Origin of the sequence: Mucilaginibacter sp. OK268 (genome assembly GCF_900103125.1) — a bacterium.
GTDB lineage: Bacteria > Bacteroidota > Bacteroidia > Sphingobacteriales > Sphingobacteriaceae > Mucilaginibacter.
Window position 1 is genome coordinate 57672 of record NZ_FNJV01000001.1, and the last position, 56834, is coordinate 114505.

The window sequence follows — 56834 nt, forward strand, 5'->3', positions numbered from 1 at the left end:
AAACTCGGCACCGCTGCATACAAATATTTCATCGGCCTGCCAGCTTTGGCTGCCTGATATTACTTTAGGGTGCTCGATACGACTAATGGCAGTGTTCCAGTGAAATTCCACACCATATTTTTCGGCCAGGTATTTGGCTACCTGCCCAACAGCCTCGCGCGATTCTACGATCATATCTTCGCCACTCCATAACGCGCCTTTTAATCCCTCCGGATTAACCGCCAAGGATTTGGCAAAGGTTTGAGCCGGGGTTAATAAGGCACAATCCCTGAATTGGTGATTAACCTCTACATATTCTTTAATCGCCTGCAACTCATCATCATGATAAGCCAGGTGCAATGAGCCTACTTCATTATGCCATATACCAGCTTCGGTACAAATGGTTTTCCAGATACTGCGCGACAGCATAGCGCGATCAAACATCGGTCCGGTTGCCTGCCCGATTGGCCATACCATGCCAAAATTACGAATGGATGCGCCAATGGCACGTTCGTTACGCTCAAATACGGTTACCTTATAGCCACGCATGGCTAAGGCGCGAGCTGTGGCTAAACCAACAATACCCGCTCCTATGATGATTGCGGAGCCCCCCCGCCCCCTAAAGGGGGAGTTTTCTGATGGGTTTGTATTCATTTTTTTAGTTTGATATGGTTATCAGATCATCACCAGTTAAATCAAGTTTTTTTTGACTTTTAACTTTTGAATTTTGACTTGGCCTGGCGCTCTGCAAAAAGTAAATGAGCGATAGCACACCACAGATGCCGCCAACAAGACCAACAATCATAACACCTTCCTGGAAAAAGTGGCCCCAGCTAATGTTTGGATGGCCAAGTTCTTTTACCAGCAGGATGCTTACACTGCCCAGATAGCCCATGGAGTCGGCTACATACATGATAAAACCTACGTTGCTTTTATAGTTAAAAGTGGCTATCATCCGCTCAAAAAATATGGCATTGTAAGGCACATAACCCAGGTATAGACCAAGTCCGGCCATGGTCATCCAGCTTATCGGACTGATCAGTTTCATGGTAAACAGCATGGTTGATATCCCCACCAATAGGCAGCCACCGATGATAAGCAGGTGAATGATACTGAAAGCCTTTAAGTTCTTTTTAACCAGGATAAGCAAACTCATAGCAACCAGTACAATGATGGATATGATGGAGTCGATATTGGTATAAATGCTGTTGCTTTTCACACCCAGATCGGCCCAGATCTCCACCTCAAAATTATCGCGCACATCACGCATAATAGTGAGTAGTACATAAATGATAATGGTAAGGATGATGCCCGGTAAAAACCGCATCAGGAATTGTTTACGTTCGGCGGCGTTCATGGGGCTGCGTTTGGTACGCAGCTTTTGGTCTTCGGCCGTAGGGGCTGGCATCAGCTCCATACAAAATACAAACAGCAAAAGTGGTAATACAAATATGGCGCCTGTTAAAAAGGGCATATGGTATTCGTTTACATGAAAAACGCTGAGCAGGGTGCGGCCAACGGTTTTTACAAAACCCGAGGCAAATATTAAGCTGATGGATAATACCGCGGCCATAAATTCGGTAGAGCGACGACCTTCCAGGTAACCAAATACCAAACCCCATATCAGTCCCAGCGGAAAGCCGTTGATGAACAGGAAAATGATATTGAAGGGAGCTGGTACAACAGCAAAGGCAAGCAATGCCATCCAGGCAATGCCTATTAGTGTTAAAATATAGCGGGCCCTGTTTTTGCTGTTTACCTCGGCTATAAAGCGGATACCATAAAACTTGCTGAAAGTATAGCCTACCACCTGGGCTATCACCAGCCATACCTTGTAATCAATATGCAGATATTGCTGACCGGTAAAAGTGCCTGCCGCAAAAGCTTTACGAAATGCATACATGGAAGTATACAAACCGAATGAGGCCACAGCCGCCATTATTGATAACAGGGAATAAGGCCATCTGGCTACTTTTACCCTGAGGTGGTCCATCAGTTTTAGCATTTTTATTGATTTATGATGTCAATTACCTGTGCTATATCATCAATAATGTGGCTGGGGTTATAAGGCTCTAACTGCTCACGGGTAAATGCTCCGGTAGTTACGGCAATAACATATTTGCAACCTACGTTTTGACCTTCGCGTACGTCAACTTCAGTATCGCCAACTTTAACAACCTGTAGCGGATCGGTAATACCCGCCTCCAGCATCATCTTTTGGATCATATAAGGATGCGGACGACCAAGCTCTACTTCGTCAGATCCAACTACGTAATCAATTAACCCTTTTTCGCGCCATTGCAGGCGGGTTACTATGGTATCGGCAATATCGCGTGAAAAGCCGGTGTTGATACCTACTTTTACACCGGCCGCGCGTAGGGCTGCCAGTGTTTCTTCTGCATGGGGCAGGGGCTCAATACCTGGTTCGTATTGGTAAAAACGGATCATCTGCTGAACAAATTCTTTATGGATATCGCTGATCAGTTCGGGAGTAATTTTATCGGTATCGTTTTCAATCAATAACAATATTTGTTTGATGGCCAGTGTTTTTTCATAGCCCATTAAAGGGTCGATCCGGTTAAGTTCGATGTTATAATTATATTTTTTTAAAGCCGCCTGAAAGGCTTTGCTTACTTCCTGATCGTCTTTAACCGTAGTGCCGGCAATGTCAAATACTACTAATTTAATGGCCATAATGTTGATAAATATTGTTTAGCAATAGTAAACTTTGTTTATTAATACCAAACTAAATTTGTGTTAAGATATAGTTAAGGGGCAAGAAATTTCCGTAGGAGCCATATCCTATATTGCAGAATAAGCCCTTGTTGACGAAGTAAATAAGCGCCTCTATACAAGTTATAATATTGAAAAATAAAACTAAATTTAAATATGGAAGTAATACTCGTTTCGGAAATTACCTGTCCGGTCTGCGGCTTTAAAAAGCAGGAGGAAATGCCTGAGAATGCCTGCCAGTATTTTTACCAATGCGATAACTGCAGGGCTTTATTGAAGCCCAAAGAAGGGGATTGCTGCGTTTTTTGCAGCTATGGTACTTATAAATGTCCACCTATACAGGTCAAGGGTTCGTGCTGCAATTAATTTAATAATAAAACAGTCGTTATTTTTTTTCTTCAAAAAAATAAACCGCGAGCATAATGGCTGTGGTTTTGCCCAGGTTTTTTGGGGTATGAGGGATGCGGCCATCAAATAACATGGAATCGCCCTGGTTTATGATTATTCGGTCGTCATTGAACTGATATTCTACATCACCCTGTAAAATATATTTGTACTCGAAGGCATCGGTTTCCACCAGTGGGCGCAGGGCACCGGGTTCAAGCTCCAATATGACAATATCAACAGTTGATTGTGTTATGGATTGGGTAAAAATGCGCTGGTAATGGAAGCCGATGGCATGCTCTTTTTCAAAATGATCATACTCATGTTTGCGTTTTATCAATACAGGCAAATGGTCACTTTTTGAGCGGATATCTTTGAAAAATTCATTCAGGTCAATTTCCAGGGCTTTAATGATCTCAATGAGTACCATGAGTGATGGTATGGTACGGCTGTTCTCAATCTGTGATATTAATCCCTTACTTACATTGGCCCGTATGGCTAGTTCCTGTACGGTGATGTTTTTTTCGCGGCGGCGTTCTTTTATCCGGTTACTGATCTGTATCAGTATGTCTTCTTCCATTGGTTAGTTTCCAGTTAGCGGGTGCAAAGTAGTTTTCAAAATCCAAAAGTCAAAACTCAAAAGCCGCCGATAAATTATGGCCGCACCAAAATTGACTTCCGGAAAAAGCTCATACAGTTACTTAAATACCTAATAATGATAGTAATGACTTAATAACGTTTAAACAACTATTAATATTAAGTATAAACGATATTTTACAAACATTTAATATTTTCATAATGTGGATACCCTTTATTTGCAGAAAATAAACTAACCATGGCTTTTTCTCAATATGATCCGCAGGCTGTTGTAAATGAAGTGTTTTCACTTTATGTGAAATTCGGTGACGAAGATTATATAGGCGAACCGGTTTCGCAACTGGAACACATGTCGCAAGCCGCTGCTTTGGCCCAGGCCGAAGGTTTTGATGACGAGGTGGTACTGGCCGCTTTTTTCCATGATATAGGTCATTTATGTGCTGATGCAGAGGAGGCAGGAAGCATGGATGGCATGGGTAACGTTGATCATGAAAAACTGGGTGCCGATTATTTATTGGAGCGTGGTTTTTCTGAAAGGGTGGCCAACCTGGTGCAGGGCCACGTGATAGCGAAGCGTTACCTGACTTATAAATATCCGGAATATTACAACCGGTTGTCTGACGCGAGCAAGGCTACGCTGGAATTTCAGGGAGGTGTGATGACCGAAGAAGAGGCTACGGATTTTGAGTCGAACCCTGATGCTGAGCTGATTATACGGCTTCGCTACTGGGATGACATGGCCAAAGAGATGAACCAACCCGTAAATAACCTCGATTATTTAAAATCTATAGCGCTAACCCATTTGCAACTGGTAAACAGTTGATATTCCCATATTAAGTTTTTGTAAGATATATGTAATTACGCTGTTACAAAAACTGCCTGCTTAACACAGGGTGAACATAAGATTAAGTATAGCTTAATACTAAGTTGGTTTACTAATAATAAACAAAGTTTAGTATTGCTGCATGAAAAAATCAATCCTTTCACCTTTAAATTTTAGCAGATGAACAAGTTTTACCAGAGACTAAAAAACCTTATCACGGTTTTATTATTTTGTATAACGCCATCTATTTTATTTGGACAAACCAAAATAAGCGGTACAGTTACCGACGAAAACCATTTGCCGCTTCCGGGAGTAAGTGTGAGAATTAAAGATCAAACCAAAGGTACTGTTACCGATGTGGATGGTCATTACTTTCTGACAGCCTCCAATGGGCAAACACTCATTTTTACATTTATTGGCTATACCCCGCAATCTGTAGTAGTGAGCGACAAGGCCATTATCAATGTAAGCATGAACGGTAATAGCCGAACCCTTAATGAGGTTGTTGTAACCGCTCTAGGTGTTAAAAAGGAAACCCGTCGTATTGGTTATGCCCTGCAGGCAGTTAACGGTGCCGATGTAACTACCGCACGTGACCCTAACCCTATTACCGGTTTAACAGGTAAAGTGGCGGGTTTATCGGTAGGTCCATCGGCGGAGTTATTGGGTAACCCTTCGGTATTAATAAGGGGTAACTCGGTAACCCTGTATGTGGTTGACGGTTTCCCGATCAATACAGATACTTATAATATCAGTCCTGATGATATTGAAACCTATACTGTATTGAAAGGCCCTGCTGCAGCCGCGTTATATGGTAGCCGCGCACAAAATGGCGCTATCCTGATCACCACTAAAAAAGGTGAAAAGAACAAAAAAGGATTAACAGTTGATATTAACAGCAGTACCGTGATGAATACCGGTTTCCTGGCATTCCCACGTACACAAAGCTCATTTGGTCCGGGCGAAAACACTTTTTATACCTTTGTTGATGGTAAAGGTGGCGCACCAGGTGGTGTGGATAGTGATTATGACGTTTGGGGTCCTTATTTTGCAGGTCAGTTAATACCACAATATGACAGCCCTGTTGTTAACGGCGTACGCCAGGGGACTCCATGGGTTGCACGTGGTAAAGATAACCTGAAAAACTTCTTGAAAACAGGATATCAAACCAATAACAATATTTCATTGGGTGCGGTTGGTGATACTTATGTTACCCGTTTTTCGGTTTCACAACAGCATCAAACCAGCTATATTCCTGCACAATACCTGGATATAGCCAATGCTAACTTTTACGCATCATTTACACCAACCAGCCGTTGGAAATTTGAAGCTAACGTTGATTTCAACAGACAGTCAACTGATAATTTCCCTGACGTACAATACGGTCCGAACAGTATTATTTACAATATAGCTGTATGGACCGGTGCCGACTGGAATATTAACGCACCTGATATCAAAGCTATCTGGCAACCGGGTAAAGAAGGTGTTCAATCGGTATTTGCCGAGTATACCCGTTACCATAACCCTTATTTGTTAACTGAAAAATGGACAAGGGGACATTATAAAAATGATGTTTATGGGTATGTATCCGGTAACTTTAAGATCAATGATAACCTGAATGCTACTTTACGTTCACAGATTGATACCTATAACATCTTACGTACAGAGGATCTGCCTTTCTCTGCTCACCCTTATGGCCGTGAAGGTAACCAGGGCGATTACCGCGAAGATCGCCGTAACCTGTTTGATAACAACACAGAGTTAATGTTAAACTATAACTACACCATTCAAAAATTCCTGAATTTATCGGGTGTGGTAGGTTCAAACTTGCGTAGTTTTAATTATAACTCCAGCTGGACATCAACCGATTATTTGAATGTACCTGAGGTTTATTCCTTCAGCAACTCAAAAAACGCGATACAGTCAACCAGCTTTAGTTCACAAGAGCGTGTATTGAGTGGTTATTACTCTTTAGATGCTACTTTTGGTAAATATGCTACTTTATCAAGCACCGGTCGTGTTGATAAATCATCAGCTTTCCAAAACGTAACTACTTATTATTATCCAAGCTTATCGGCAGCCACGGTGATCTCTGATTACATTAAACTGCCTGAAGTTGTTTCCTTCTTAAAAGCAAGGGCATCATATTCAACAGTTAAGGCTGATGCTTCGAGCCCAACCATCGGTCCTGCTCCTTTTAATGCTATTTCGGTATATGGTGGTTCAACAACTACCAGCAACCCTAACGCTAATCCCTTATTCCTGAATCCGCTGGGTTATGGCAGTACTTATAACTCGCCATACAACGGCCCAAGCTATCAGCTTAATCCGTTTTACTTAACCAGCAAACCATACAACAGCCAGCCGGCAGCTTCAGCCTCCGACTTCCTATACCAGAACGGTATCAAAACATCAACCCGTGTTAACTACGAAGAAGGTTTTGATATTAAATTCTTACAAAACCGTTTAGGTCTTTCTGCTACGGCTTTCCAATACATTGATGGTCCGCAGATATTAGCTAACAGCATTTCAACCGCTACCGGTTACACCACTTTATACCTGAATGCTTTAAAAACCAGAAAAACTGGTTATGAAGCTTCCATAGAAGGTACACCGATCAAAAACTTAGGCGGCTTTAGCTGGAATGTTCTGGTTAACGTATCAACCTTTAAAGATGTATACGAGCAATTGCCACCGGATAAAACCAGTCCCACCGGATATCAGAATACTTACAATCAGTTCTTTAAACAAGGCGACCGTACCGATAAGTTATATGGTACTGCCTTTGCAAGAACTCCACAAGGGCAGATCATTAATGACGCTGCCGGTAAACCTTTGGTGTTACCTGTTGCCCAGTACCTGGGTAACGAAAATGCTAAATACCAATGGAGTGTTGCCAACAAATTCCATTATAAAAACTTTAACCTGGGTTTCCAGTTTGACGGATCTGTTGGTGGTGTAATTATTGATTACATGCACAATAAAACCATGCGTGGTGGTGCCAATATTGAAACAGCTACAGGCGCCCTTGGTGATGCCCGTTATAAAGACTGGCAAAACTTTGGTAAAGCAGGTTACAATGGCAGCTACGTGGGCGAAGGTGTAACCGTATCAAACGGAACATCTATCAATTACGATCCAGTAACAGGTAAAATAATAAACTACGCCGCATTGCAATACTCACCTAACAAACAAACCGCTTTGGTACAGGATTATGTGAGTAAGTATTACAATGTTGATGAGTCAAACCTCATGAGCAAAACATTCTCCAAACTGCGCGAAGTAACACTGGGTTATGATTTCCCGAAAGCATGGCTTGATAAATCGTTCATCAGAAAAGCATCCCTATCGGTATATGGCCGTAACTTATTGTATTTCTATGGTGACAAACGCTTTAAGGATGTGGATTTAGATCAATACAACTATGCTACCTCAAGCACTGTTTTACAGTCGCCAACCGTACGTAGCTATGGTGTCAACTTAAATGTATCATTCTAATTTAAAAATTGAATAATGATGAAAAAGATATTTATCAATTACTTACTGCCGGTATTTATGGTATTGGCGGTAACGGGCTGTAAAAAGAGCTTTGAAGATCTGACCAAGAATAACAACGTGCCCAGCACCGTGCCTGCATCGCTGTTATTTAACGGTATATTAAATAAAATGGCCGATCTGCCGCAAAGCAGTAACGAGATATATTGCCAGTATTACATCTATAACTACGATTATTATGGCAATAACCGGTATGATGGCTTTGCCAGCGGCGGTGATAACTACTATAATTCCTTAAAAAACGTGTTAGTTATGGAGAAACAAGCTGCCGCTTCTGGTGGTGCCGCGGTTAACCCATATGAAGCATTAGGGAAGTTTTTCAGGGCCTATTTCTTTAGCAAAATGAGTTTGGAAGAAGGCGATATCCCAATGACCGACGCGTTAAAAGGGCTGGATAACCTTACGCCAACTTATGACACTCAAAAAGCTGTAATGACTCAGGCACTGGCCTGGTTAGAGAGTGCTAACACCGATTTGGCCCAGTTGATCAAAGATCCAACAGTAGGTGGCACAGGTGTTGGTGCAACGCTTTCAAATGATATTTATTTGGGTAACGATTTGACTAAATGGCAAAAAACGGTTAACACTTTTAGGATAAGGTTGCTGCTTGCTTTAAGCAAAAAAACTGTGGATATTGATGTTAAAACTCAGTTTGCTAATATCATTGCTAATCCAACGCAGTATCCTTTAATGACCAGCAATGATGATAACCTGCAATACAAATTTGTAGCGCCAAGCAACTACTATCCTCAAAATCCAGATAATTTTGGACAAAACGGGTCAAGACAAAATATGTCTGCAACTTATGTTGGCTTACTTACCCAATTTAACGACCCGAGGGTATTTGTAACTGCCGAGCCTTCGCGCTATAGTGTAGATACCCTGAAAAAAAGCCCGACTGATTTTGCCGCATTTATTGGCGCCGATCCGGGTCTTGACCTTGGTGTGATGTATAATAACGCTACATTGCAGCGTTACTCATTTATAAACCGTAAGCACTTTTATTCAACTTATACCGGCGAACCGAGTATACAGATAGGTTACCCGGAACTGATGTTTAATATTGCCGAAGGTATTAACCTGGGTTGGGCATCGGGCAATGCCGAAACGTATTATGTTAACGGTATACAGGCGTCATTCCAGTATTATGCCATTCCAACAGGTACAGGTATATTTACCGCTTATTTTTATCGTCCGGGTGCTACAAAGGGCCCTGCAGATCAGTCGAGTTATGATACTTACCCCATTACGGTAAACTGGACTAATTATTACGCTCAAGCCGCGGTTAAATACGCAGGCGGAGCAACAGGTCTTAAACAAATATTGCAGCAAAAATATCTGGCCTTGTTCCGCCACTCAGGTTTGGAATCATATTTTACTTATCGTCGTACTGGGGTGCCTACTTTTACCACCGGCCCGGGTACTGGTAATGGTACGCGTATACCACTGCGTTTTGAATATCCAACTTCAGAAAGAACCGTTAATGCAGTAAATTATAATAAAGCATTAAGCAGCCAATATGGCGGCAGCGATGATATTAACGCTACAATGTGGATACTGAAATAACAATTCGTTGTATTTTTATATTGATAAGGACCCTCTTTAATTAGGGGGTCTTTATTATTTTAAATAAATAGAAACTTATGCATAATAAAATCCTTGTATCTCTTGCTTTTTGTTTAAGTACCTGCATGGTTTCATTTGCGCAAAAGCAAATCAGTATTTTGCAGGTTCCCGCTGCCAACCAGTTCTGTAAAATTAACCAGGGCGGTATTTCTGTTTTACCAAGTGGCAGGTTTATAACGCCTGCAGGCAATGCTATACGGATTACACATGACCCTTTTGGTTTATCTATATCACCCGATGGTAAAAAGGCGGTAACATTACATAATGGGGTTATTGAAATTATCGATCTTCCTTCAATGAGCGCTCTAAGAGTGCCCAGTTACGACAAGAAAATAAAATCACCTTTATCAAAGGGTTCATTCCTGGGTGTGGCTTTCTCGCCAGATTCTAAAACTTTGTATCTGAGTGGGGGTGATGACGGAGCGGTTATTATTTACGATGCTGAAAAATTTGAACGGATAGATTCTTTGTCTTTAAATGGTAAAGTTGGCGATATGGACTACGAGGATAGTTTTACTTCGGATCTACAGCTTAACACGGCAAACAATGAATTATTGGTGCTTGACCGCGGAAATTTTCGCTTGGTTAGATTAGATCTGAACACAAAAAAAATAACCTCCTCAATTAATGTTGGGCGTCAGCCCTTCGGTCTGGCTTTAAGTCCGGATAAAAAAACAGCTTTTGTGGCCAATGTGGGGATGTATTCGTATCCATTAATTACAGGAGCCACCCCTCAAAATGCCGATTCCATTCGGATATCTCAACATCCTTATGGCGATAATACCAAAGAATCGCGCGAAGGAACAGTAATTGAGGGGCGAAAGATACCAGGTGTTGGTGATCCATTGGCACCTGAGGCCATGAGTGTATTCACAATTGATTTGACCACCAACAAAGTGATCGATAAGTTTAAAACCGGTCACCAAATAGGGCAGATGCTGGAGGATGCAGAGGTCACAGGCGGCGCAAGCCCTAACTCTATTACCGTGGGCGGCAGTTATGCCTATGTAACAAATGCTACCAATGATAATATTACCATTATTGATTACAAGAACCATAAACTGTTAGGGGATATTCCTATTAAAGTTGACAGTCGAATTGATAAATACCGGGGACTGCTGCCATTTGGTATTTGTTTGAGTAAGGATGAGCAAACCTTATATGTTGCCTTATTGGGTTTTAATGCCGTTGCTGTAATTGATGTGCCAACCAAAACCACAAAAGGGTTAATCCCAACTGGTTGGGGAACTTCGCGGGTAAAATTGTCGGCAGATGAAAAGGAAATGTATATTACTTCATGCCGGGGTTACGGTGCAGGCCCAAATGGCGGCTATGGTTTTGTTTCGCCACCCCAGGGTACTTATATCGGCGATATTCAGTTAGGTACATTTCAAAAAGTTCCTTTACCCGGCCCGACCCAGCTGGCAACTTATACCAGGCAGGTTATTGATAATACATTTATCAGTAAAAATATCCCGGTTACCACTAAAAATCCATTACCGGTATTGCCGGGCTCATCGCCTACACCTATTAAATATATTGTTTACATTACTAAGGAGAATCGCACTTATGATGAAGTGCTGGGGCAGTTAAAAAATGCAAAGGGGGATAGTACGCTTTCGCGTTTTGGTGTAAACTGTGAATATACTTTGCCCGATGCTTTACGGGTAAAATTTCCGGGATTAAAAGTATCACCTAATCACATTAAAGCTGCACAACAATTTGCTTTTTCAGATAATTATTATTGCGATAGTGATGCCTCCATACATGGTCACCATTGGATGATGGGGGTTATCCCCAACGAGTGGGTAGAGGCAAATTCTAATGTAAGCAAAACGGCAAAATTATTTTCAAAAGCCCCGGGGCGCCGCTTTCCTGGTTCAACAGGTAGTATGGATCCCGAGGACTTTGCCGAAACAGGTGGCCTTTGGGAAGCATTGGAGAGAAAGCATGTGGGATTTTATAACTTTGGTGAAGCCAATGAAACAGCCCATGTGCGCGAAGAGTGGCAGGATACCACCACGGGGGCTGCCCATCTGGTAATGGTTCCTATGCAAAAAGCGTTGTTTACCAGAACAAGTCATAACTATGCCGGCTTTAATACCAACATTCCCGACCAGTTTAGGATGGAGCAGTTTGAGGGCGAGTTTATTAAAATGTGGATCAAGGGAAAAAAGAAGATGCCATCGCTCATAACGATGCAGGTACCAAATGATCATGGGGCCGATATAAGGCCTGATGACGGATATCCTTACAGGCAATCGTACATGGCGGATAATGACCTTGCAGTTGGTCGCATTCTGCACTTTTTATCTCGTACCAAATACTGGAAAAATATGCTGGTAATTATTACTGAAGATGACCCCCAGGGCGGTGTTGACCATATTGATGCTCACCGTTCTATATTAATGCTGGCCGGACCTTATGTTAAAAAGGGGTATGTAAGTCATACTCATGCCAACTTTGGATCGATATTAAAAACTATTTACAATATACTGGATGTGCCGTATGTAAACCAATACGATGTTACGGCTACATTATTACAAGATTTTTTTACAGACAAGCCCGATTTTAGCCCGTATACCTTTGTAAAGAGCGATACCCGGGTGTTTGATCCGCAAAAGGCCATGAGCAGGTATAACAAAACGATAGATTGGCGTAAAATTGAAAAAGGCCCCGAAATGGACGATGAGGATCGCGAAAGGGAAGATCATTACAAACAAAAAAGACCGGCAAAAGTAGCTGATAAAAACTAAGCAGGCTACTCATTAATAAGTATGTAATCTATCAGAATGAAATTACTTTTAATAACATCAATATTCTTTTTATTAGCAGCAAGTGATAACTGGCAACCAAATCAGGCACCGGCATCAAAACACAAATTCATAATTGCCGCACACCGTGGCGATCATGTGATCTATCCGGAAAATACATTGGCCGCATACAAGGAAGCCATCAAAAACGAGGCGGATTATGTAGAGATCGATCTGAGGACAACCAAAGACGGCGAACTGGTAAGCATGCACGATGGCAGTGTAAACCGGATGACCAATGGCCAGGGACAGGTTAAAGATTTGACCCTGGCTGAGCTTGAATCACTGACAGTGAAAAATAAGGATACTACATCAACGGCGGTTTTCCGTATCCCAACATTTAAGCAGATCTTGCAATTGTGCAAAAATAAGATCAATATCTATCTTGATTTTAAAGCTGCCGACCCGGCCATTGCCTATCAAATGATCAAACAATATGGTATGGAGAAACAGGTGTTGGTTTACATCAACAGCGCTCCGCAGTTTAGCGGTTGGCGTAAAGCTGCCCCCAAAATGCCCCTGATGCTGAGTTTGCCCGATAGCGTTAAAACAGTTGCAGGGATGGGAGATTTTATCACTAAATATCAGCCTGATATATTGGATGGCAGCTATAAACAGTATAGCTCAGAGATGGTAAAACTGGCCGAGGAGAAACACATCCCCGTTTGGCCCGATATTCAAAGTGCCGGCGAAGGTGCTGCAGATTGGGATAAGGCGCTGGCCATTGGGTTATCTGGCCTGCAAACCGATCACCCTGCCGCACTGGTGAAATATTTAAAGAGTAAAGGCTTGAGGTAATTTAAAACACGTCATTGCGAGGTACGAAGCAATCCCCGACTTACAGAGGGGCTCTGTACAGCATAGAGATTGCTTCGTGCCTCGCAATGACGCTTTTTTTGTTGGCATATTTATTTCTATTCACACTCCAATCCTTAATTCTAACTTAACACCTGTACCGTATTTTTACTAAAAAAATAAACATGAGCACCCGCAGAGACTTTATTGGTACCGGACTGGCCGGTATAGCAGCCTTAATCTTACTGCCTGCTGTTAATACTTTTGCAAACGTTAATAACGAGTATAACCGCCAAAATAAAGGCAGGCTTAAACTGCGTTTTGCCTTGGCATCTGATATTCATTACGGACAGCCGGATACCGATTATGCGCTGAACACCGGCAATATGGTTAAATGGATCAATGCCGATCATGCTAAAAACCACCTGGATATGGTGATCGTGAATGGCGATCTGGTGCACAACCGCCCCGATCTATTGCCAGAGATAAAAACTCAATACCTTGATAAATTCAATATGCCATACCATACCATTCCGGGTAACCATGATTTTGCTGATGCTGCTCTGTGGCAAAAGAACTTTGGTTATGAAGATAAGTATACCGTAGAGTTTGGTGACATAGCCTTTGTACTGGCCAATACTGCCGATACAAAAGGGACCTATGTTTGCCCGGATAATGTTTTTATCAAAGCGTCATTAGAGAAATTCAAAGACAAGAAGATTGTGTTTGTGATACTGCATATTGCCCCGTTCAAATGGCAAAAAGATGATTTTTTTGTGGATTGTCCCGAAACTATGGAACTGCTGCATGGTTATCCGAATGTAAAGGCTACTTTTCACGGGCATGATCATTTGCTTGATGGGATACGTTATACCGGCGATAAGTTCCCGCATTTTTTTGATTCGCACATTGGCGGTAACTGGGGTACCGATTATAAAGGATACCGCATAGTAGAGATTGATGATCAAAACGCTATCTACACTTACCAGGTAAATGCCAGTCAAAACCCGGTTTTGAATTCCAATAAATTATAAATAGGGAGACACATGTAATGTGTCTCTACGAAAATGAAATGTAAAGACGCATCACATGCGTCTCCGAATAAGATTATTTCTCAGATGGGAATTTTAGCCCTATCTGCGCGCGGGCCTTGTCAATCAGGTCGATCATTTGTTTTGACATTTGGTGGCTGATAACAGGGCTTTCTGTTTTACCCGCCTCGATCAGGTCACAAAAGTGAGCTATCTCATAATTAAGACCGCCGGCAACAAACGGTTCATGCAATTCAACAACCCGGCCGTCGAGGTAATCAATAGTAGCACGGGCGGGGTTCCACCAATTTTTATGTATGGTGATATGGCCCAGCGGCCCGGCAATCAGCGCATCGCCTTTGCCATGCAGATCAAATCCGGCATATAATTGGGAGTATCCGCCGGCATGTTGTGTTTGAAATATGGTGAACATATCCACCCCGGTGCTGCCAAAGCGCCCCATCGCTTGTACATCCTGCAGGTCGCCAAGCCAGTCAATCGCCAAAAAAGCTTCATATATACCTATCTGCGTCAAGCCGCCGCCAGCAAGTTCCAGACTGAAATTAGGATGGGCGATAGAAAGATCCGCGACCGAGGATCCTGCGCGGACATAACCTGCCGGGCCGATTGGATCCTGGGTAAGATGTTCTTTTAAACGCAGGTATAAAGGATAGAAGGCTGGTTTCATACCTTCCATAAAAATTAAGTTGTACTCTTTTGCTACGGCAAGAACCTGTTCCAGTTCGACAAGGTTAACGGTAACCGGTTTTTCGCAAAGTACATGTTTGCCGGCCTTTAATGCGGCAATGCTATAAGCAGCATGGCTATCTGGGAGTGTGGCAATATACACGGCATCGATATCGGAGGCCAACAACTCATCAACACTGGCGCAGGCCATGCCACCGTATTGTTCTACAAAGGCATTAACAGTTGAAGGTCTTCTTGACCATGAGGCCACTAGTTGAGTATCGGGCAATACCTGAAGGCCTTGCATAAACCGATGGGCAATACGCCCGCAACCTATTATTCCCCATTTTGTCATAGTCATAAATCAAAAGCCTAAAGTTGAAAATCTTGTTTAAATAAAAAAGCCTTAAGTCAAAAAATATAATATCAATTGACTTAAGACTTCGAACTCAAGACTTACAACTTAAACCTATTGGTACTGGATGTAAATAGGGTATGGTTTGTATCTTGATAAAACTTCCTCGGGTGTTAACATATGGTGAGGAGCTTTTTTGATATCGTTTTTGTAGAACAATTTAAAGCCCGTAAACTGTACCGGCTCCTGGTTAATAAAGTAACGGTAAGTGCCGGTTTTAAGATCGGGTTCGCCCCATCCGTCCATATCCATTACCAATTGAACTTCTTTGTGTAGTTTAATGTTTTTATAATTGGTTACCATTTTTTTGGTAAAACGGTGTACTACCAGGATTTTTGGAGGCAGGTTGTTCTTTTTAACGATGCCCGCCAAGTAACCAGAAACATAGTTGATATCCGCAGCATCATAGGTGCCAATTTTTTTACCTGGATGGGTGCCGTCTTTCATGGAAAATTCAGGGTCCATACCAAAATGAACCTGCGGCATGGCTAAATATTTTTCAAACAATGGTAATTCAGCTTGAATATTACTTAATGCTACCTGTACATCTAAAAATACAATGGCGTGTGCTTTTTTTGCCAGTACCAAAACGCTGTCGATTTGTTTAAATGGCATGCGGTAACGGAATTTGCCGTCTTTACCGCCATCGCCCTGGGCTACTACAGCAATATAATGCAGGGCTGGCTGAACCGGGGTTTTTGGATCGGCCTTTTCCCAATGTTTTACTTCGCCTTTTAGTTTGGCCAGCATTTCATTAGGCGGTAATTCGCCAAGGATCCCCATTTTTTTAGAGTAAAGGTTACCATAAAAAGCAACCACACGTTTAAACGGTAAAATAGCGCCGTTTAGTGGATATGGCGTGTTTTTAACCGGCCATCTGCCGGTGGTATCACCATGGGCATTGAACTTTAACAGGGAATCATATAACTTTTTATCCAATGGAGGATAGCTTGATTTTACCACGCTCAGCGTGTCTTCCGTTTCGCCTTTGGCCGAGTCTGCCTTGGTTGATTGTTTAGCGCCCGGCTTGCTGGTATTGCCGCTTTGTTTGCAATTGGTTAGCAGGGTAATTGTTAATAGAAGCGCCGAGGCGTAAAGGAAAAAATGTTTCATTATTTATAAAGGTGAGATTTTTGCGTATTTGATGTGCCGGTTTTTAAACTCTTTTTAACTGGTTAATTACTAATTATTTCTGTTGATATCCGGGACCGTACAAAATAACACCTTTTCTGGTGCCAATGTGTTTAAAATTATCAACAGTTATGTTTCCATTTACTAAAACATACTTAAAACCAGTTGAATAGGCGTGGGGATGTTCAAACGTTGATTGGTCTTTGACCGTACCGGCGTCAAAGATAACAATATCTGCAAACATAGCAGGCTGCAATAATCCGCGATTGGTTAAATGAAATTTTTGCGCAGGTAAGGAGGTCATTTTACGTATGGCATCTTCCAGGCGGATCACATTTTTTTCGCGTACATAATAGGCCAGCACCCGGGCATTGCTGCCATAACCACGTGGATGCGGCACACCCGAGCCAAACAAACGGATGCCCGAATCTGATGCTACCATAGTTAGCGGATAGCGGAGTATATTTTCAACATCGGCTTCATTCAAGCCGTGAAATACCATCGAGGCACTGCCTATTTTGGTAATATCTAAAATGGTTTCAATTTCATCAGGGATAGTTGAAGGCCGGCCTTTGGCGATATTGATCTGCATGATATTTTTCCCATTGAGGGATGGATCTCCATCGCAATGGGCAACCACAGCATAATCAAAATGCTCACGGGTGCGCCTTTTCATGTCTACTATCATTTCCGCCACTATCTTTTGATGGATCAACGGATTATTCAACCGTTTTAATACCGAATCATGCCCGCCATCCTGCAGCCAGTCAGGTAGCAATACATTCAGCGTTGTACTGCTGGCAGTGTATGGATATTGATCAACCGTTACATCCAAACCCTCCTGGCGTGCTTTTTCGACCATGGCGATCATCTCTGTCGAACGGTTCCAGTTGGGCAGGCCCACTTTAAAATGGGAGATCTCTACCGGCATATTGGCTTGTCGGCCTATATCAATAGCTTCGGCAATGGCATCAAATATCTTATCCGATTCATTGCGCATATGTGAGGTGTATATACCGTGATACTTGGCTGCCGCTTTTGCCAGGGCCACAACCTCGGGTGTTTTGGAATATAAACCCGGTGTATAAATTAAACCTGTAGAAAAACCAACGGCCCCATCGCGCATGGCTTGTTCCACAATGGCCTGCATTTTTTGTAGCTGCGCATCATTGGGTGTTATGGCTGCCTTGCCTAAAACAGCATCGCGAACATCGTTATGACCAATCAGGGTTGCTACATTTACAGACAGTTTCAAACTATCTAAAAATTTAAAATATTTGGCGATGTTAATATTGGAAGTGCCGCAGTTTCCCGTGATCACGGTGGTTACGCCATCGTAAATAAAATTATCGGCAGTAGGGGTTTTCTTTTCGTCTCCTTCAATATGAGTATGTACATCAATAAAGCCTGGAGCGATGATGAGGCCTGTGGCATCGATGGTTTTATCGGCCTTACTTTTGGACAGATCGCCGATATTCACGATCTTATCTTTAACAATACCCACATCCCCATAAAACCAGGGATTGCCGGCACCGTCAATTATTTTTCCGTTTTTTAGGATGATGTCAAAATGTTGCTGTGCAAAACAACCAGTGGATATCAATATCAGACATATCGTATACAGCTGTTTTTTGATCATCGTAGGCTACGAACGTGTTTTAAAGAATTTTCCAAAAACGCCAAGTGGTAGTTTTGAACCCGCGGTGGCCTGCAGATAAAGTTCGCCGATCTCCAGGTTTTGTACTTTCGGGAAAGCGCTTTTGATCAGATTCTCGATAATTACCGATGAAAAGCCTAACGAGTAGGTATTCAGGATGAGGAAGTGTTCTTCAGGATCAAGCAGCTGTATCACATCTGCCATCATCTCGTTGATGTTGTCTTCCAGTTTCCATTTTTCGCCGTTGGGGCCATTGCCGTACGCCGGAGGATCAAGAATGATACCGTTATATTTTTTACCGCGTTTTAACTCACGTTTTACAAATTTCAAGGCGTCTTCAACAACCCACCTGATATTGTTGAGACCCGAGATCTCCTGGTTTTCATTGGCCCAGGTCACTACTTGTTTTATGGAATCCACGTGTGTGGTATCGGCGCCGGCTGCCTGTGCAATTAACGATGCGCCACCGGTATAGGCAAACAGGTTAAGTACCTTGGGCTGTGGTGTTTTAAACTTTTTGATATTTTGGGTGATGTAATCCCAGTTTACAGCCTGCTCGGGGAAAATACCCAGGTGTTTAAATGAGGTTAAACCCAAACGGAATTTGATGGCCGCATCCTTGTTTTTATATTCAATATGCCAGCGGTCGGGTGTTTTGGGGTCTTTCTTTACCCAGTCGCCCGCGGTTGCCGAGCGACCCTTAAACTTGATGTGGTGTAAGCGCTGCCACTCAGAAGCGGGCAATTGTTTGCTCCAAACCGCTTGCGGTTCGGGGCGTATCAGTACAATATTCCCAAAGCGTTCCAGCTTTTCAAAATCGCCGCAATCAATCAGCTCGTAATCTTTCCAGTGCGTTGGGGTTAATAGTTGGATCATTCTTTTAGTTTGCAGTTTACAGTGGGCAGTTTGCAGTAGATAGTTACCTACTACGCCATTTTAATAGGTGCAAATATAATCATTCTGATAAAAGCGACTGCTAACTGTGAACTGTAAACTACAATTTCGCTTTTGCTGCCTGCATAAATTTACTGGCAAATACAAAGTCGTTCAGTTCCTGGTTGTCGGTATGGGCTATCTCTTTATTACTGCCTTCCCACCATTTTTTACCTTGGTGTAAAAATATAATATGGTCGCCTATACCCATTACCGAGTTCATATCGTGCGTAACAATCACTGTTGTTATTTCATATTCTTCGGTAAGCTCATTGATCAGTTCATCTATCAGGATGGATGTTTTAGGGTCGAGGCCCGAGTTGGGTTCGTCTACAAACAGGTATTTGGGTTGCATGGATATAGCGCGCGCAATACCTACACGTTTCTTCATCCCGCCCGAAAGCTCTGATGGGAATAGTTTATTCTTGCCGGTAAGATTAACTCTTTCCAGGCAAAAATTGGCGCGATCGAGTTTCTCTGCTTTTGTTTGATTAGTAAACAGGTTAAGCGGAAACATGATATTTTCTTCAACCGTCATGGAGTCAAACAGAGCCGAATTTTGAAAAAGCATCCCTATTTTGGTACGGATAGGCACACGTTGCTCAAAATCCATGTCGGTAAAGTTCTCGCCGTCAAATATCACGTCGCCTTTGGTAGGATCATGCAAGCCAACAATACATTTTAACAGGGTAGTTTTTCCTGATCCGGAGCCACCAATGATAAGATTGTTTTTACCTGGTTTAAAAGTCGCGGTTATACCTTTTAGTACTTCGTTATCGCCAAATGTTTTGTAGATATCTTTAATTTCGATCATAGTAGGAGGCGTGAAATAATAAGATCCACAAATAATATCATGATACAGCTCCAAACAACTCCGCGTGTGGCCGACTGACCAACCTCAAGCGAACCGCCATCAGTATAAAAACCCTGGTAGGAGCAAATAGAAGTGATGATGAATCCAAAGAATATAGATTTAACGGCGCAAACAGTAACAATAAGCGGGTTAAAACCATCGGTTAAGCCGGTTATATAATCGGCTGTCGATACATCTTTTGAGGCGGCACAGGCAATATAACCACCAGTTAAACCCAAAATTACCGATACAATAACCAATAAGGGAATCATGGATACCCCGGCTATGATCTTGGGTGATATTAAATAGCCCGGCGCGTTTACACCCATGATCTCCAGTGCGTCTATCTGCTCGGTTACCCGCATAGTGCCAATTTGGGATGCCATACTGGAGCCTACACGCCCAGCCAATACCAGTGCCGATATGGTTGGACTAAACTCCAGGATGGTAGAGTCGCGGGTGATACCGCCAACAATTGTTTTTGGGATAAAGTCGCTTACCAGCTGAAATGCGGTCTGTATAGTAGCCACAGCGCCAATAAATACCGAAATGATGGCGATGATACCCAGTGAGCCTATACCCACCGAAACCATTTCACGCATCACCTCGCTCCAATAAACACTAAACTTTTCGGGCTTCCTGAAACTTAATCGCAGCAGAAGAATGTATTTTCCTAAACTTTGGAACATTTGTTTTTATAAAAATCGGTTAAAAATACGTTTTTTACCATTAAGCTTTATCGCTTGTGCCCATTGAATTAATTTAAATATGCAATTTTATGAGCTATCAATTATTGCTTACGTAAATTCGACCCATAAAGCTTCAACCCTAAGCAAAAAAAATCAGCCTTGTATACTTTGGGGCTGTTTTAAAAAGAACAATTATTTAAACACATTATTATCAGCATGAAGAACGCTCTTATCACCGGTTCAACAAAAGGCATGGGCCGCTCTATTTCTATTTCATTTGCTAATGAAGGATTGAACGTGGCAATTTGTTCGCGCAATGAGCAAGAATTATTAAAATTTAAGGATGAACTGCACTCCATTAACCCATCAATAAAAGTTTTTGCACAGGTTGCTGATGGCAGTAATAAAGCCCAATTGCTCCAATTTGCAGCAGGTGCACAACAAGAGCTGGGATTTATTGATGTGGTGGTAAATAGCCTGGGCATGTTTGCCCCCGGCAGTATACTTGACGAAAGTGAAGGCGACTTTGAAAAACAATTGCATACCAACCTGATGCCCACTTATGAGCTGTACCGTCACTTCGGTAAAACCATGATTGCTGCACGCAAAGGGCACTTCTTTAATATTTGCTCGGTAGCATCGTTAAATCCTTTTCCGCAGGCTGGTACCTATGGAGTAACAAAATATGCGTTATTAGGCCTTACAAAGGTAATGCGGCTTGAAATGCAGGAACATGGCGTAAAAGTAACCGCGATAATCCCCGGATCAACATTAACGGATTCTTGGAAAGACGCGGTGGTTGATAAAGATACCATGGTACTACCCGAAGATATAGCATCAGCTATCATCAATATATACAGGATGAGCCAAGGCGCTAATGTTGACGAAATGATCATTAAACCTGCACCAGGTCAGATATAAATTTGGTTAGTTCATGGTTGATGGTTCATAGATCATGGATAAGAGGTTGTGGAAAAACAGCCTGGGTTTATCTACATGCAAACAAAAATCATGAACTATGATCTATGAACCATCAACTATTAACCATCAACTTTCATCGGTATTTTCAGGTGCTTTACCGAGAGTTTGGTCACTTTCACCTAATAGTATTACTGTAAAACATTTGTTGTTAGCACATTTGAATTATAAAATCACTATTATTAATAAATTATGGAAAAGAAACTTTATCGCGATGAACGCCGAAAAACCATAGGGGGTGTTTGCGCGGGTTTGGCAGAATACTTTGATATCGATATAGCTATAGTACGGGCTTTGTTCCTGCTCACCTTTATATTCATGGGTACCGGTTTAATGGTTTACATAGTTTTATGGATAGTGCTACCTAAAAAATATCAGCAATACTTTGATCCTGGGGTTGATTATCGTGTACCGCCGCAGGAGCCTTATAATCCTTTTGCCGCTGGCGTACCCCCGCAACAGGAGGTACCGTTTGGTGTACCACCAAAAAAATCCGGATCATCAACTCCTGGACTTATCATAGGTGTCATATTGATATTTATAGGTGCATCATTCTTGCTGCATGAATTACATCTGTTCAGATTCTGGCATTTTGGTAAATTGTGGCCGGTGGTTTTAGTAGGGGCGGGTCTTGCATTAATGGCAACAGGCAACAAAAAGAAACCCTGGGAAGATTATAACCCAGGCAGTACCGATGCCTCTGATGCTAAAGAAGAGGTAAAAGATGATACTTTGAATAAAGAAGATCATCCTAATCCCGAAAATGATAATTTAAAAGATAATCCACCAACTGTATAACATCTGATGTTATTAAACTGCTATGATCGACAAAGTCAATGTAGGTTATAGCAGCTTCATAAATATAAAAGAATATTGAAATGAGAAACGATAGATTAGTTCCGGGCGCTATCCTGGTTTGCATAGGAGCCATATTCCTGCTTAACAACTTTGGGTATATAGATTTTCATTGGATGAATATCCTCCACCTTTGGCCCATCTTTTTAATCATGGGTGGTGTTAACCTGGTTTTTGCAGGTAACCGCACAGCCTGGGCCACCATTTTAAAATTAGGCGTGGTTATACTGGGTTTTGGGCTATTAATATTCGGCCATTTTGAGCGGTATAGCTTTTGGCCCGGACGTTATAATTTTCATTATAATGATGATAGTAATAATAACGACAGCAGTAATAATGACGACGACGATGATGACAGCGACAGTACCGGCGTAGGTCATGGCGTGGTTAAAGTACAGGGAAGCAGTGTTTTTAATAAAGACTATACCGCCGACGCCAAACTTGCACGCCTTAATATCAGCGGGGGCGGTACTACCTATACTTTAAATGATACCACCAATCAGCTTTTTAAAGCCGAGACTAAAGAATTTTACGGCAGCAAGTATGAGTTTACCTCGAGCAAAGACGATTCCATGTACGTGGTTAACCTGCACCTGCGAAATAATAAAGGTTGGCATATTGATAGCGACGAGGATAAGGACAAAGCCAACAGGGCCGACATTAAACTAAACCCTAACCCGGTGTGGGAAATTAATGTAGAAACCGGCGCCACAAAACTTAATTTTGATCTTAGTAAATTCAAAATAAAAAACTTAACTTTAAAGGGAGGCGCGGCATCGTTTGATGTAAAGCTGGGCAACCCTTTGGCGACCACCAATGTTGAGGTATCAACCGGGGTGTCTGAAGTAAGTATCAGTGTGCCGAAAGGCGCTGCCTGCAGCATCCGTACCAACTCGGGCCTGTCGTCAAATAATTTTGACGGGTTTGATAAAAAGGATGATAACCGATATGAAACTGCCGGTTTTGATGCCGCTAAAAACAAAATATACATCCACATGACAGGTGGTGTATCTGACTTTAAAGTAAACAGGTATTAATTTACCCCAAACGATACCGGGACGTATATCTATAATAATTTTACAAGCCGCTTCATGAGCATCATGAGGTGGCTTTTTTATGATCCTAAAAGTGGGTTTACATGGTTTACATATTTTATGCTTTACATTTTTATATATAATTGATATTCAAAATGTTGTGTTTGTTTTTCATCAAAAAGTGGGTTTACACTGTAAACCCACTTAGGGTGTCATTAACTCAGGGTTTAAATCTCCATAAAATTGTCATTCTGAGGAACGAAGAACTTTCTCTTGAACGGAGTGAAAAATATATTTACCAATATGCACAGTCTGTTAATAGATCCTTCACTCCGTTCAGGATGACAAAACCGGTATATTAATGCTGCCCTATACCGTGGCAGTTTTTATTTCAAAGAGATGTCTGCCGAAATATTTTGTCAAGCTTCCTAAATGATGATGGGACACCTGTTTTGGCAAGCATGACTTCACTCTTTTGTCATTAATTGTTAAAACATGCCTGAAAGTGTTAAATTCAAAACCATTATTGCAAAAAATAGGTTTAATTTACAGCTTAATTGATCTATGTATGAAACCTAAATACTTTATAATATTTTTCGCGCTTTTTATAGCGGGTACTGCGAACGCTCAAAGTGTTTTGAAGGGCACCGTTTATGAAGCCGGTAAAAACAACCGTATGCCTAACGTTTTTATAAGGGACGATAATAATAAAAGACAAATAACCATTACCGACGATAAAGGTAATTTTGCAATAAATACCGAGACCGGTCATACCCTGATATTTGATTCTCCCGGCTATATATCTGATACCTTGTATGTAACCAATCATGCCCCAAAAAGAATAGAGATGGTAACCAAAACCATCGCTCTGCGCCAGGTTAATATCACCTCAACCAGGCAATCATTTGATGCGCATAAAGAGTATCCGGAGGTTTATACCCGGAGCAAGGTTTATCCACTGTCGCCATCATCATGGTTCAGTAAGGATGCCCGGGATGCCCGCCGTCTGAAAAAATACTTTAAACACGAGGAGGAGGAAAGACATGTGGACGAGGTATTTAATGTTACCTACGTAGAAAGCCTGGTACCATTGCGTGGTCAGGATCTTGAAAATTTTATGACCCTTTACCGCCCAACTTACGCATTTCTGAAAAACAATAATGGCGAGTCACTTACAGTATATATAAACGACTCTTATAAGAAATTCATGGCCTTACCGGCAGATAAACGCACATTACCAAGTTTACCCAATACCGGTAAAACATTGCAGTAGGCAGTTGCCGGTTTGCAGTTTGCTTAGCAGTTGAGTATAGTAATATCAATCTACGTAAACGGCCATGTTGCCGGATAGGATATTTTGATATAACAATTCTATCTGGCTTTTGAGTATACGGTCTTCCGATAGTTCAGGCAATTGGTCAATATCAAAATATTGCACATCAAGCACATCAAATCCCTTATTAAGAGTAAAGGACAAGGCCTTGCAATAGAAAACCATTTTATATACATAGAATGGTTGGGCTGGGTGTGGGTGCATTTTTTTATCAAATACGGCCAACAACCTTTCGGGTATAATATCCAATCCGGTTTCTTCCTGAAATTCTTTAATGATCACTTCTTTGGGGCTATATCCAATGTCGCCCCAACCACCAGGTAACGACCATTTGCCGTCGGTGCTTTCGCGGGCCAGTAGTATTTTGTTATCGGGAGATAGCAGAATGCCTCTCACATCAACTTTAGCTGTAGGATAATCCGCAGCCTGCGGGAAAAGTATGTTGATGGTTTCGCCCCCATAGCCGGAAACCTCATCCAACATCTGGGTGCTGATGTGTCGCAGTTCGGTATAACGCTCTACATCATATTCGTTTTTGGCGTAAAGTAAGCCTATATCAGCAACGGATCTTAATTGGGTAATAAGGGTTAAAAGAGAGCTGTTATTCATAATAAGCAAAGAGTACAAAAAATGATTGTCATCCCGAATTTATTTCGGGATCCCTCAGTTGTATAATATACAAGGTATAACTCTACCTATGGGATGCTGAAACGCGTTCAGCATGACAGCGCTTGTAAACCTATCCCCGGCCTAACAGTTCATCGAGCTTATTACGCTCTGTTTGCAACTCGCGGGCCAGTTTCTTTTCTTTTTCGTTGGCTTTTGATTTGTAGGTTTTGTATTCTTCGTCAAGCTCTTCATATAGCTTTGTTCGGTATTTAGCCTCCCGGGTATGTGCACCAGAACGCGCGATAACAATAGCCGCGATAGCACCAAAAGCAATAACCAGTCCCCACATTAATAAATTATAGGAGGATTTAGTGAGCGAGATACCCAGGAGGTTTATTTCATCGCGTTTAGCGTTCGATTCAGAAAGCGTTTGGTCCTTCGTAGTTACATCAGTTTTAAGGCTATTGATATCTTTAGTTTGTGCCGTAAGCTTTGATTGCGCTTCGGCCAGTTTACGTCTTTCTATGTTCAGGGTATCACGCATGTTTTTCCAAAGCGCTGAGGCCAGGGGCTCCTGGTAATGATATAGCTTACTGACCAGGTATTTATACTGACCATTAAGCGATTTATCGTTTTTTAATGCCGAATCGGCCGATGTTGCTTTGGGCTGTGTATATCTGTAGGTCGAAGGATTTACGGTTACGGCTGGTTTTACAGCAGCAGGTTTTACAGTAGTTGGTTTCTGGACAGGGGGCTTTACCACGCCAGTTTTTTTAACAGTGTCCTGGGCAAGTGCCGGGTTAATACTGCCTAAAAAAACGATAATTAAAACGCAGATACTGAATAAAAAATGCTTGTTCATTAGATGTAAAATTAGGTATCCTATATTACAAAACAGGATATTTATTGCTTTTATTGTAATATCCTGAGGGTTTGTAGGGGCTAATGTAAGGTTTCATACGTAATTTTGCTACTCATGGTTATATTAGCGGCATGAATATAGGTATTATTGGTTTAGGCGACATGGGACGCTTGTATGCCAAAGCTTTTGCAAAAGCAGGTTATACAGTTTGTGGATGCGATTTACCCGAAAACCGGGACCGGCTTGAGGCAGAACTGGCACCTTACAAAATAAACATAATGGATAGCGGTAAAGATGTTGCCCGCACCAATGACCTGATCATCTACTCGGTAGAGGCGGATAAAATGGAACAGGTTGTGGCTGAATGCGGTCCCCTGACCAAATATGGTGCTATTGTGGCAGGCCAAACATCTGTAAAGCATCCTGAAATAGCCCTTTTTGAAAAATACCTGCCTGCCGATGTGCAAATAGTTACCTTTCATGGCATGCATGGCCCCGGATTTGAACCCGAAGGGCAAACGTTGATACTGGTACCACACCGCACTACCCCGGATGCCTATCAGCGTATGTATGATCTGTTTATCGCCATTGGCAGTAATATTGTAGAAATTGCCGATTACCATGAGCATGATAAAATTGTAGCCGATACCCAGGCTGTAACTCATGTGGGTTTTGAAAGTATGGGCACCGGGTGGAAATCGGCAGGTTTTTTTCCCTGGGAAAATGATTCCTATGTGGGCGGTATCGACAACGTGAAGATATTGACCATGCTGCGTATATTTAGCTATAAAGCGCACGTATATGCAGGTTTGGCTATTTTAAATCCTTATGCCAAACAGCAGGTTAAGCGCTATGCCGAATCGGAATCGGAGTTGTTTAAACTCATGATCAAGGAAGAAGCCAAAACCTTCAGGGAACGGTTGTACCGTGGCCGCGATTTTGTTTTTCACGAAAGCCGCAAACCCATTATGCTGAACGATGCCGTAATGCGCGAGTTTTCCCTGTCGCAGAAGCCCGGGCAGCAGAAACCAAACTCACATTTAAGCATACTGAGTATGGTTGATGCCTGGTACCATTTGGGTGTAAACCCCTATGATAACCTTATTTGCCAAACTCCACCTTTCCGCCTGCGTTTGGGTATTGCCGAATATCTGTTCAAAAACGAAGACCTGTTGGAAGAATCCATCGAGACGGCTTTATATGATAAGGCCATCCGGGGCGACGATCTGGAATTTCACTCGGCGGTACGGGAATGGTCGTCTATTATTGGTTATGGAGATATGGAAGGCTATAAAAAACACTTTAATGAGGTACAGGCCTTTTTTGGTGACCGGCTGGAAGAAGGCAAAAAACAAAGCGCCGAACTCATCAGAAGATTGATGATGGAATAAGCAATTAAACTTTTTAAACCTTAAATTTTAACAAATTTCAGGTCGAAAACAGCGTAAAAACAGCTCAAAATTCATTCAAAACCATCGATTTTAACACTTTTTAACAAATTTTAACACGATTTTGACGCGTTTTGAAAGGTTTAAAAAGTGTTAAGTTATTGATATTTAATGAACTGAATTAAAAAGGGTCTGTTTTTGGGCTCTTTTTCCCTTAATTAAACAGCCCGGTTTTCCTTTTATATCAGAAAAACCGGGCTGCCTGGTATACAAATATACGCAATATCGGTCGCAATACCACTACCGCAAAAATCTAATCTTCTGCATCTATTATAAAATAGGCTACCCCTGTAGCATATAGGCAGGTTGGGTACGTAATGTATATAATACTGATACCCAATACCTCAATTGTAACCAATTAGCTTATGAAAAACTTAAACCGATATATCGCTTGCCTGTTTCTTCTGTTAACCGCTGTATCCTGTTCAAAAAATAAAAATCAAACCAAGATCTGTCCGCCTGTGCCGCTTGCATTAATATTGCAGGCTATTAAGTTTCAGGTGGTTGATAAAGCCAGCGGGCAGGATCTCTTCTTTTCGGCAACTCCTCGTTATGCTTTAGCCGATATTAAAATTGTATTCCGGAACAGCTCCAATAAATTAGATTCTGTTTCTCCGCCCCTGAAAGAAGAACTGCCCACCGGCTCGCATTTTGTATACCCAATTCCCTATACCAGGATCCTGGATACCTGTTATATTAAAATAAAAAGTCTGAAAGTTGATACCGTGATCAGCACCATCGCAGTAACCAAAACTGAATGCAGTACCTCGTATTCTTTAAATAAGGTACAGGTGAACAAGAACGCGCCTATTGCCTATTCATACAGTAACGTTATCATTATCAAAAAATAAAGCGGATGGGTGGCGAACAATTTTCGGGTTTGGTGAACTATCTGCAGGAGGTTCCAGCTGTTGATGTTTTTGGCAGCGGGATATTTGAAAATGGCTTGTGGTGGGTTAAGTTTAGTATCGATATCAAACATCAGTACGCCTGGCAGGTGGTACAGGAAATTGGCCATGTGGTTAACTATGTATCGCTTGAGGAGCGGCTGCCCACTGTGTTTTACCCTGTTTCGCCGCCACCATATATGAACGGTGGGCCTGGTGATTTCCTTTCATGGATAATTGAAACCGAGGATGCTGATTTTACACCCGACGATATGAAAGATTGGCTCTTTGGCCGCTTGCCCCAACCGGTAAATGATTTAACAGCCTGGAATACCAGTGATGAGGAAGTTTAGCTGAAAGCCTAAAGCGGAAGACGTAAAGCTGATTTTATAATGAAATAAATAAAGACTGCGCTGTTTTGCAGCACGGTCTTTATTTTATATATCCAAAACCTTATATATACTCAGAAGCTGTCTAAAAACGAAGATTATTCATTACCGTTGACTAAAGTCAACGGTAAAAGAAAGTATTAAGGAGGGCTTCAGCCCAATTATCCAAGCGGTATTTTGGCTAAAGCCCTTTGCCCTTTACTCATTATTTCGTTGACTAAAGTCAACGGCAATGATTTTTACATGATACATAAATAATCTGAATCAAATTTAGACAGCTTCTAAGGCAATGTTGTAAAATTGATGCTTGGCGGGGTACCGGTTGCTGTACGGGTAAATGTTTGGTTGAGGGTTACGTAATTGGCAAAGAACCCTCCGTTTTGTAAATAGAAGTTGCTGTCCGAAATACCTCCGCCATAATCCATCCTTTGCTCATTATTGGCTGTAGCGTCGCCGTCAAAATAGGCGCTGGTTAGCTCGGTCCAGGTACCGGTTGAACTCTTTACCCACTGATTACCAAAATTTCCTTTACGGCCCAGGTAGCCGTTGGTATCCGTGAAATTCTCTACAAATGAATACAATCCTGTTAAATAGGTATTGGTAGATGGTCTTAACCAGGAGGTGATAAATTTCCAGGAACCAACTTCGGGAGCATAAAACCATGATGAAAAGGTAGTATTGCCAGAGGCATCGGGCACGGCTTCGGTCAAAAACTTATAGGTAGTGCCGGCTACCCAGTTGTAATCCAGGTAAGCCTGGCCGCCTTCGCCTTCGCCGCTAAATGTTTGTACAACAACACCAGCACCTGCCCGTGTGCTGGTTGTGGTACCGCCGGTTGGGTTCCATACCGAAAACAGGATGCGGCGTTCGCTTGAGGAATTCACCTGCATCCCAAAATATCCCTGACTAAAGCCATTGGCCATAAAATAGGAACCTACAGGATCCTGGCCTACAGGTACAGTAACTTCATTGTAAAACCATTGGGAATTGGCCGGTGCGGTATAACCCAGGTGAACCGAAGGCCCCCTGCGCGACCAGTAAAAATTGGTGGAGTCATTAGCATACTGCACATTGGACGCCACTACCGGGCCGCTGATGATGAGGTCAGATACATCGGCATAATATCCGCCGGTTTTGCTTACCCCCTTAAAATCTACCCGCACATATCCCGGACTGGTAACATTCACCGTACCTACATTATAGGTGGTGAAGGCAGAGCCCGTCATGGATACGTTGAATGCCACGCCGTTAACGGTAAGCTTAATCACGCTGTTGCCGGATGCAACCTTGGCTTTTACTTTTACGGTTAAGGAACCGGTGTTGCCTAAGCGGAAATAGGCCGAGAAAATACTGTTAGGGTTGGTCCAGTTGGCCAGTGTGGTAGAGGTTACGGTTTCCACACCGCCCGAGGCCAGGGTGGTTACAAATGCATTACCGCCCATTGAAACCCTAAGGGATGAGCCGCCGAGCGATTGTGTTTTGGCATCGGGAGTACTGTTAGTGGCTAAACTCTTTTGAGCATCCTTTTTACAAGAAAATAATGCAAGCATCATCAGGCACACCAGGTAGTGTAATTGGTTCTTTTTCATAATGTAAAGGTTTGTTAAAATTTTGTCGGTTAATTTTAACTTAAATTATGAAATGGGTATTTAATCAGGTAGTTAAAGGCTACGCAAACGTTTGCTAAAAATTTAACCTAAGGATAATTTTATGTGCTTTCGCGAGATATTAGCAAAATCATCTTTTGAAAATAGCAATGCTGACCAATGCCTTGCTAAAACGTGTTTTTAGTAAGCTGTGGGGATATCGGGTGGAATGGAAGTGTGTAATTTAATAGTTCTCAAATACTTAGGAGGTATCTTTCTAAATGATTTTATCGATCATGTTTTATGAAACAGCACTTACAGTCATAAACCACAACACAAACGTTTGAAATTGTATTTCAGGCGGTTATGTGTCCGGAAGAAAGCAGGGCCCTGTGTATAATTAGCGAAAACTTTTTAAAGATAGGCCTGTCACTCTGAGCTCTGTCGAAGGGTAGAGCGCAGAAGCCTGCCCATCATGCTTAGTTTATTCCATCATTCAAAATTATCTGCTTATCACGAAGCGTATTGGCAAAAGCATCGTAATCATCAATGTTCATTAATATGGTATCAAATTGCTTACCCGAACCATAAAGCTGATCAATTTGCACGGGTGTTTTAAAGCTAATAAGCAGGTTACCGCTTGTTTTAATTATGCCTCCTTTAAAATAAAGGCTTTCTGACTGATAATCGTTGGTGATTTTTTTGATGGAGTTGATATTGCTTAATTGGGTTTTGGCCCGCCAGCGTAATCCTGTTTGTAAAAGTAAATGCTCATCGCTTATCTGTACTTTTCGTTTTAGAATGGCCGATAGATCGGCAACAATGAAAACAACGCCATATAATGAAAGCATAGTAACAACTGTAGCTGCAATATGGTTCCATTTGAGTAGCAGTAAATGAATGGCTGTTACCTCAACAATTATGGCAACAACCAATATACACCAGATGGCAATGTAACCAGCTTCTTTATGTATGCTAAAAGAAACGCTCTCCTGCAGGCCTGATCTTTCTTTGCGCCAGCATAATAAGCCGTATCTTAAAATAGCTAATTCAGATGCTATGATTTTTACCCCTAAAGAGTCGCCCAACGCATCGGCCATAGCCGACCGTAAATTATAAATAGGATCAGCCATGGTAGCCTGGTGAACCTTGTAAAAAGTTATTAGCCCTTTTATTTTGGTAATGGCATAAATAAGAAAAAGCAATTCAGCCAGTGCTGTTAGTTTTCGCACCTGCAAAATATATTGTTGTTGATGTGCAGGCAGCACCAGATAAGCTATAACCGAACACAGGCTTATCACAATAAGCAGGTTTTTTGCCGATTTTTTAAAGGGTCTGATAACGATAAAATAATAGAATACCGGGAAAGTAATGATAAAATCGGCCAGTAAACCATTGGCCACTTTATCTTTAATGGTTGCCGGTACAGTATGAAGAATACACAACCCACCAGTAAAAATGAGCAAAGCGATTACCGTGATCAATATGATGTTCCGGTTTATTTTTACTGGATTCGTGGTCATAATCAAAAATTTTCTAAATATAAACATTTCCGACCCTTGGGGTTTCCAGAAAGGGGGGGTGAGAGTCCAAAGGAGTTGAGGCGCATGTGATCCCTTCCCCGGAGAGGAGTTTTTCAGACTTACGAAGTTTTCAAAACTTCGTAAGTCTTATGATCAATATGTCTAAGGGGCATAGCTTTTACTTCGCCGAAAACAAGGTCCACGGATAAGCTTTCATATCCCGCAGGTATTTGGCCTGGTAATTATATTCCGGGTGTTGCTTAAAGAAGGGAGCGGCCAGAAAATCCGTTCCGCCGGGGTGACCCATGTGTGCCCATAGCTGCATTTTGCTGGCCAGTGCTGTGCTGGTTACTTTACCCTGTACGGCACCCATCGGAAAGTAAGGTCCTTCGCTCCATTCGGGACAGCCTTTGGGGTCCTGGTCAATATGACCGTCGATAATGCAGCGGTTAAAGGCATTTTTGCCCTGCAAGGCGTCAAAAGTATCGCCCTCAATGATCTTTCCGTTTTCGGCATCCAGTTTGCCTTTATAATCCAGACACACCAGTTTTTCCATGCGGAGCTTGCGGGCATTGGGCGAATTGGTTTTGTCGTTCACATCAAAAGTGGTTTCTGTTTTGATCAGCGCCGGGTCGCTCGGAAAGTTGGAGCCTATCATAGCCGTATCTTTTGATCGCCATACTTTTACAGTTTTTAAGCCGAGCTCGAGTTTGGCCACCTCGTTGGTTTTGGTATCGCCAATAAGCCAGTCGTTGGCATAACCACCATTATTATCTGCACTCATGATCCTGATCACATCGTCGATACTTTTGCTGTATTGCGCGGCTTTGCGGGCACGCACAAATTCGGGGGTGCGGGTGGTATCAAAACCCTTAAAACCGGTAATGGTGGTTTCGGTAATCAATATGCCATTGTTGGTGATCACAAAATCATCCCCGCTGTGGATAAAGCCCGGCGCGCAGTCCATTAATATATGGTTGCCTTTTTCAGGTACCACATCGGCTATCACATTCCAGCGTTCACCTATAATATAGTCTGTCCAGTTATTATGACCTATCACGATCTTGCCATCTTTGGTATAGCGGCCCGTAGCTATAAAGGCGCTGCAATTGCCGGGAGCTTTGTTATCGCCGCTGCCGGGTTTTATTTTATTCATGAGGCCGGGCACATAATATTGTGCCAGCTCAATGTTGGCATTCAGGGCGGTAATGTCAAGCGTATCATATTTAAGTCCGTGAGCTTGCAGGCCCTCGGCTATCCCGCGTATTTCATCCTGGTATTCCTTGTCAATCTTTTTCCATAAAAACCTGGCCGACGCGCTGCGGTAAAAGGCCCAGTCCTTTTTACTGCTGTAGGGCAGGTAATAGGCCATCACTTTAAGCAGAGTATCTATCTCCTTATATAATAGGTATCCGTGCTGATAGCCCATGTCGGCCGGTGAACCTTCTATATGCAGGTATACCCAGCCGTTTTTATCGGTCCGGCTGGCCTTGCCCATACGGTCATGTGGTTTGGTTTCGGGTTTACAGCTAAAAAGGAGAGAGCAGGTGAGCGCGATAGCAATGGTTAGGGTAGTGGCTTTCATGATCAGTAATAGTTTTTAAGGAAAGCTCAATTTAATAAAAGAATATTGAATTGCAGGACCTTAGGTGGTCAAAAGTTTAATTCTGCCAGATATTAACCCTGATCAAATAAACGTAGTGCATTTACAGTTAATATGAGCTTTACGCTGAGTTGTTATAAAACCAGATTTTGAAAAATTAAAATAGGGAGATTCCGATTTCAGGAATCTTTACCGATATGTTTTTTATCATTTCTGTATAAGGGCTAAAAATCATAATTTCGCGGCGCGTATTAAATACCTTAGACGCCAGTGAAATACCTGCAAAGCTCTTGTTAAAAACGTTTGTGGAAAAATATTAAAAAATAATTCACTAACTATTTGAGAGTTAATACAAAATTCCTATCTTTGCCGTCCCTTAAGGGGGAAATAATATGCCTTGAACGAAGCCCTACTGCTTCGATGGGCACAAACAAATTAAAGAAATGTCAGGAATTATTGGTAAAAAAGTAGGAATGACCAGCATTTTCGACGAAACAGGGAAGAATATTCCCTGCACAGTAATCGAAGCTGGCCCTTGCGTGGTAACACAAGTTAGGTCTGTTGATACAGACGGGTATGCTGCTGTACAGCTGGCATATGGCGACAAAAAGGAAAAAAACACCTCAGGCCCATTAAAAGGTCACTTCCAAAAAGCAGGTACTGCTCCAAAGCGTAAACTTGTTGAATTCAAAACTTTCGAAGACGAAAAAAACTTAGGTGACACTGTTACTGTAGAGATTTTTGCTGCGGGAGATTTTGTGGATGTGGTTGGTACCTCAAAAGGTAAAGGCTTTCAGGGTGTGGTAAAGCGTCACGGTTTTGGTGGTGTGGGTATGCAAACTCACGGTCAGCACAATCGTTTACGTGCGCCGGGTTCTTTGGGTGCGTCATCATGGCCATCTCGCGTATTTAAAGGTATGCGTATGGCGGGTCAAACCGGAAACGGCCGTGTTAAAGTTCAGAACTTACAAGTTGTGAAAGTTTATGCGGAGCAGAATCTGTTAGTTGTTAAAGGTTCCATCCCAGGAGCTAAGGGTTCATTCGTAATAGTTGATAAATAAGATGGAAGTTAACGTATTAAACGTATCAGGTAAAGAAACAGGTGCCAAGGTGCAGCTTCCTGAGTCGGTATTCGGCATTGAACCCAACGATCACGCGATCTATCTTGATGTAAAGCAGTATTTAGCTAACCAGCGTCAGGGTACACACAAAGCAAAACAGCGTAACGAAATTGCAGGTTCAACCCGCAAATTATATAAACAAAAAGGTACAGGTGGTGCCCGTGCAGGTAGCGTAAAATCTCCGTTGTTTAACGGTGGTGGCCGCGTTTTCGGTCCGCAACCACGCGATTACAGCTTCAAGTTAAACAAGAAACTGAAATCACTGGCACGTAAATCAGCTTTATCATACAAAGCAAAAGATAACAACATTTTAGTATTGGAAGATTTTAGTTTCGATAGCATCAAAACTAAAAACTACATTAAAATGGAAGCTGACCTGAATGTTACTAATGATAAAACATTATTAGTAGTAGCAGGCGCTGAAAATAACAATGTGTATTTATCAAGCAGAAATCTGAAAAAAACAAAAGTTATTTCAGTTGAGCAGTTAAACACTTATGATGTGTTAAATGCTGGCAAACTGTTATTAACTACAGGTGCTGTTAAAACTTTGGAGGAAGCATTAGCTAAGTAATTATGGAAATTTTAAAGAAACCCCTACTTACTGAAAAAGTAACTCAATTAACCGAGAAACTTAACCGTTATGCTTTCAAAGTTGATCACAGAGCAAACAAAATTCAGATTAAAGGCGCCATTGAGGCAATGTATGGTGTAAACGTTAAGGCGGTAAACACCATGAAATACGTCGGCAAACTTAAAACTCGCAACACTAAGGCAGGCGCCGTTTCAGGCCGTGCTGCAACTTACAAAAAAGCGATCATTACGTTGAAGGACGGTGAAACAATTGATTTTTACAGCAATATATAATTAAGACATGGCAGTAAAGAGATTTAAACCGGTTACTCCGGGTACCCGCTTCCGAGTTGATGTATCTAACTCAGATATTACAACAAACGTTCCTGAAAAATCGTTGGTTGTATCAGCCAACACAAGATCGGGCGGTCGTAACAACAGCGGTAAAATGACTATGCGCTACATGGGTGGTGGTCATAAACAAGCATATAGGTTAATTGATTTCAAACGTAATAAGTTTGATATCCCGGCAAAAGTTGCAACTATTGAGTATGATCCTAACCGTTCTGCACGTATAGCACTGTTACACTTTGTTGATGGTGAAAAACGATACATGATAGCTCCGGAAGGCTTAACAGTTGGTACGGTAGTTGTATCTGGCGAGAGTGCTGCTCCAGAGGTTGGTAATACCATGCCTTTGAAAAACATCCCGTTAGGTTCTATCATCCACAATATTGAGTTAAACCCAGGCCAGGGCGGTATCATTGCACGCAGTGCAGGTACTTATGCTCAGCTTTCAGCACGCGATGGTAAATATGCTATCATCAAATTGCCTTCAGGCGAAACCCGTATGATACTGTCAACTTGTTTGGCAACTATCGGTACCGTTTCAAATGGCGAAAAAGCAAACGCGGTGTTAGGTAAAGCAGGTCGCAAACGTTGGTTAGGCCGCAGGCCGCGTGTTCGTGGTGTAGCCATGAACCCGGTAGATCACCCTATGGGTGGTGGTGAGGGTAGAGCCTCAGGTGGTCATCCACGTTCACGTAAAGGTTTGTTAGCTAAAGGCTACAAAACTCGTGACAAGAAAAAAGGGTCGGATCGTTATATCATTGAAAGAAGGAAAAAATAATGGCACGTTCAATTAAAAAAGGACCTTATATTGATCATAACCTGGAAAGAAAAGTTCTTACCTTGAATGAATCAAGCAAAAAATCAGTTGTAAAAACATGGTCACGTCGTTCCATGATCTCTCCTGATTTCGTTGGTCATACATTCGCAGTACACAACGGTAACAAATTTATACCTGTGTATGTAACAGAAAACATGGTTGGTCACAAGTTGGGAGAATTTGCTCCAACCCGTACATTCCGCGGTCACGCAGAAAAGAAAAAATAACAGGCAATGGAAGCAACAACAAAAATCAAAAAGTCTGTATTGATCAGGCAACAAAAAGAAGCAGCAAAAGCCCAGGTTGGCGGTGCTTCAGTTGCTAAACTACAGGACTGTCCAACTTCACCACGCAAAATGCGTTTGGTGGTTGATCTTATCCGTGGCGTGAACGTTGAAAAAGCGTTGTACATATTAAAATATACTAACAAAGAAGCTGCTATTCGTGTAGAGAAACTTTTGTTATCAGCCATCAAAAACTGGGAAGCAAAAAACGAAGGCAAACGTGTTGAAGACAGCGCTTTATTTGTTAAAGAAGTTTCAGTAGGTGGCGGCCGTCAGCTAAAAAGGTTACGCCCTGCTCCGCAAGGAAGGGGATACCGTATACGCAAACGCTCAAACCATGTAACCCTTATTGTGGATAGTAAAAACGATAATAATTAATTTGAAATGGGACAGAAAGCACATCCAATAGGTAACAGGTTAGGAATCATCAGAGGATGGGATTCTAATTGGTTCGGAGGTAACAACTACTCTGACAAATTAGTTGAAGACGAAAAGATCCGCAAATACCTTTCAGCTCGTATTGCTAAAGGTGGGGTATCAAAAGTAGTTATCGAACGCACATTAAAACGCATCACTGTAACTATTCACACTGCCCGTCCGGGTATCGTGATCGGTAAAGGTGGTCAGGAAGTTGACAAGATCAAAGAAGAGTTGAAAAAACTTACCAAAAAGGAAGTTCAGATCAACATATTCGAGATCAAACGCCCTGAGCTTGATGCACAATTAGTGGCAGAAGGTATCGCAAAACAACTGGAAGCACGTATCTCTTTCCGCCGTGCCATGAAAACTACAATTGCTTCAACCATGAGAATGGGTGCTGAAGGAATCAAGATCATGACATCAGGCCGGTTAGGCGGTGCCGAGATGGCACGTAGCGAACAATATAAAGAAGGAAGAATTCCTTTGCACACATTCCGTGCTGATATTGACTACGCACTGGCAGAAGCCTTAACTACTTATGGTAAAATAGGTGTTAAAGTGTGGATCTGCAAAGGCGAAGTTTACGGAAAGCGTGACTTGTCTCCAAATATCGGCGGCACAAGCAGCAGCAGCGGTAAAGGTGGTCGTCCAGACGGTGCTCCGGCATTCGGCGGACGTGACAACCAACGCGGTGGCGAACGTGGCGGCGAGCGCAGAGGCGACAGGAAACCAGGTGGTGACCGCCGTGGTGGTGGAAACAACAACCGTGGTGGTGGTCAAGGTGGCAACCGTCCAGGTGGCCAAGGCGGCAATCGCCCGGGTGGTCCAGGAAAGAGATAATAATAACAGATGTGAGATTTGAGATGTTAGATATGAGAAATCATACAATCATCCCTTGATCGCAGCATATAGATAACAATTAATAAGATAAAAGATATTTGATAAGAGAGACTGAAAAAGTAAAATCTCACATCTCATATCTCATATCTCAATACTTAAGAAAATGCTACAGCCAAAAAGAACGAAGTTCAGAAAGATGCAAAAAGGCAGGATGAAAGGTTTAGCCACCCGTGGTGCAGAACTTTCATTCGGATCTTTCGGTATAAAATCACTCGAAGCGGCCTGGATTACCAGCCGCCAGATCGAGGCTGCACGTATCGCTGTAACACGTTTTATGAAACGTGAAGGCCAGGTATGGATCAGGATATTCCCTGACAAGCCTGTAACCAAAAAACCAGCAGAGGTACGTATGGGTAAAGGTAAAGGTGCTCCAGAATACTGGGTTGCGGTAGTACGCCCCGGAAGGATCATTTTTGAAGCCGAAGGTGTACCATTGGACGTTGCTAAAGAGGCCTTACGCCTTGCAGCTCAAAAACTTCCGGTACAAACCAGATTTATAGTACGTAGAGATTACGTAGAAGCATAAACGGAAAGTTAGTTGAAAAGTTGTAAAGTTTTCATGTTGTGAAGTTAGATGCCGAACATTCACCCATCAAAAAAACAATACAGCGTTGAAACTGCGAACAACAACAACAAATAACAAAAGAAAATGAAGAACTCAGAAATTTTGGAGCTATCAACTGAAGAATTGGTTGCAAGAGTAGGAGAGGAGAGAACAAACCTTACCAAACTTAAATTTGCCCATGCAGTATCAGCTATTGAGAATCCAACACGTATAACAAAAGTACGCAAGGACATCGCTCGGTTAAATACTGAATTAACAAAGCGTAAAGCTGCGTCAACTTCTGAAAACAATTAATTAAGCGTTCAGAAAAATGGAAAGAAATTTAAGAAAAACACGTACCGGTTTGGTAGTTAGCAATAAAATGCAAAAATCAATCGTAGTAGCAGTGGAACGTAAAGTGAAACACCCTATCTACGGTAAATTCGTAAAGAAAACTACCAAATTCATGGCTCACGATGAGACAAATACCTGTGGTATTGGTGATACCGTATTGATTATGGAAACACGTCCGTTGAGCAAAAGCAAAAACTGGAGATTAGTTCAAATTATAGAAAGGGCTAAATAAGATGGTACAACAGGAATCAAGATTAAACGTAGCCGATAACAGCGGAGCTAAAGAAGTTTTAGTGATCCGTGTATTGGGCGGTACTGGTAAAAGGTACGCATCAATCGGCGATAAGATAGTAGTAACTGTAAAAAGCGCTTTACCATCAGGTAACGTGAAAAAGGGTACTGTATCAAAAGCCGTAGTAGTACGCACCAAAAAAGAGATCCGCAGAAAAGATGGTTCATACATCCGTTTCGACGATAACGCAGCTGTATTGTTAAATAACCAGGACGAGCCGAGAGGTACCCGTATCTTTGGCCCTGTTGCAAGGGAACTGCGTGAGAAACAATTTATGAAAATTGTATCATTAGCACCGGAGGTATTGTAACATGGAAAAGAAAAAACACGAGCAACCAGCTAAATTAAAGATCCGTAAGGGTGACCTGGTTAAAGTTATAGCCGGTGATTCAAAAGGAACACAAGGCAAAATTGTTGAGGTAATATTAGAAAAAGGCAGGGCTATTGTTGAAGGTGCCAATATGGTATCAAAACATACCAAACCTAATGCTGCCAATCCAAACGGTGGTATTGTTAAACAGGAAGCTGCTATACATATTTCAAACCTAATGCTGGTTGATCCTAAAACAGGTAACCCAACCCGTGTTGGCCGTAAGAAAAACGATGCCGGCAAATTAGTAAGGGTAGCAAAAAAATCAGGGGAGGAAATTAAGTAATGACTTACATACCAAGACTCAAAACAAAATACAAAGAGGAAATCCGTACCGCTCTGAAAGATAAATTTCAGTATAAAAGCGTAATGCAGGTTCCTAAACTGGAAAAAATTGCCATTAACCAGGGTGTTGGCGCTGCCACAACCGACAAGAAATTGATCGAAAACACCATCACTGAGTTAACTACCATTACCGGTCAGCAGGCAGTTGCTTCAAAATCTAAAAAAGATATCTCAAACTTTAAATTGCGTAAAAATATGCCGGTTGGCGTACGTGTTACCCTGCGTGACAACACAATGTATGAGTTTTTGGATCGTTTAATCGCTGTTGCCCTGCCACGTATCCGTGACTTTAAAGGTATCAACGACAAAGGTTTTGACGGAAGAGGTAACTATACATTAGGTATTACAGAGCAAATTATATTCCCTGAGATAAATATTGACAAAATCAATAAAATTCAAGGTATGGATATTACCTTTGTAACCTCCGCAACAAACGATGTTGAAGCATTGGAGTTGTTGAAACAATTTGGATTACCATTTAAAAATCAAAATAACAATGGCTAAAGAAGGTGTAAAAGCACGTGAAGTAAAACGTGCTAAATTGGTTGCTAAATACGCAGAGAAAAGAGCAGCCCTTAAAGAGGCCGGCGATTATGCAGCCTTAGATAAATTGCCTAAAGCTTCGTCACCGGTAAAATTACACAACCGTTGTAAATTAACCGGCCGCCCTCGTGGTTATATGCGTCAGTTTGGCATTTCACGTGTAACATTCCGTGATATGGCATTAGCTGGCAAAATACCGGGAGTAAAGAAAGCAAGCTGGTAATATTAAGCTGAAAGCTTAAGGCATAAAGCGTAAGGCTCATGAAGCTTTAGGCTTTGTGCTTTTAGCGTTAAGCACAAAAAATGAATTAACCGATGGAAGGTCGCCCGGGATGTTACCGGAAGGAAACCACTATCATAACACAATAAAATGAATACAGATCCAATCGCAGATTATCTTACAAGAGTAAGGAATGCTATTAAAGCCAACCATAGGGTTGTTGAAATTCCTGCATCAAATCTGAAAAAGGAAATCACGAAAGTGCTTTTCGACAAAGGTTACATTGCCAATTACAAGTTTGAGGAAGTTGGTCCGCAAGGCAGCATTAAAGTTGCTTTAAAATACCACCCGATAACTAAAATTTCTGCTATCCGTAGCATTCAGCGCATCAGTAAACCAGGTTTGAGGAAATACGCAGGTACTGATAACCTGCCAAGAGTTTTAAATGGTTTAGGAATCGCTATCCTGTCAACTTCAAAAGGTGTAATGACCGATAAAGAAGCTCGTCAGCAAAATGTAGGTGGCGAAGTATTATGCTACGTTTATTAATAGGAGAAATTAAGCAATGTCAAGAGTAGGAAAAGCACCGATAGCACTACCTCAGGGAGTTGCCGTTACCGTATCAGCAGAGAATGTTGTTACTGTAAAAGGCCCTAAAGGTGAGTTGCAGCAAGCGGTTGATAGCGATATCACCATTGCACAGGAAGACGGCCAATTGTTAGTTCAACGCCCGTCTGAACAAAAACGTCATAAAGCATTACATGGTTTATACCGTGCGCTTTTAAATAACATGGTAGTAGGTGTAACCACTGGTTACAAAGTGGAGCAGGAATTAGTAGGTGTAGGTTACCGTGCTACCAATACAGGTAATACTTTAGATTTAGTGTTGGGTTACTCTCACCACTATGTATTTGAATTACCAAAAGAAATTAAAGTTACAACCACTGCTGAGAAGGGTAAAAACCCTACCATCATCCTGGAATCTATCGACAAGCAATTGATTGGTCAGGTAGCGGCAAAAATACGTTCGTTACGTGCACCAGAACCATACAAAGGTAAAGGTATCAAGTTTGTTGGCGAAGTATTGAGAAGAAAAGCAGGTAAATCAGCATCTAAAAAATAATCGTCATGGGAGCTAAATTATCAAGAAGAGACAGGATTAAAAAAGGCATCAGAAAACGCCTTTCAGGATCAACAGAGCGTCCTCGCCTGTCAGTTTACAGAAGTAACAAAGGAATTTACGCGCAGATCATTGACGATTTAACCGGTAAAACTATCGTATCGGCTTCATCTTTATCAAAAGATTTTGCAGCAGATGGCACTAAATCAGAACAATCAGTAGCCGTAGGCAAACTGGTAGCTCAGAAAGCTATTGCAGCAGGTATTAAAGATGTGGTTTTCGACAGGAACGGTTATTTGTACCATGGTCGTGTTAAATCACTGGCCGAAGGTGCACGTGAAGGTGGTTTAAACTTTTAATCGAAAAGAGAAATGTCAACAATCAACATAAAAAGAGTAAAAACAAGCGAGATCGAATTAAAAGACCGCTTGGTAAGCATACAACGCGTTGCCAAAGTAACCAAAGGTGGCCGTACATTCAGTTTCTCTGCCATTGTGGTAGTAGGTGACGAGAACGGTGTTGTAGGTTACGGCTTAGGTAAAGCCAAAGAGGTTACCGAAGCTATTGCAAAAGGCATTGATGATGCTAAAAAGAACCTGGTAAAAGTTCCTATCTTAAACGGAACTATACCTCACGAGCAAATTGGTAAATTTTCTGGCGGTTTTGTTTTCATTAAACCAGCAGCAAATGGTACCGGTGTTATTGCGGGTGGTGCAATGCGTGCCGTATTAGAGTCGGCAGGTATCCACAACGTACTGGCAAAATCAAAAGGTTCATCAAATCCGCACAACGTGGTAAAAGCAACTGTATCAGCATTAGCGCAATTACGCGATGCACATACTGTAGCTCAGCAACGTGGCGTTAGTTTAGGTAAAGTATTTAACGGATAATCAGTCATGGCCAAAATCAAAATAACTCAGATTAAGAGCGTGATCGACAGAAGTGAACGCCAAAAAAAGACAGTCGAAGCTTTAGGCTTACGTAAAATTAACCACAGTGTGGAAGTAGAGGCTACACCTGCTATAATTGGGATGGTTAGAAAAGTTAATCACCTGGTAGCGGTAGAAAACATTTAATATCATGAATTTAAGTAATCTAAAACCTGCAGAAGGTTCTACTAAAAATAGAAAAAGAATTGGCCGTGGTACAGGTTCTGGCCGTGGCGGCACGTCAACCCGTGGCCACAAAGGCGCCGGTTCACGTTCAGGTACCAGCACTAAGGTAGGTTTTGAAGGCGGTCAAATGCCTTTACAACGTCGTGTACCTAAGGTTGGTTTCAAAAACCCTAACCGTGTTGAATACACAGGTGTTAATTTGGATGTATTGCAAGGCTTAGTTGAGAAATTCTCACTGGCGGCAGTTGATTTCGATACCCTGAAAGAACATGGTTTGGTTTCTCGTAACGACCTGGTTAAGATCCTGGGCCGTGGCGAACTGAAAGCCAAATTGGAAGTTAAAGCACATGCATTTACTGCAACGGCGCAAAAAGCGATCGAAGCAGCTGGTGGTACCATAGTTAAGTTGTAAGTTTCAATGAAGAAATTTTTCACCACATTATCCAATATCTGGAAAATCGAAGATCTGAGAGTGCGTATTATAAACACACTCTTATTTCTTTTAATATATCGCGTAGGCTCATTCGTAGTGTTGCCTGGCGTGAACGGTGCGTCATTCGCAAACCAAAAAGCAGAAGGATTAGTAGGATTGTTGAATATGTTTGCAGGAGGTTCGTTTTCACGTGCCTCTATTTTCGCGTTAGGCGTAATGCCTTACATTTCGGCGTCAATTGTGGTGCAACTGCTGGGTATTGCTGTGCCTTATTTCACCAAACTTCAAAAAGAAGGTGAAAGCGGGCGTAACAAGCTTAACCAGTGGACACGCTACCTAACCATCGGTATTACTGCTTTGCAGGCTATCGGTTATGTACGTTCACAAATTGGTCCTGATGCACGTTTAATCGGCGATCCGATCTTTACCTTATTAACTACAGTAGTTTTAACCGCAGGTACATTATTTGTAATGTGGCTGGGTGAAAAAATTACGGATAAAGGTATCGGTAACGGTATATCGTTAATTATCATGGTGGGTATTATTGCCCAATTGCCAGGCGCGTTTATAACAGAGTTTAGCTCCCGTACCAGTGGTACAGGTGGCTTGGTAACTTTCATTGTTGAAATTGTTGCATTGATAGGTGTGGTAATGTTCACTATATTGATAGTACAGGGTACACGCAAAATTGCGGTACAATATGCTAAACGTATAGTAGGTAACAAGCAATATGGTGGTGTACGTCAGTATATACCTTTAAAGGTAAATGCTGCAGGTGTAATGCCTATCATATTTGCCCAGGCCCTGATGTTCATTCCGCAAACTGTACAGCAGTTTTTCCCGAACGCGGCATCAAACGGTATCCTGATCGCATTGTCAAACTATAACTCATGGCAACATAACCTGTTGTTTGGTATCCTGATCATCCTGTTCACTTATTTCTATACCGCTATTACGGTTAACCCTAACCAGATGGCTGATGATATGAAAAAGAACGGTGGTTTTATACCGGGCATTAAACCAGGTAAATCAACTGCCGATTTTATTGACGGTGTAATATCAAAAATAACTTTACCGGGATCAATATTCCTGGCTATTATAGCCATTATCCCGGCCATTGCCAGCTTGGTTGGCGTATCTGCGATCTTCGCAAGATTCTTTGGTGGTACATCACTGATCATCCTGGTAGGTGTAGTTTTGGATACCCTGCAACAAATTGAAAGTCACCTGTTGATGCGTCATTATGATGGTTTAATGAAAACCGGACGAATTAAAGGTCGTACAGCAATGCCTGCTGCTGCCGGAACAAGTCCGACAGCTATCTAATTTAAAGCATGTCAAAAATTCTTTACAAGTCTGCCGAAGAAATAGAACTCATCAGAGAAAGCGCCCAACTGGTATCCCGCACACACGCGGAGGTTGCCAAAGTGATCGGACCTGGTGTTACAACTATTGAACTCGACAGACTTGCTGAAACCTTTATACGCGACAACGGCGGAGTACCTACTTTTTTAAACTACGGCGGCTTTCCTTATTCTCTTTGCATATCGCTGAATGACCAGGTAGTACATGGTTTCCCCGGAAACTATACCCTGGTTGAAGGAGATCTGGTATCTGTTGACTGCGGAGCTACTTTAAATGGCTTTGTAGGCGATTCGGCTTATACCTTCGCCATCGGTGAAGTAAGCGATACCGTTAAGAAACTCATGAGGGTAACCAAAGAGTGTCTTGACTTAGGAGTTGCGAAAGCAGTTGTTGGTATGCGCATAGGCGATATCGGTTATGCGATACAGGAACATGCAGAGAAGAATGGCTTTGGCGTAGTAAAGGAGCTTGTGGGGCATGGTGTAGGCGTTAAGCTGCACGAAAAACCCGAAGTACCTAATTATGGTAAGCGCGGAGCGGGCATCAAACTGGAAGAAGGAATGGTGATCGCTATTGAGCCCATGATCAACGCGGGCCGTGCGGGTGTTAAGTTTTGGGATGACGGATGGACGGTTTCAACTGTCGACAAAAAGCCATCGGCCCATTATGAGCATACCGTAGCTATTGGTAAAGGTAAACCTGACATTTTATCAACGTTTGAATATGTTGAAAATGTTTTGAAAGAAAAGAATAATAATTAAATAAATTTTTATTAATTTTGCATCCCGGTTTTAGGGCGGATAATTAAGTAATAATCAACAAAATATGGCTAAACAATCTTCGATTGAGCAAGACGGTACAATTAGGGAAGCATTGTCAAATGCAATGTTCAGGGTTGAACTGGAAAATGGTCATGAGATTATTGCACATATTTCCGGCAAAATGCGTATGCACTACATTAAAATTTTACCTGGCGACAGAGTAAAATTGGAAATGAGCCCGTATGATTTAACAAAAGGTAGAATAACCTATAGATATAAATAACAAAGAGATGAAAGTTAGAGCATCCATTAAAAAACGCAGCGCTGATTGCAAGATCATTCGCCGTAACGGGAAACTTTATGTAATTAACAAAAAGAATCCTAAATACAAACAGCGTCAGGGATAATTAAAAAAAACTGTGATAATTCGTACAACGGTGGCCCGCCGTTCGGTTATCATTTAAAAAACAAACAATAAATATGGCAAGGATTTCAGGTATAGATTTACCGAAAAACAAAAGAGGAGAAATCGGACTTACTTACATTTTCGGTATAGGCCGCTCAACAGCTCAAAAGATTTTGACTGAGGCAGGTATTGATTTTGATACAAAAGTACAAGACTGGACCGATGAGCAATTAGCCTCAATTCGTGGAATTATCAACGATCAGATCAAAGTGGAAGGTTCACTTCGTTCAGAAGTGCAGCTTAACATCAAACGTTTGATGGATATAGGTTGTTACCGCGGTACACGTCACCGTAAAGGTTTACCATTACGTGGTCAGCGTACTAAAAATAACTCACGTACCCGTAAAGGAAAACGTAAAACAGTTGCTAACAAGAAAAAAGCTACTAAATAATATTGAATAGTGATTGAAGAGCGGTGAGTTTTATCGCTTAACAATTCATTAGGATTACCTCATTTGAAAATATAATTAATGGGTCCGGGTTATTTGATAATTCAGTAATTCATTAATTCAAAAATTAAAAAAATGGCTAAGAGCAAAAAAGTAACCAAAAAGCGCGTTGTAATTGTTGAGCCTGTAGGCGAAGCACACATCAATGCTACTTTTAACAATATCATCATCACCCTTACCAACAAAACCGGTCAGGCTGTATCATGGTCATCTGCAGGTAAAATGGGTTTTAAAGGTTCAAAAAAGAACACCCCTTATGCTGCCGGACAAGCTGCTGCTGATTGTGGCAAAGTAGCTTATGACCTGGGCTTACGTAAAGTTGAAGTATTTGTAAAAGGTCCGGGTGCAGGCCGTGAGTCAGCTATCCGTACTTTGCAAACTGCAGGTATTGAGGTTACAACCATCAAAGATATCACACCGCTTCCGCACAACGGTTGTCGTCCTTCAAAAAGAAGAAGAGTTTAATTAACAATTATTTTTAAAGCTAAGATTCGGCAGCAACAGGCTGCTTGATACTTTAAGAACACACAAAAATGGCTAGATATACAGGACCAAAATCCAAAATTGCACGTCGTTTCCGTGAGCCGATCTTCGGCCCGGATAAAGCGTTAGAGCGTAAGAACTATCCACCGGGAATGCACGGTGCCTCAAAAAGAAGAGGAAAACAATCTGAGTATTCAACTCAGTTACAGGAGAAACAAAAAGTAAAATACACTTATGGTGTATTAGAGCGTCAGTTCGAGAACTTGTTTCACCGCGCATCAGCTAAAGAGGGTATCACAGGCGAAAACCTGTTGAAATTCTTAGAAGCTCGTTTAGATAATGCTGTTTACCGTTTAGGTATTGCTCCTACACGTTCTGCAGCCCGTCAGTTGGTTAATCACAAACACATTAATGTTAATGGTGCTGTGGTAAACATCGCTTCATACGCTTTAAAAGCGGGTGATGTGATTTCTGTACGTGAAAAATCTAAATCATTAGAAGCCATCACTACATCAGTAGCCGGAAGAAGAATCAATAAATACAGCTGGTTAGAATGGGATGCTAACGCCTTAACAGGTAAATTCCTAAACTATCCTAACCGCGACGAGATACCTGAGAACATCAAAGAAAACCTAATCGTCGAGTTGTACTCAAAATAATAACGATAATTATCCATGGGATGGTTGGCATTTTATGTCAATCATTTTCGTGGTTTAAATCAATTCAATTAGTAAACAATAAATAAAGGATATAAATGGCAATTTTAGCATTTCAAAAACCAGACAAGGTTATCATGCAGAAAGCAAATGATTTCGATGGTACGTTTGAGTTTCGTCCGTTAGAACCAGGCTTCGGTGTGACCATTGGTAATGCTCTGCGTCGTATCTTACTTTCATCACTCGAAGGTTTTGCCATCACTTCTGTTCGTTTTTCAGGAGTTACGCATGAATTTTCAACCATCAAAGGTGTTGTTGAAGACGTAACCGAGATCATTCTGAACCTGAAGCAAGTTCGGTTCAAAAAAACAGGCGAGTCTGGTGATACTGAAAAGGTATTCGTTATCATAAATGGCCAGGACGCTTTTAAAGCCGGAGATGTTACTAAATTCTCTAATAACTTTACTGTTTTAAACCCTGACCTGGTTATCTGTAACATGGACTCATCAGTAACGCTTGAAATTGAGCTTACTGTAGGTAAAGGCCGTGGTTACGTAGCAAGCGAAGAAAATAAAAATCCGGATGCAAACGTTGGTGTAATAGCTATCGATTCTATCTTTACGCCAATTAAAAACGTAAAATATACTATTGAAAACTATCGTGTTGAGCAAAAAACTGACTATGAAAAATTAGTTCTGGATATTGCTACCGATGGATCAATTCATCCGGAAGATGCGTTAAAAGAAGCAGCCAAGATCCTGATCCAGCACTTTATGCTGTTCAGCGATGAAAACATGATGTTGGAAGCACAAGCTAAAGAAGAAACTAAAGAGGTTGACGAAGAGATCCTGCATATGCGCAAGATCCTTAAAACTGAACTGGTTGATCTTGACCTTTCTGTACGCGCATTAAACTGCCTGAAAGCTGCCGACATCCGCAGCCTGGCCGATTTAGTATCATACGATGTTGCTGATATGTTAAAATTCAGAAACTTTGGTAAAAAGTCATTAACTGAAATTCAGGACCTGGTTAAATCAAAAGGCTTATCTTTTGGTATGAACCTGTCTAAATTTAAGTTAGACGAAGAATAAGATTTGAGATGTTAGATATGAGATTTGAGACAAATTTCATATCTGACTTTTAAATATAATTAAAAGATGTAAGCCGAGAGACAATCTCAAATCTCACATCTCTGTACTATAATCTAATTAGCGAAGGCATAATTCCGAAGGCTTGATTTTATCGCCGGACGGTATGCACGTGAAATAATTTAATAACAATGAGACACGGAAACAAAAACAATCACTTAGGCCGTACTACCAGCCACCGCAAAGCGATGCTGGCTAACATGGCAACTTCGCTTATTTTACACAAGCGTATCACTACAACATTAGCAAAAGCAAAAGTTTTACGCGGTTATGTTGAGCCACTTTTAACAAAATCAAAAAACGATACTACTCACTCTCGTCGTACAGTGTTTAGCTATTTACAAGACAAAGACGCGGTTACTATTCTGTTCCGCGAAATTGCCGAGAAAATTGCTACCCGTCCAGGCGGTTACACCCGTATTGTGAAGTTAGAGAACCGTTTAGGCGATAATGCTGAAATGGCTATCATCGAATTAGTAGACTATAACACTGTTTACGGTGTTGACACTGCAGCTGCAGCTAAAAAATCAACCCGTCGTCGTGGTGGTTCTACAGCAAAAGCTAAAACAGCAGCGCCAGCTACTAAAGAAACTGCAGCTCCTGTTGAAGAAGCAAAAGTTGAAGAAGAAGAAGTTAAAGCAGCACCAGTTGCTGAAGCTACTGAAACTCCGGCTGCTGAAGCTCCTGCAACTCCAGAAGCAGAAGAAAACGCTGAAAAAGGAGAATAATTTCTCTTTTGAGATATTAAGAAAACGCCTTGCTCACTTGAGTAGGGCGTTTTTGTTTATGTCTGAATCAGAATTTTTAGACAATTTTCTGCCAACCTGTCACCAATGTGTATAGCATTTCTGACGCAATAATTGTCATCCTGACTATATACACTGCCAAATAGCTATTGGCACAAACGTTGATAAATAGCTGTAGTTAGTAAAATATTAAATCAAGTAAAACAATCATATGTCTAAAATAATTGGAATCGACTTAGGAACAACAAACTCCTGCGTAGCTGTAATGGAAGGTAATGAGCCTGTAGTTATTGCTAACAGCGAGGGAAAACGTACTACGCCGTCCGTAGTAGCTTTTATTGACAACGGCGAGCGTAAAGTTGGCGACCCTGCAAAACGTCAGGCCATCACCAATCCTACAAAAACCATATCGTCAATCAAACGCTTTATGGGTAACCAGTTTAACGAAGTTACAAACGAAGCTGCCCGTGTGCCTTACAAGGTAGTAAAAGGCGATAACAACACTCCGCGTGTTGAAATTGGCGATCGTAAATACACTCCGCAAGAGATCTCGGCCATGATCCTTCAGAAAATGAAGAAAACTGCTGAAGACTTTTTGGGTACCGAAGTAACTGAAGCGGTTATTACCGTACCAGCTTACTTTAACGATGCTCAGCGCCAGGCTACTAAAGAAGCCGGCGAAATTGCAGGTTTAAAAGTACGTCGTATCATTAACGAACCTACTGCTGCTGCCTTAGCTTATGGCTTTGATAAAGCGCACAAGGATATGAAGATCGCGGTATTTGACTGCGGTGGTGGTACACATGACGTATCTATCCTGGAATTGGGTGACGGTGTATTTGAAGTAAAATCAACCGATGGTGATACTCACTTAGGTGGTGACGACTTTGACCAGGTAATTATTGACTGGTTAGCCGACGAATTTAAAAGCGACGAAGGTATAGATCTGCGTAAAGATCCAATGGCTTTACAACGTTTAAAAGAGTCTGCAGAGAAAGCTAAAATTGAGTTATCAAGCTCTGCACAAACAGAAATTAACTTACCATACATCACTGCTGTTGATGGTATGCCAAAGCACTTGGTTAAAACTTTAACCCGTGCTAAATTTGAGCAACTGGCAGATAGCCTGATCAAACGTACTATTGATCCATGTAAATCAGCTTTGAAAAACGCTGGCTTAAGCACATCAGATATCGACGAAGTTATCCTGGTAGGTGGTTCAACCCGTATCCCTGCTATACAGGAAGCTGTTGAGAAATTCTTTGGTAAAGCGCCTTCAAAAGGTGTTAACCCTGATGAAGTTGTAGCTATTGGTGCTGCTATTCAAGGTGGTGTATTAACCGGCGAAGTTAAAGATGTGTTGCTGTTAGATGTTACCCCACTTTCATTAGGTATCGAAACTATGGGTGGTGTAATGACCAAACTGATTGAGTCAAACACAACTATCCCAACCAAAAAATCTGAAACTTTCTCAACCGCGTCTGATAGCCAGCCATCTGTTGAGATCCACATATTACAAGGTGAGCGCCCAATGGCTGCGGGTAACCGTACTATAGGTCGTTTCCACCTGGATGGTATACCACCAGCACCTCGCGGTGTGCCTCAGGTTGAAGTAACCTTTGATATTGACGCAAACGGCATATTACATGTATCTGCTAAAGATAAAGCAACCGGTAAAGAGCAAAAGATCCGTATCGAAGCTTCTTCAGGTTTAACTGATGCTGAGATCAAAAAGATGAAGGACGAAGCTGAAGCTAACGCTGATGCTGACAAAAAAGCAAAAGAAGAAGTTGAAAAATTGAATTCTGCTGATGCCCTGATCTTCTCGACAGAAAAACAATTGAAAGAGTACGGTGACAAAATTTCGGCCGACAAAAAAGGTCCTATCGAAGCAGGTTTAACCAAGTTGAAAGAAGCTTATGCCTCTAAAAACCTTGACGCTATCGAAGCTGCTCAAACCGAACTGAACGCTGCATGGGCTACCGCATCTGAAGAGATGTACAAAGCCTCTGCCGAAGCAGGTCAGCCAGGTGCCGAAGGTGCTCCGGGCGCAGGTCCGCAGGATCATGGTGACACCGTAACCGATGTTGACTTTGAAGAAGTAAAAGACGATACAAAATAATTTAAGTGTTGTTGAATAATAAAAAGCCCGGTCAGGATTTTCCTGAACCGGGCTTTTTTGTTTGATGTAGAAGATTAATTATAGGAGGCTCCTATGGAGCCCAAAAGCTTTTTTGGGTTTTGGCTATAAACACGATGCTCCTCCGGAGCGTTTTCAAACATATTCCTCTTCGTTATAGACACAGTGTCCTTATGAATAATCTCCTGTAAACAGAATTTTGAAGACGCTCCGAGAGCATCATGTTTACAGAATATTTCCATATGAATAATCTCCTGTAAACAGAATTTTGAAGACGCTCCGAGAGCATCATGTTTACAGTATATTTCCATATTAATAATCTTCTGTAAACAGAATTTTGAAGGCGCTCCGAAGGAGCATCGTGTTTATAGTATATTTTCATATAAATAATCTCCTGTAAACAGAATTTTGAAAACGCTCCGGAGGAGCATCGTGTTTATAGTATATTTTCATATAAATAATCTCTTGTAAACAGAATTCTGAAAACGCTCCGGAGGAGCATCGTGTTTATAGTATATTTTCATATAAATAATCTCTTGTAAACAGAATTCTGAAAACGCTCCGGAGGAGCATCGTGTTTATAGTATATTTTCATATAAATAATCTCTTGTAAACAGAATTCTGAAAACGCTCCGGAGGAGCATCGTGTTTATAGTATATTTTCATATAAATAATCTCTTGTAAACAGAATTCTGAAAACGCTCCGGAGGAGCATCGTGTTTATAGTATATTTTCATTCGACGAGTTTGGCTCCAGCGGAGCCCCCTTAATTCCACTATTCAATAAAATCAAATAGATATTTATCTTCAAACGAGATTTCAAACTTTTTCAATAATTCTAAATATTCTTGTTTGAATGTTTTTTTCTGATGATGAGTTTCCTGGTTAAGCACATATCTTATCACTGCATCAATATGTGAATGCGAATAGGAGAATACCCCATAGCCTTCCTGCCAGTTGAATTTACCTTTTATCCAATTTTTACTATTGATAAAATCGTTACTTTCAACCTTAATTTCTTTAATAAAATCTGAAATTAGGATATTGGGTTTAAATCCTACGAAAATATGGATATGATCAGGCATACAATTTATAGCCAACAACTTAACCTTTCGGTTTTGAATAAGGGCACTTATATATTTATGTAATTCTTCTTTATTATCCTTTGATATGAGATTTTGTCTGCCTTTAACAGCAAAAACAAATTGCAGATAAATCTGGGAAAAGGTATTGGCCATACTGTTTTAAGAAACTTAAAATTAGTTTGTTTCCTTCGATATTCAGCATAGAATAATAACAAAAAATCCCACTCGAGGCGGGATTTTAAATATTGGAAAGGATTAAATTAATCCCAAAGTTTTGAAGGATAAGTGCCGTTGTTCACCAGTTCCGATATGCTTTTTTGTACAATAGGTTTATCCTCTTTATAAGTTACGCCAAACCATTTTGAGCCGGTAGGGATAACTTTGAATGAAGCAGTGCCCGCTTTGATCAGCTCATCGGCAACCAATGGAATAAAGAACTCTGATTTTGGGTTATTTTCATTCGCTGCCACAAATTCTTTGAACATATCTTCACTTTGTGCGAATACGGCGGGAGTAAAGCCCCAAAAGTTCATCGATACGCGGGTGTCGTTTGATAAAGCGTGCTCGCCGGTAGCATCTTTATAAGCTACGCTGCCGTCTTCTTTAAAATAAACTTCGGTGCGCTCGTTAATCTCCACCATGTTACCTTCGTCGTTAACTTTACAAACCCCACGCGACACGGAACCATAGTCAGACAAGGTCCTGTCAATCTGGTAACCGATCAGTGAGTAGGTATCGTCAGCTACTTCGGAGGTTAAAAATTTGGCCATTTTCTCAAAGGAGTCATAACCATAAAAGTCATCGGCGTTGATCACGCAAAAAGGCTCATTGATCTGATTACGGGCAGCAAGTACCGCGTGAGCAGTACCCCATGGTTTAGCGCGTTCAATCGTTTTATCAATACCAAAAGGAGTTAGGTCAAAACTTTGAAAGACATAATCAGTTTCAATACGACCCTTAAGCTTAGGTTCAAAAATAGCTTTGAAATTATCGGCAAATTCTTCGCGGATAATAAAACTAACTTTGCCAAAACCCGCTTTGATAGCATCGTAAATGGAATAGTCAATAATAGTTTCTCCGTTGGGGCCAAAGCCATCAACTTGTTTCATACTGCCATAACGGCTGGCCATTCCTGCGGCCAAAATAAGGAGTGTTGGTTTCATAGATATACGTTGGGGTATTTTGAAATAACTATATGCCCTTGCATAAATTTTTATAGTGAAATCAATCTATTACTCAAATTGTTTTAAAAAAATGAGTAATTATTTGATATATCTGAAATCCTGACCGGCTTTGATATTCAATAACGACTCATAAATAAGACGTATCACATTGTCCACGTCCTCTTTGTGGATCATCTCAACCGTAGTATGCATATACCGTAGTGGTAAAGAGATCAGTGCCGATGGTACGCCATCATTTGAATAAGCAAATGCGTCGGTATCGGTACCGGTTGAGCGCGATGATGCCTGGCGCTGAAAAGGGATATTGGCTTTCTGAGCCGTTTCGATAAGCAATTTGTTCAGATTATTTTGAACCGCAGGCGCATATGATACCACCGGACCTTTACCACAAGCCAGATCGCCCTGGGTTATTTTGTTGATCATAGGTGTTTGTGTATCATGCGTAACATCGGTTACAATAGCTACGTTAGGCTTTATTTTGTGGGCTATCATTTCGGCGCCACGCAAGCCTATTTCTTCCTGTACCGCGTTTACAATATACAAGCCGAAAGGTAACTTTACTTTATTCTCTTTTAATAAACGGGCAACCTCGGCTATCATAAAGCCACCAGCACGGTTATCCAATGCGCGGCCAACATAATAACGGTCGTTCAGGATCATGAATTCATCCTCATAGGTAATTACGCAACCTACATGGATGCCCAGTTTCTCTACCTCTTCTTTTGAAGTACAACCGCAATCCAGGAAAATATTTTTTAAAGTTGGGGCTTCTTCTTTGTCGCCACCCAGGCGGGTATGAATAGCCGGCCAGCCGAAAACCGCTTTTACCACGCCATTATCGGTATGTATGTTCACCCTTTTTGAAGGGGCTATCTGGTGGTCTGAACCACCGTTACGGATCACATATATTAAGCCGTCATTGGTAATGTAATTTACAAACCATGATATCTCATCGGCATGGGCCTCAATAACTACTTTGTAATCGGCCTTTGGATTGATAACACCTACAGCGGTACCGTAATTATCTACATAATGGGTATCGATGTAAGGTTTCAGATAGTCGAGCCATAATTCCTGGCCTTTCCATTCAAAACCGGTAGGGGAAGGATTGTTTATATATTTTTCAAAAAATGAAAGAGAAGTTTCGTTTACGATGGGAGTATGCGTTGAGGCATCAGATTTTTTTTTAGCCATATTTTTTAGCAAACTATTTTTTAGTAATAAGCAAATATAACAAAGTTGATGTTAAAGCCCTAAAATAACCTGTCATATTGGAAATAAAAACACGTTTTTATTATTAATTTAATACTAATGTTACAGCATTAGCGTTTTTTTTTGAAATATGTAAAATTTACGGCACTTGATTAATTAGTTGTGATTAACTGTAGAATTTACATTAATGCCACATTAATATTCATTTCAAATTCATTGTAGTTTCTTAATTTTACATCCATCTATAATTTACCTCACACCGTGAAACTGTTTAAGCTAATCTGCATATTATTTATAGTTGGGCTAACCTCATGTAATGTGGTACAATACGCCACCGTGCCTGTTGACTATGCCCCCAAACTGGTATTTAAAACCGATACCGCCCGCATCCTGGTGGTTAACCGGGTTACTTTTGATTCAACCCGTATAAATAAGCGCAAGATCATGGCCCTTAAAGCCGCGGCCTATAGCGCTATAACCGGAGCCGAAAAAGAGCTGAAATTGCTGCCTGGTGTTAAAATTTCCAGTCTTGTAGATTCCGTATCATTTAGTGCCAATAAAGATTCCGTAAAGCATCTGGCAGCCAAATACAAAGCCAATTACGTTTTAACGCTTGATAGTTTTAACGCAGGACTTGTGCTTGATAATGTACAGTATGATGGTAATGCCCAGATAGCTTATTATAGCACCAAAGCCAGTGTGGCTTTTACTTTACATGAAAGTAATGGCATCTTTTTTAAAAAGCTCAAGGGCTTAGCTACAGAGCCGCAGGATGGTAGGTTTGGCTATTCTATTGATGGCGCAGCCCGCAATGCTGCGCTTGATGCACTGAAAGATTATTTACCCTATACCATTACCAATTACCGACCGCTTTATAATCAAAGCGATCCGTTGGCATTATCTGTACGGCAAATACTGGCTGGCCGGTTTGATATCGCGTTTAAAATACTCAACCCGATCATTGATGGCCCCGACCCCAAACAAGCCAGTAGAGCGGCTTATAACTTAGCTGTGGTTTACGAGGCGCAAGGTGATATTGATGAGGCCCTTGAACTGGCCAAACTATCCAATCAGAAACAGCAAAATGATTATGCCACAACGCTTATCGCGGCGCTGATCAAAGAGTGATAAATTTTACCTACATGCTGCAATAAATGCGCTGACATATCAGTTATTGAGGAGTTCCTTATCTCAATAATCCTGTGAATGCATTTAAATTATTATGCCTGTTATTTATTGTTGGGTTAACCTCATGTGGCACGGCAAAATATGCAACCGTACCCGTATCTGTTAACTATTCGGCTAAGCTGACCCTAACCCAGGATTCAACGCATATCCTGATCATCAACAGGCTGGTTTACGATTCCACTAAAATCACCAATAAAAAGAAACTGGCTGTACTACGGGGAGGGGCTTATAGCGCTACCATGGCGGCCGAAAATGAATTAAAACAGCTCAAGGGTATCCGGGTGACTAATCTGGTTGATTCGATACCATTTGCTGCCAATACCGATTCCATCAAACAACTGG

General features: G+C 41.5%; 64 protein-coding genes (2 of these 64 cut by a window edge). 46 read left to right on the forward strand and 18 right to left on the reverse strand.

Annotated features, from left to right (window positions below; translation table 11 throughout):
* The 3 genes in view from BLR84_RS00220 to BLR84_RS00230 are tightly spaced (at most 4 nt apart) and all read right to left on the reverse strand, a layout consistent with a single transcriptional unit that may run on beyond the window.
* Positions 1-633: the 5' portion of a TIGR03364 family FAD-dependent oxidoreductase gene (locus BLR84_RS00220; RefSeq protein ID WP_090462684.1), read on the reverse strand. 531 nt of this gene lie to the left of the window's left edge; only the first 633 of its 1164 coding nucleotides appear in the window; its start codon is at positions 631-633; its stop codon lies beyond the left edge, outside the window.
* Positions 634-637: 4 nt separating this feature from the next.
* Positions 638-1984 (reverse strand): DUF5690 family protein, encoded by a 1347-nt coding sequence (locus BLR84_RS00225; RefSeq protein ID WP_090462688.1) that lies wholly within the window; start codon positions 1982-1984, stop codon positions 638-640.
* Positions 1985-1986: 2 nt separating this feature from the next.
* On the reverse strand, positions 1987-2673 hold the full coding sequence (locus BLR84_RS00230) for an HAD hydrolase-like protein (RefSeq protein WP_090462691.1): 687 nt from the start codon (positions 2671-2673) through the stop codon (positions 1987-1989).
* Positions 2674-2868: 195 nt separating this feature from the next.
* Here BLR84_RS00230 and BLR84_RS30475 point away from each other — a divergent pair, with 195 nt between their 5' ends.
* Positions 2869-3078, forward strand: coding sequence for a GDCCVxC domain-containing (seleno)protein (locus BLR84_RS30475; protein ID WP_090462694.1), 210 nt, complete (start codon positions 2869-2871; stop codon positions 3076-3078).
* 19 nt (positions 3079-3097) lie between these two features.
* On the opposite strand, the gene BLR84_RS00240 is transcribed toward BLR84_RS30475, so the two are convergent.
* Positions 3098-3676: a helix-turn-helix domain-containing protein gene (locus BLR84_RS00240; RefSeq protein WP_090462697.1), complete on the reverse strand. Its 579-nt coding sequence runs from the start codon at positions 3674-3676 to the stop codon at positions 3098-3100.
* A 255-nt stretch (positions 3677-3931) separates the two neighbouring features.
* Between BLR84_RS00240 and BLR84_RS00245 the strand changes: the two genes are divergently transcribed.
* The 6 genes from BLR84_RS00245 (at position 3932) to BLR84_RS00270 (ending at position 14339) form a co-directional block, all read left to right on the forward strand.
* Positions 3932-4516 carry a phosphonate degradation HD-domain oxygenase gene (locus tag BLR84_RS00245; protein WP_090462700.1) on the forward strand — a complete coding sequence of 195 codons (585 nt, stop codon included), beginning with the start codon at positions 3932-3934 and terminating at the stop codon, positions 4514-4516.
* Positions 4517-4696: 180 nt separating this feature from the next.
* Positions 4697-8014, forward strand: coding sequence for a SusC/RagA family TonB-linked outer membrane protein (locus BLR84_RS00250; protein WP_090462703.1), 3318 nt, complete (start codon positions 4697-4699; stop codon positions 8012-8014).
* 18 nt (positions 8015-8032) lie between these two features.
* Complete coding sequence (locus BLR84_RS00255) at positions 8033-9637, forward strand: SusD/RagB family nutrient-binding outer membrane lipoprotein (protein WP_090462706.1); 1605 nt, start codon at positions 8033-8035, stop codon at positions 9635-9637.
* Between the two features lie 77 nt (positions 9638-9714).
* Positions 9715-12453, forward strand: a complete 2739-nt coding sequence (locus BLR84_RS00260) for a phosphoesterase (RefSeq protein WP_090462708.1) — start codon at positions 9715-9717, stop codon at positions 12451-12453.
* Positions 12454-12489: 36 nt separating this feature from the next.
* On the forward strand, positions 12490-13308 hold the full coding sequence (locus BLR84_RS00265) for a glycerophosphodiester phosphodiesterase family protein (RefSeq protein WP_090462710.1): 819 nt from the start codon (positions 12490-12492) through the stop codon (positions 13306-13308).
* 182 nt (positions 13309-13490) lie between these two features.
* Complete coding sequence (locus BLR84_RS00270) at positions 13491-14339, forward strand: metallophosphoesterase family protein (protein ID WP_090462712.1); 849 nt, start codon at positions 13491-13493, stop codon at positions 14337-14339.
* 73 nt (positions 14340-14412) lie between these two features.
* Here the strand turns inward: BLR84_RS00270 and BLR84_RS00275 are convergent, their stop codons facing one another.
* From BLR84_RS00275 to BLR84_RS00300, 6 genes are all read right to left on the reverse strand, one after another.
* On the reverse strand, positions 14413-15384 hold the full coding sequence (locus BLR84_RS00275) for a Gfo/Idh/MocA family protein (RefSeq protein WP_090462714.1): 972 nt from the start codon (positions 15382-15384) through the stop codon (positions 14413-14415).
* A gap of 108 nt (positions 15385-15492) precedes the next feature.
* Positions 15493-16551 carry a hypothetical protein gene (locus tag BLR84_RS00280; RefSeq protein WP_255366827.1) on the reverse strand — a complete coding sequence of 353 codons (1059 nt, stop codon included), beginning with the start codon at positions 16549-16551 and terminating at the stop codon, positions 15493-15495.
* Positions 16552-16624: 73 nt separating this feature from the next.
* Positions 16625-18208 (reverse strand): N-acyl-D-amino-acid deacylase family protein, encoded by a 1584-nt coding sequence (locus tag BLR84_RS00285; RefSeq protein ID WP_090462717.1) that lies wholly within the window; start codon positions 18206-18208, stop codon positions 16625-16627.
* Positions 18209-18214: 6 nt separating this feature from the next.
* On the reverse strand, positions 18215-19102 hold the full coding sequence (locus tag BLR84_RS00290) for a class I SAM-dependent methyltransferase (protein ID WP_090462720.1): 888 nt from the start codon (positions 19100-19102) through the stop codon (positions 18215-18217).
* Between the two features lie 118 nt (positions 19103-19220).
* On the reverse strand, positions 19221-19973 hold the full coding sequence (locus BLR84_RS00295; protein WP_090462723.1) for an ABC transporter ATP-binding protein: 753 nt from the start codon (positions 19971-19973) through the stop codon (positions 19221-19223).
* Positions 19970-20701 carry an MlaE family ABC transporter permease gene (locus BLR84_RS00300; RefSeq protein ID WP_090462726.1) on the reverse strand — a complete coding sequence of 244 codons (732 nt, stop codon included), beginning with the start codon at positions 20699-20701 and terminating at the stop codon, positions 19970-19972. Before BLR84_RS00300 ends, BLR84_RS00295 begins: the two co-directional genes overlap by 4 nt.
* Before the next feature lie 216 nt (positions 20702-20917).
* On the opposite strand from BLR84_RS00300, the gene BLR84_RS00305 reads away from it, so the two are divergent.
* The 4 genes from BLR84_RS00305 (at position 20918) to BLR84_RS00320 (ending at position 24841) form a co-directional block, all read left to right on the forward strand.
* Positions 20918-21622, forward strand: a complete 705-nt coding sequence (locus tag BLR84_RS00305) for an SDR family oxidoreductase (protein WP_090462729.1) — start codon at positions 20918-20920, stop codon at positions 21620-21622.
* A gap of 249 nt (positions 21623-21871) precedes the next feature.
* Positions 21872-22477: a PspC domain-containing protein gene (locus BLR84_RS00310; RefSeq protein WP_090462732.1), complete on the forward strand. Its 606-nt coding sequence runs from the start codon at positions 21872-21874 to the stop codon at positions 22475-22477.
* Positions 22478-22557: 80 nt separating this feature from the next.
* Positions 22558-23571 carry a LiaI-LiaF-like domain-containing protein gene (locus BLR84_RS00315; RefSeq protein ID WP_090462734.1) on the forward strand — a complete coding sequence of 338 codons (1014 nt, stop codon included), beginning with the start codon at positions 22558-22560 and terminating at the stop codon, positions 23569-23571.
* 565 nt (positions 23572-24136) lie between these two features.
* Complete coding sequence (locus tag BLR84_RS00320) at positions 24137-24841, forward strand: peptidase associated/transthyretin-like domain-containing protein (RefSeq protein WP_090462737.1); 705 nt, start codon at positions 24137-24139, stop codon at positions 24839-24841.
* A gap of 45 nt (positions 24842-24886) precedes the next feature.
* Here the strand turns inward: BLR84_RS00320 and BLR84_RS00325 are convergent, their stop codons facing one another.
* A complete protein-coding gene (locus BLR84_RS00325) occupies positions 24887-25510 on the reverse strand; it encodes an NUDIX hydrolase (protein WP_090462740.1) in 624 nt (207 codons plus the stop codon).
* A 130-nt stretch (positions 25511-25640) separates the two neighbouring features.
* Positions 25641-26372, reverse strand: coding sequence for a hypothetical protein (locus tag BLR84_RS00330; protein WP_090462744.1), 732 nt, complete (start codon positions 26370-26372; stop codon positions 25641-25643).
* Between the two features lie 131 nt (positions 26373-26503).
* On the opposite strand from BLR84_RS00330, the gene BLR84_RS00335 reads away from it, so the two are divergent.
* The 3 genes from BLR84_RS00335 (at position 26504) to BLR84_RS00345 (ending at position 29060) form a co-directional block, all read left to right on the forward strand.
* The gene (locus tag BLR84_RS00335) at positions 26504-27763 is read left to right on the forward strand and encodes a prephenate dehydrogenase (RefSeq protein ID WP_090462747.1); all 1260 of its coding nucleotides are present in this window, start codon (positions 26504-26506) and stop codon (positions 27761-27763) included.
* A 422-nt stretch (positions 27764-28185) separates the two neighbouring features.
* On the forward strand, positions 28186-28671 hold the full coding sequence (locus tag BLR84_RS00340) for a hypothetical protein (protein WP_090462751.1): 486 nt from the start codon (positions 28186-28188) through the stop codon (positions 28669-28671).
* Between the two features lie 5 nt (positions 28672-28676).
* On the forward strand, positions 28677-29060 hold the full coding sequence (locus BLR84_RS00345; RefSeq protein ID WP_090462754.1) for a hypothetical protein: 384 nt from the start codon (positions 28677-28679) through the stop codon (positions 29058-29060).
* Positions 29061-29377: 317 nt separating this feature from the next.
* On the opposite strand, the gene BLR84_RS00350 is transcribed toward BLR84_RS00345, so the two are convergent.
* The 3 genes from BLR84_RS00350 to BLR84_RS00360 all read right to left on the reverse strand — a co-directional run bounded on the left by BLR84_RS00350 (position 29378) and on the right by BLR84_RS00360 (position 33790).
* Positions 29378-30685 carry a DUF3472 domain-containing protein gene (locus tag BLR84_RS00350; protein WP_090462756.1) on the reverse strand — a complete coding sequence of 436 codons (1308 nt, stop codon included), beginning with the start codon at positions 30683-30685 and terminating at the stop codon, positions 29378-29380.
* 476 nt (positions 30686-31161) lie between these two features.
* On the reverse strand, positions 31162-32205 hold the full coding sequence (locus BLR84_RS00355; RefSeq protein WP_090462759.1) for a hypothetical protein: 1044 nt from the start codon (positions 32203-32205) through the stop codon (positions 31162-31164).
* Between the two features lie 178 nt (positions 32206-32383).
* Positions 32384-33790, reverse strand: a complete 1407-nt coding sequence (locus BLR84_RS00360; RefSeq protein ID WP_090462761.1) for a C45 family autoproteolytic acyltransferase/hydolase — start codon at positions 33788-33790, stop codon at positions 32384-32386.
* A gap of 461 nt (positions 33791-34251) precedes the next feature.
* Here BLR84_RS00360 and rplC point away from each other — a divergent pair, with 461 nt between their 5' ends.
* The 30 genes from rplC (at position 34252) to dnaK (ending at position 51806) form a co-directional block, all read left to right on the forward strand.
* Positions 34252-34869, forward strand: coding sequence for a 50S ribosomal protein L3 (rplC, locus tag BLR84_RS00365; protein ID WP_090462764.1), 618 nt, complete (start codon positions 34252-34254; stop codon positions 34867-34869).
* 1 nt (position 34870) lies between these two features.
* Positions 34871-35503: a 50S ribosomal protein L4 gene (gene rplD, locus BLR84_RS00370; protein WP_090462767.1), complete on the forward strand. Its 633-nt coding sequence runs from the start codon at positions 34871-34873 to the stop codon at positions 35501-35503.
* Positions 35504-35505: 2 nt separating this feature from the next.
* Complete coding sequence (gene rplW, locus BLR84_RS00375; RefSeq protein WP_076377423.1) at positions 35506-35796, forward strand: 50S ribosomal protein L23; 291 nt, start codon at positions 35506-35508, stop codon at positions 35794-35796.
* A 7-nt stretch (positions 35797-35803) separates the two neighbouring features.
* Entirely contained in the window at positions 35804-36631 is an 828-nt protein-coding gene (gene rplB / locus BLR84_RS00380) for a 50S ribosomal protein L2 (protein WP_090462770.1), read from the forward strand.
* A complete protein-coding gene (gene rpsS, locus BLR84_RS00385) occupies positions 36631-36897 on the forward strand; it encodes a 30S ribosomal protein S19 (RefSeq protein WP_076377419.1) in 267 nt (88 codons plus the stop codon). Before rplB ends, rpsS begins: the two co-directional genes overlap by 1 nt.
* Positions 36898-36903: 6 nt before the next feature.
* Entirely contained in the window at positions 36904-37332 is a 429-nt protein-coding gene (gene rplV / locus BLR84_RS00390) for a 50S ribosomal protein L22 (RefSeq protein WP_090462773.1), read from the forward strand.
* Positions 37333-37338: 6 nt separating this feature from the next.
* Positions 37339-38214 (forward strand): 30S ribosomal protein S3, encoded by an 876-nt coding sequence (gene rpsC, locus BLR84_RS00395; RefSeq protein ID WP_090462776.1) that lies wholly within the window; start codon positions 37339-37341, stop codon positions 38212-38214.
* Positions 38215-38377: 163 nt separating this feature from the next.
* Complete coding sequence (gene rplP, locus BLR84_RS00400) at positions 38378-38800, forward strand: 50S ribosomal protein L16 (RefSeq protein ID WP_076377413.1); 423 nt, start codon at positions 38378-38380, stop codon at positions 38798-38800.
* A 123-nt stretch (positions 38801-38923) separates the two neighbouring features.
* Positions 38924-39133, forward strand: coding sequence for a 50S ribosomal protein L29 (gene rpmC, locus BLR84_RS00405; RefSeq protein ID WP_090462779.1), 210 nt, complete (start codon positions 38924-38926; stop codon positions 39131-39133).
* A gap of 16 nt (positions 39134-39149) precedes the next feature.
* Positions 39150-39404: a 30S ribosomal protein S17 gene (rpsQ, locus tag BLR84_RS00410; RefSeq protein WP_090462782.1), complete on the forward strand. Its 255-nt coding sequence runs from the start codon at positions 39150-39152 to the stop codon at positions 39402-39404.
* 1 nt (position 39405) lies between these two features.
* On the forward strand, positions 39406-39774 hold the full coding sequence (gene rplN / locus BLR84_RS00415; RefSeq protein WP_073405786.1) for a 50S ribosomal protein L14: 369 nt from the start codon (positions 39406-39408) through the stop codon (positions 39772-39774).
* A gap of 1 nt (position 39775) precedes the next feature.
* Positions 39776-40120: a 50S ribosomal protein L24 gene (rplX, locus tag BLR84_RS00420; protein WP_090462785.1), complete on the forward strand. Its 345-nt coding sequence runs from the start codon at positions 39776-39778 to the stop codon at positions 40118-40120.
* Complete coding sequence (gene rplE / locus BLR84_RS00425; RefSeq protein WP_090462789.1) at positions 40120-40683, forward strand: 50S ribosomal protein L5; 564 nt, start codon at positions 40120-40122, stop codon at positions 40681-40683. Before rplX ends, rplE begins: the two co-directional genes overlap by 1 nt.
* Positions 40676-40945: a 30S ribosomal protein S14 gene (gene rpsN / locus BLR84_RS00430; RefSeq protein ID WP_090462792.1), complete on the forward strand. Its 270-nt coding sequence runs from the start codon at positions 40676-40678 to the stop codon at positions 40943-40945. The genes rplE and rpsN overlap by 8 nt, the downstream gene beginning before the upstream one ends.
* A gap of 147 nt (positions 40946-41092) precedes the next feature.
* Positions 41093-41491, forward strand: coding sequence for a 30S ribosomal protein S8 (gene rpsH / locus BLR84_RS00435; RefSeq protein WP_076377401.1), 399 nt, complete (start codon positions 41093-41095; stop codon positions 41489-41491).
* 16 nt (positions 41492-41507) lie between these two features.
* The gene (gene rplF / locus BLR84_RS00440; protein WP_090462794.1) at positions 41508-42065 is read left to right on the forward strand and encodes a 50S ribosomal protein L6; all 558 of its coding nucleotides are present in this window, start codon (positions 41508-41510) and stop codon (positions 42063-42065) included.
* A gap of 5 nt (positions 42066-42070) precedes the next feature.
* Positions 42071-42421: a 50S ribosomal protein L18 gene (gene rplR / locus BLR84_RS00445; RefSeq protein ID WP_076377397.1), complete on the forward strand. Its 351-nt coding sequence runs from the start codon at positions 42071-42073 to the stop codon at positions 42419-42421.
* Between the two features lie 12 nt (positions 42422-42433).
* Positions 42434-42952, forward strand: a complete 519-nt coding sequence (gene rpsE / locus BLR84_RS00450; RefSeq protein WP_076377395.1) for a 30S ribosomal protein S5 — start codon at positions 42434-42436, stop codon at positions 42950-42952.
* A gap of 6 nt (positions 42953-42958) precedes the next feature.
* On the forward strand, positions 42959-43138 hold the full coding sequence (gene rpmD / locus BLR84_RS00455; RefSeq protein ID WP_076377393.1) for a 50S ribosomal protein L30: 180 nt from the start codon (positions 42959-42961) through the stop codon (positions 43136-43138).
* A gap of 4 nt (positions 43139-43142) precedes the next feature.
* Positions 43143-43589: a 50S ribosomal protein L15 gene (gene rplO / locus BLR84_RS00460; RefSeq protein WP_076377391.1), complete on the forward strand. Its 447-nt coding sequence runs from the start codon at positions 43143-43145 to the stop codon at positions 43587-43589.
* 6 nt (positions 43590-43595) lie between these two features.
* Complete coding sequence (secY, locus tag BLR84_RS00465) at positions 43596-44936, forward strand: preprotein translocase subunit SecY (RefSeq protein WP_090462797.1); 1341 nt, start codon at positions 43596-43598, stop codon at positions 44934-44936.
* Positions 44937-44944: 8 nt separating this feature from the next.
* Positions 44945-45736, forward strand: coding sequence for a type I methionyl aminopeptidase (gene map / locus BLR84_RS00470; RefSeq protein ID WP_090462800.1), 792 nt, complete (start codon positions 44945-44947; stop codon positions 45734-45736).
* 64 nt (positions 45737-45800) lie between these two features.
* A complete protein-coding gene (infA, locus tag BLR84_RS00475; RefSeq protein WP_022833270.1) occupies positions 45801-46019 on the forward strand; it encodes a translation initiation factor IF-1 in 219 nt (72 codons plus the stop codon).
* A 7-nt stretch (positions 46020-46026) separates the two neighbouring features.
* Positions 46027-46143 carry a 50S ribosomal protein L36 gene (gene rpmJ, locus BLR84_RS00480; protein ID WP_074487407.1) on the forward strand — a complete coding sequence of 39 codons (117 nt, stop codon included), beginning with the start codon at positions 46027-46029 and terminating at the stop codon, positions 46141-46143.
* A 73-nt stretch (positions 46144-46216) separates the two neighbouring features.
* The gene (gene rpsM / locus BLR84_RS00485; RefSeq protein WP_090462803.1) at positions 46217-46594 is read left to right on the forward strand and encodes a 30S ribosomal protein S13; all 378 of its coding nucleotides are present in this window, start codon (positions 46217-46219) and stop codon (positions 46592-46594) included.
* Positions 46595-46726: 132 nt separating this feature from the next.
* On the forward strand, positions 46727-47116 hold the full coding sequence (rpsK, locus tag BLR84_RS00490; RefSeq protein ID WP_076377383.1) for a 30S ribosomal protein S11: 390 nt from the start codon (positions 46727-46729) through the stop codon (positions 47114-47116).
* Positions 47117-47184: 68 nt separating this feature from the next.
* Complete coding sequence (gene rpsD / locus BLR84_RS00495; RefSeq protein WP_076377381.1) at positions 47185-47793, forward strand: 30S ribosomal protein S4; 609 nt, start codon at positions 47185-47187, stop codon at positions 47791-47793.
* Between the two features lie 95 nt (positions 47794-47888).
* Positions 47889-48881, forward strand: coding sequence for a DNA-directed RNA polymerase subunit alpha (locus BLR84_RS00500; RefSeq protein WP_090462806.1), 993 nt, complete (start codon positions 47889-47891; stop codon positions 48879-48881).
* A 188-nt stretch (positions 48882-49069) separates the two neighbouring features.
* Positions 49070-49666 (forward strand): 50S ribosomal protein L17, encoded by a 597-nt coding sequence (rplQ, locus tag BLR84_RS00505; RefSeq protein ID WP_090462808.1) that lies wholly within the window; start codon positions 49070-49072, stop codon positions 49664-49666.
* Positions 49667-49895: 229 nt separating this feature from the next.
* The gene (dnaK, locus tag BLR84_RS00510) at positions 49896-51806 is read left to right on the forward strand and encodes a molecular chaperone DnaK (protein ID WP_090462811.1); all 1911 of its coding nucleotides are present in this window, start codon (positions 49896-49898) and stop codon (positions 51804-51806) included.
* Positions 51807-52599: 793 nt separating this feature from the next.
* Here the strand turns inward: dnaK and tnpA are convergent.
* The 3 genes from tnpA to BLR84_RS00530 form a co-directional block, all read right to left on the reverse strand.
* Complete coding sequence (tnpA, locus tag BLR84_RS00520; RefSeq protein ID WP_090462817.1) at positions 52600-53061, reverse strand: IS200/IS605 family transposase; 462 nt, start codon at positions 53059-53061, stop codon at positions 52600-52602.
* 107 nt (positions 53062-53168) lie between these two features.
* Positions 53169-54071, reverse strand: a complete 903-nt coding sequence (locus tag BLR84_RS00525; protein ID WP_090462820.1) for a nucleotidyltransferase family protein — start codon at positions 54069-54071, stop codon at positions 53169-53171.
* A gap of 99 nt (positions 54072-54170) precedes the next feature.
* Positions 54171-55286, reverse strand: a complete 1116-nt coding sequence (locus BLR84_RS00530; protein ID WP_090462822.1) for a M42 family metallopeptidase — start codon at positions 55284-55286, stop codon at positions 54171-54173.
* Between the two features lie 279 nt (positions 55287-55565).
* Between BLR84_RS00530 and BLR84_RS00535 the strand changes: the two genes are divergently transcribed.
* Both BLR84_RS00535 and BLR84_RS00540 read left to right on the forward strand, forming a co-directional pair.
* A complete protein-coding gene (locus tag BLR84_RS00535; protein WP_090462825.1) occupies positions 55566-56432 on the forward strand; it encodes a DUF6340 family protein in 867 nt (288 codons plus the stop codon).
* Positions 56433-56506: 74 nt separating this feature from the next.
* A protein-coding gene (locus BLR84_RS00540) for a DUF6340 family protein (RefSeq protein WP_090462828.1) crosses the window boundary here: on the forward strand, positions 56507-56834 show its beginning. The gene runs 599 nt beyond the window's last position; only the first 328 of its 927 coding nucleotides appear in the window; the start codon lies at positions 56507-56509; its stop codon lies beyond the right edge, outside the window.

Bases quoted from the DNA above. Each gene is read 5' to 3' on its own strand.
- rpsE (WP_076377395.1), top strand. From the start codon at position 42,434: ATGTCAACAATCAACATAAAAAGAGTAAAAACAAGCGAGATCGAATTA.
- tnpA (WP_090462817.1), bottom strand. From the start codon at position 53,061: ATGGCCAATACCTTTTCCCAGATTTATCTGCAATTTGTTTTTGCTGTT.
- rplW (WP_076377423.1), top strand. From the start codon at position 35,506: ATGGAAATTTTAAAGAAACCCCTACTTACTGAAAAAGTAACTCAATTA.
- rplO (WP_076377391.1), top strand. From the start codon at position 43,143: ATGAATTTAAGTAATCTAAAACCTGCAGAAGGTTCTACTAAAAATAGA.
- BLR84_RS00240 (WP_090462697.1), bottom strand. From the start codon at position 3,676: ATGGAAGAAGACATACTGATACAGATCAGTAACCGGATAAAAGAACGC.
- BLR84_RS00275 (WP_090462714.1), bottom strand. From the start codon at position 15,384: ATGACTATGACAAAATGGGGAATAATAGGTTGCGGGCGTATTGCCCAT.
- BLR84_RS00300 (WP_090462726.1), bottom strand. From the start codon at position 20,701: ATGTTCCAAAGTTTAGGAAAATACATTCTTCTGCTGCGATTAAGTTTC.
- rplF (WP_090462794.1), top strand. From the start codon at position 41,508: ATGTCAAGAGTAGGAAAAGCACCGATAGCACTACCTCAGGGAGTTGCC.
- BLR84_RS00335 (WP_090462747.1), top strand. From the start codon at position 26,504: ATGAATATAGGTATTATTGGTTTAGGCGACATGGGACGCTTGTATGCC.
- rplB (WP_090462770.1), top strand. From the start codon at position 35,804: ATGGCAGTAAAGAGATTTAAACCGGTTACTCCGGGTACCCGCTTCCGA.
- rpmJ (WP_074487407.1), top strand. From the start codon at position 46,027: ATGAAAGTTAGAGCATCCATTAAAAAACGCAGCGCTGATTGCAAGATC.
- BLR84_RS00305 (WP_090462729.1), top strand. From the start codon at position 20,918: ATGAAGAACGCTCTTATCACCGGTTCAACAAAAGGCATGGGCCGCTCT.
- dnaK (WP_090462811.1), top strand. From the start codon at position 49,896: ATGTCTAAAATAATTGGAATCGACTTAGGAACAACAAACTCCTGCGTA.
- BLR84_RS00320 (WP_090462737.1), top strand. From the start codon at position 24,137: ATGAAACCTAAATACTTTATAATATTTTTCGCGCTTTTTATAGCGGGT.
- BLR84_RS00325 (WP_090462740.1), bottom strand. From the start codon at position 25,510: ATGAATAACAGCTCTCTTTTAACCCTTATTACCCAATTAAGATCCGTT.
- map (WP_090462800.1), top strand. From the start codon at position 44,945: ATGTCAAAAATTCTTTACAAGTCTGCCGAAGAAATAGAACTCATCAGA.
- rpsN (WP_090462792.1), top strand. From the start codon at position 40,676: ATGGCTAAAGAAGGTGTAAAAGCACGTGAAGTAAAACGTGCTAAATTG.
- BLR84_RS00250 (WP_090462703.1), top strand. From the start codon at position 4,697: ATGAACAAGTTTTACCAGAGACTAAAAAACCTTATCACGGTTTTATTA.
- rplE (WP_090462789.1), top strand. From the start codon at position 40,120: ATGACTTACATACCAAGACTCAAAACAAAATACAAAGAGGAAATCCGT.
- BLR84_RS00355 (WP_090462759.1), bottom strand. From the start codon at position 32,205: ATGACCACGAATCCAGTAAAAATAAACCGGAACATCATATTGATCACG.
- BLR84_RS00285 (WP_090462717.1), bottom strand. From the start codon at position 18,208: ATGATCAAAAAACAGCTGTATACGATATGTCTGATATTGATATCCACT.
- rpmC (WP_090462779.1), top strand. From the start codon at position 38,924: ATGAAGAACTCAGAAATTTTGGAGCTATCAACTGAAGAATTGGTTGCA.
- BLR84_RS00500 (WP_090462806.1), top strand. From the start codon at position 47,889: ATGGCAATTTTAGCATTTCAAAAACCAGACAAGGTTATCATGCAGAAA.
- BLR84_RS00340 (WP_090462751.1), top strand. From the start codon at position 28,186: ATGAAAAACTTAAACCGATATATCGCTTGCCTGTTTCTTCTGTTAACC.
- BLR84_RS00315 (WP_090462734.1), top strand. From the start codon at position 22,558: ATGAGAAACGATAGATTAGTTCCGGGCGCTATCCTGGTTTGCATAGGA.
- BLR84_RS00225 (WP_090462688.1), bottom strand. From the start codon at position 1,984: ATGCTAAAACTGATGGACCACCTCAGGGTAAAAGTAGCCAGATGGCCT.
- BLR84_RS00280 (WP_255366827.1), bottom strand. From the start codon at position 16,551: ATGAAACATTTTTTCCTTTACGCCTCGGCGCTTCTATTAACAATTACC.
- rplD (WP_090462767.1), top strand. From the start codon at position 34,871: ATGGAAGTTAACGTATTAAACGTATCAGGTAAAGAAACAGGTGCCAAG.
- BLR84_RS00290 (WP_090462720.1), bottom strand. From the start codon at position 19,102: ATGATCCAACTATTAACCCCAACGCACTGGAAAGATTACGAGCTGATT.
- BLR84_RS00350 (WP_090462756.1), bottom strand. From the start codon at position 30,685: ATGAAAAAGAACCAATTACACTACCTGGTGTGCCTGATGATGCTTGCA.
- BLR84_RS00310 (WP_090462732.1), top strand. From the start codon at position 21,872: ATGGAAAAGAAACTTTATCGCGATGAACGCCGAAAAACCATAGGGGGT.
- BLR84_RS00530 (WP_090462822.1), bottom strand. From the start codon at position 55,286: ATGGCTAAAAAAAAATCTGATGCCTCAACGCATACTCCCATCGTAAAC.
- rplQ (WP_090462808.1), top strand. From the start codon at position 49,070: ATGAGACACGGAAACAAAAACAATCACTTAGGCCGTACTACCAGCCAC.
- rplX (WP_090462785.1), top strand. From the start codon at position 39,776: ATGGAAAAGAAAAAACACGAGCAACCAGCTAAATTAAAGATCCGTAAG.
- rplV (WP_090462773.1), top strand. From the start codon at position 36,904: ATGGAAGCAACAACAAAAATCAAAAAGTCTGTATTGATCAGGCAACAA.
- infA (WP_022833270.1), top strand. From the start codon at position 45,801: ATGGCTAAACAATCTTCGATTGAGCAAGACGGTACAATTAGGGAAGCA.
- BLR84_RS00330 (WP_090462744.1), bottom strand. From the start codon at position 26,372: ATGAACAAGCATTTTTTATTCAGTATCTGCGTTTTAATTATCGTTTTT.
- rpsQ (WP_090462782.1), top strand. From the start codon at position 39,150: ATGGAAAGAAATTTAAGAAAAACACGTACCGGTTTGGTAGTTAGCAAT.
- rpsK (WP_076377383.1), top strand. From the start codon at position 46,727: ATGGCTAAGAGCAAAAAAGTAACCAAAAAGCGCGTTGTAATTGTTGAG.
- BLR84_RS00525 (WP_090462820.1), bottom strand. From the start codon at position 54,071: ATGAAACCAACACTCCTTATTTTGGCCGCAGGAATGGCCAGCCGTTAT.
- BLR84_RS00265 (WP_090462710.1), top strand. From the start codon at position 12,490: ATGAAATTACTTTTAATAACATCAATATTCTTTTTATTAGCAGCAAGT.
- BLR84_RS00230 (WP_090462691.1), bottom strand. From the start codon at position 2,673: ATGGCCATTAAATTAGTAGTATTTGACATTGCCGGCACTACGGTTAAA.
- BLR84_RS00295 (WP_090462723.1), bottom strand. From the start codon at position 19,973: ATGATCGAAATTAAAGATATCTACAAAACATTTGGCGATAACGAAGTA.
- rplP (WP_076377413.1), top strand. From the start codon at position 38,378: ATGCTACAGCCAAAAAGAACGAAGTTCAGAAAGATGCAAAAAGGCAGG.
- rpsM (WP_090462803.1), top strand. From the start codon at position 46,217: ATGGCAAGGATTTCAGGTATAGATTTACCGAAAAACAAAAGAGGAGAA.
- rplC (WP_090462764.1), top strand. From the start codon at position 34,252: ATGTCAGGAATTATTGGTAAAAAAGTAGGAATGACCAGCATTTTCGAC.
- rplR (WP_076377397.1), top strand. From the start codon at position 42,071: ATGGGAGCTAAATTATCAAGAAGAGACAGGATTAAAAAAGGCATCAGA.
- BLR84_RS00270 (WP_090462712.1), top strand. From the start codon at position 13,491: ATGAGCACCCGCAGAGACTTTATTGGTACCGGACTGGCCGGTATAGCA.
- rpmD (WP_076377393.1), top strand. From the start codon at position 42,959: ATGGCCAAAATCAAAATAACTCAGATTAAGAGCGTGATCGACAGAAGT.
- rpsC (WP_090462776.1), top strand. From the start codon at position 37,339: ATGGGACAGAAAGCACATCCAATAGGTAACAGGTTAGGAATCATCAGA.
- rpsS (WP_076377419.1), top strand. From the start codon at position 36,631: ATGGCACGTTCAATTAAAAAAGGACCTTATATTGATCATAACCTGGAA.
- rplN (WP_073405786.1), top strand. From the start codon at position 39,406: ATGGTACAACAGGAATCAAGATTAAACGTAGCCGATAACAGCGGAGCT.
- BLR84_RS00245 (WP_090462700.1), top strand. From the start codon at position 3,932: ATGGCTTTTTCTCAATATGATCCGCAGGCTGTTGTAAATGAAGTGTTT.
- BLR84_RS00255 (WP_090462706.1), top strand. From the start codon at position 8,033: ATGAAAAAGATATTTATCAATTACTTACTGCCGGTATTTATGGTATTG.
- BLR84_RS30475 (WP_090462694.1), top strand. From the start codon at position 2,869: ATGGAAGTAATACTCGTTTCGGAAATTACCTGTCCGGTCTGCGGCTTT.
- BLR84_RS00260 (WP_090462708.1), top strand. From the start codon at position 9,715: ATGCATAATAAAATCCTTGTATCTCTTGCTTTTTGTTTAAGTACCTGC.
- BLR84_RS00360 (WP_090462761.1), bottom strand. From the start codon at position 33,790: ATGAAAGCCACTACCCTAACCATTGCTATCGCGCTCACCTGCTCTCTC.
- BLR84_RS00345 (WP_090462754.1), top strand. From the start codon at position 28,677: ATGGGTGGCGAACAATTTTCGGGTTTGGTGAACTATCTGCAGGAGGTT.
- rpsD (WP_076377381.1), top strand. From the start codon at position 47,185: ATGGCTAGATATACAGGACCAAAATCCAAAATTGCACGTCGTTTCCGT.
- rpsH (WP_076377401.1), top strand. From the start codon at position 41,093: ATGAATACAGATCCAATCGCAGATTATCTTACAAGAGTAAGGAATGCT.
- secY (WP_090462797.1), top strand. From the start codon at position 43,596: ATGAAGAAATTTTTCACCACATTATCCAATATCTGGAAAATCGAAGAT.